Source organism: Pseudorhodoplanes sp. (assembly GCF_050250235.1).
GTDB lineage: Bacteria > Pseudomonadota > Alphaproteobacteria > Rhizobiales > Xanthobacteraceae > Pseudorhodoplanes.
This window is the reverse complement of record NZ_JBFWPA010000057.1, coordinates 1-44478: the sequence shown is the minus strand read 5'-3', so window position 1 is coordinate 44478 and position 44478 is coordinate 1. Positions and strand designations below refer to the sequence as shown.

General features: G+C 64.0%; 46 protein-coding genes. 23 read left to right on the top strand and 23 right to left on the bottom strand.

The genetic code is table 11. The features are described from left to right. From AB7F49_RS22470 to hslV, 5 genes are all read right to left on the bottom strand, one after another. Positions 1-1496: TonB-dependent receptor plug domain-containing protein (locus tag AB7F49_RS22470; RefSeq protein ID WP_428526468.1), on the bottom strand; the 1496-nt coding region annotated here is incomplete at its 3' end. A gap of 103 nt (positions 1497-1599) precedes the next feature. Beyond that, on the bottom strand, positions 1600-2904 hold the full coding sequence (gene hslU / locus AB7F49_RS22465) for an ATP-dependent protease ATPase subunit HslU (RefSeq protein WP_428526466.1): 1305 nt from the start codon (positions 2902-2904) through the stop codon (positions 1600-1602). A 9-nt stretch (positions 2905-2913) separates the two neighbouring features. Continuing rightward, on the bottom strand, positions 2914-3294 hold the full coding sequence (locus AB7F49_RS22460; protein WP_428526464.1) for a hypothetical protein: 381 nt from the start codon (positions 3292-3294) through the stop codon (positions 2914-2916). Beyond that, the gene (locus AB7F49_RS22455) at positions 3291-3821 is read right to left on the bottom strand and encodes a GNAT family N-acetyltransferase (protein ID WP_428526462.1); all 531 of its coding nucleotides are present in this window, start codon (positions 3819-3821) and stop codon (positions 3291-3293) included. The genes AB7F49_RS22460 and AB7F49_RS22455 overlap by 4 nt, the downstream gene beginning before the upstream one ends. Beyond that, positions 3811-4368 (bottom strand): ATP-dependent protease subunit HslV, encoded by a 558-nt coding sequence (gene hslV / locus AB7F49_RS22450; RefSeq protein WP_428526460.1) that lies wholly within the window; start codon positions 4366-4368, stop codon positions 3811-3813. The genes AB7F49_RS22455 and hslV overlap by 11 nt, the downstream gene beginning before the upstream one ends. A 131-nt stretch (positions 4369-4499) precedes the next feature. Between hslV and hisB the strand changes: the two genes are divergently transcribed. The 5 genes from hisB (at position 4500) to hisF (ending at position 7968) form a co-directional block, all read left to right on the top strand. Further along, the gene (gene hisB, locus AB7F49_RS22445; protein WP_428526459.1) at positions 4500-5093 is read left to right on the top strand and encodes an imidazoleglycerol-phosphate dehydratase HisB; all 594 of its coding nucleotides are present in this window, start codon (positions 4500-4502) and stop codon (positions 5091-5093) included. Between the two features lie 57 nt (positions 5094-5150). Further along, entirely contained in the window at positions 5151-5666 is a 516-nt protein-coding gene (locus AB7F49_RS22440; RefSeq protein WP_428526457.1) for a DUF2628 domain-containing protein, read from the top strand. After that, complete coding sequence (hisH, locus tag AB7F49_RS22435; RefSeq protein WP_428526455.1) at positions 5663-6313, top strand: imidazole glycerol phosphate synthase subunit HisH; 651 nt, start codon at positions 5663-5665, stop codon at positions 6311-6313. Before AB7F49_RS22440 ends, hisH begins: the two co-directional genes overlap by 4 nt. A gap of 112 nt (positions 6314-6425) precedes the next feature. Continuing rightward, the gene (hisA, locus tag AB7F49_RS22430; protein WP_428526453.1) at positions 6426-7178 is read left to right on the top strand and encodes a 1-(5-phosphoribosyl)-5-[(5-phosphoribosylamino)methylideneamino]imidazole-4-carboxamide isomerase; all 753 of its coding nucleotides are present in this window, start codon (positions 6426-6428) and stop codon (positions 7176-7178) included. A 10-nt stretch (positions 7179-7188) separates the two neighbouring features. Beyond that, positions 7189-7968 (top strand): imidazole glycerol phosphate synthase subunit HisF, encoded by a 780-nt coding sequence (hisF, locus tag AB7F49_RS22425; RefSeq protein WP_428526451.1) that lies wholly within the window; start codon positions 7189-7191, stop codon positions 7966-7968. Between the two features lie 44 nt (positions 7969-8012). Here hisF and AB7F49_RS22420 read toward each other — a convergent pair whose 3' ends face one another. Then, on the bottom strand, positions 8013-8549 hold the full coding sequence (locus AB7F49_RS22420; protein ID WP_428526449.1) for an SH3 domain-containing protein: 537 nt from the start codon (positions 8547-8549) through the stop codon (positions 8013-8015). A 127-nt stretch (positions 8550-8676) separates the two neighbouring features. On the opposite strand from AB7F49_RS22420, the gene AB7F49_RS22415 reads away from it, so the two are divergent. Together AB7F49_RS22415 and AB7F49_RS22410 are read left to right on the top strand one after the other, a co-directional pair. Next, complete coding sequence (locus AB7F49_RS22415; RefSeq protein ID WP_428526448.1) at positions 8677-9678, top strand: 2-hydroxyacid dehydrogenase; 1002 nt, start codon at positions 8677-8679, stop codon at positions 9676-9678. Between the two features lie 129 nt (positions 9679-9807). Beyond that, the gene (locus tag AB7F49_RS22410; protein WP_428526446.1) at positions 9808-10185 is read left to right on the top strand and encodes a hypothetical protein; all 378 of its coding nucleotides are present in this window, start codon (positions 9808-9810) and stop codon (positions 10183-10185) included. A gap of 19 nt (positions 10186-10204) precedes the next feature. Here the strand turns inward: AB7F49_RS22410 and AB7F49_RS22405 are convergent, their stop codons facing one another. Next, positions 10205-11011: a HesA/MoeB/ThiF family protein gene (locus AB7F49_RS22405; RefSeq protein ID WP_428526445.1), complete on the bottom strand. Its 807-nt coding sequence runs from the start codon at positions 11009-11011 to the stop codon at positions 10205-10207. Between the two features lie 189 nt (positions 11012-11200). On the opposite strand from AB7F49_RS22405, the gene AB7F49_RS22400 reads away from it, so the two are divergent. Further along, entirely contained in the window at positions 11201-12631 is a 1431-nt protein-coding gene (locus tag AB7F49_RS22400; RefSeq protein ID WP_428526443.1) for a serine protease, read from the top strand. Between the two features lie 86 nt (positions 12632-12717). Here the strand turns inward: AB7F49_RS22400 and AB7F49_RS22395 are convergent, their stop codons facing one another. Together AB7F49_RS22395 and AB7F49_RS22390 are read right to left on the bottom strand one after the other, a co-directional pair. Then, entirely contained in the window at positions 12718-13491 is a 774-nt protein-coding gene (locus AB7F49_RS22395) for an enoyl-CoA hydratase (protein WP_428526441.1), read from the bottom strand. 36 nt (positions 13492-13527) lie between these two features. Then, positions 13528-14307 carry an alpha/beta hydrolase gene (locus AB7F49_RS22390; protein WP_428526439.1) on the bottom strand — a complete coding sequence of 260 codons (780 nt, stop codon included), beginning with the start codon at positions 14305-14307 and terminating at the stop codon, positions 13528-13530. Between the two features lie 236 nt (positions 14308-14543). Between AB7F49_RS22390 and AB7F49_RS22385 the strand changes: the two genes are divergently transcribed. Continuing rightward, positions 14544-15776, top strand: coding sequence for a glycosyltransferase (locus AB7F49_RS22385; RefSeq protein ID WP_428526437.1), 1233 nt, complete (start codon positions 14544-14546; stop codon positions 15774-15776). Positions 15777-15959: 183 nt separating this feature from the next. Next, complete coding sequence (infC, locus tag AB7F49_RS22380; RefSeq protein WP_428526472.1) at positions 15960-16499, top strand: translation initiation factor IF-3; 540 nt, start codon at positions 15960-15962, stop codon at positions 16497-16499. A 165-nt stretch (positions 16500-16664) separates the two neighbouring features. On the opposite strand, the gene AB7F49_RS22375 is transcribed toward infC, so the two are convergent. Next, complete coding sequence (locus tag AB7F49_RS22375) at positions 16665-17642, bottom strand: class I SAM-dependent methyltransferase (RefSeq protein ID WP_428526435.1); 978 nt, start codon at positions 17640-17642, stop codon at positions 16665-16667. Positions 17643-18255: 613 nt separating this feature from the next. Here AB7F49_RS22375 and rpmI point away from each other — a divergent pair. From rpmI to AB7F49_RS22350, 5 genes are all read left to right on the top strand, one after another. Next, positions 18256-18456: a 50S ribosomal protein L35 gene (gene rpmI, locus AB7F49_RS22370; protein ID WP_428526433.1), complete on the top strand. Its 201-nt coding sequence runs from the start codon at positions 18256-18258 to the stop codon at positions 18454-18456. Between the two features lie 77 nt (positions 18457-18533). After that, the gene (rplT, locus tag AB7F49_RS22365) at positions 18534-18899 is read left to right on the top strand and encodes a 50S ribosomal protein L20 (RefSeq protein WP_428526431.1); all 366 of its coding nucleotides are present in this window, start codon (positions 18534-18536) and stop codon (positions 18897-18899) included. 105 nt (positions 18900-19004) lie between these two features. After that, positions 19005-20087 (top strand): phenylalanine--tRNA ligase subunit alpha, encoded by a 1083-nt coding sequence (pheS, locus tag AB7F49_RS22360; RefSeq protein ID WP_428526429.1) that lies wholly within the window; start codon positions 19005-19007, stop codon positions 20085-20087. Between the two features lie 81 nt (positions 20088-20168). Next, positions 20169-22586, top strand: a complete 2418-nt coding sequence (gene pheT / locus AB7F49_RS22355) for a phenylalanine--tRNA ligase subunit beta (RefSeq protein ID WP_428526428.1) — start codon at positions 20169-20171, stop codon at positions 22584-22586. A gap of 126 nt (positions 22587-22712) precedes the next feature. Beyond that, positions 22713-23144, top strand: coding sequence for a BA14K family protein (locus AB7F49_RS22350; RefSeq protein WP_428526426.1), 432 nt, complete (start codon positions 22713-22715; stop codon positions 23142-23144). 81 nt (positions 23145-23225) lie between these two features. Here the strand turns inward: AB7F49_RS22350 and AB7F49_RS22345 are convergent, their stop codons facing one another. Next, a complete protein-coding gene (locus tag AB7F49_RS22345) occupies positions 23226-24686 on the bottom strand; it encodes a flavin monoamine oxidase family protein (RefSeq protein ID WP_428526424.1) in 1461 nt (486 codons plus the stop codon). A 180-nt stretch (positions 24687-24866) separates the two neighbouring features. Here AB7F49_RS22345 and AB7F49_RS22340 point away from each other — a divergent pair, with 180 nt between their 5' ends. After that, positions 24867-25715 (top strand): YiiX/YebB-like N1pC/P60 family cysteine hydrolase, encoded by an 849-nt coding sequence (locus AB7F49_RS22340; RefSeq protein WP_428526422.1) that lies wholly within the window; start codon positions 24867-24869, stop codon positions 25713-25715. Positions 25716-25865: 150 nt separating this feature from the next. Here the strand turns inward: AB7F49_RS22340 and AB7F49_RS22335 are convergent, their stop codons facing one another. Beyond that, on the bottom strand, positions 25866-26471 hold the full coding sequence (locus AB7F49_RS22335) for a 2-hydroxychromene-2-carboxylate isomerase (RefSeq protein ID WP_428526420.1): 606 nt from the start codon (positions 26469-26471) through the stop codon (positions 25866-25868). A 175-nt stretch (positions 26472-26646) separates the two neighbouring features. On the opposite strand from AB7F49_RS22335, the gene AB7F49_RS22330 reads away from it, so the two are divergent. The 3 genes from AB7F49_RS22330 (at position 26647) to AB7F49_RS22320 (ending at position 29168) form a co-directional block, all read left to right on the top strand. After that, positions 26647-27480 (top strand): phosphatase PAP2 family protein, encoded by an 834-nt coding sequence (locus AB7F49_RS22330; protein ID WP_428526418.1) that lies wholly within the window; start codon positions 26647-26649, stop codon positions 27478-27480. A gap of 119 nt (positions 27481-27599) precedes the next feature. Next, the gene (locus AB7F49_RS22325) at positions 27600-27830 is read left to right on the top strand and encodes a DUF3551 domain-containing protein (RefSeq protein WP_428526416.1); all 231 of its coding nucleotides are present in this window, start codon (positions 27600-27602) and stop codon (positions 27828-27830) included. Positions 27831-27926: 96 nt separating this feature from the next. Continuing rightward, the gene (locus AB7F49_RS22320) at positions 27927-29168 is read left to right on the top strand and encodes an argininosuccinate synthase (RefSeq protein ID WP_428526414.1); all 1242 of its coding nucleotides are present in this window, start codon (positions 27927-27929) and stop codon (positions 29166-29168) included. Between the two features lie 36 nt (positions 29169-29204). Here the strand turns inward: AB7F49_RS22320 and AB7F49_RS22315 are convergent, their stop codons facing one another. Then, positions 29205-30716, bottom strand: coding sequence for an RICIN domain-containing protein (locus AB7F49_RS22315; protein ID WP_428526412.1), 1512 nt, complete (start codon positions 30714-30716; stop codon positions 29205-29207). Between the two features lie 198 nt (positions 30717-30914). Beyond that, entirely contained in the window at positions 30915-31718 is an 804-nt protein-coding gene (locus tag AB7F49_RS22310) for an OmpA family protein (protein ID WP_428526410.1), read from the bottom strand. Here AB7F49_RS22310 and AB7F49_RS22305 point away from each other — a divergent pair. Continuing rightward, positions 31674-32642 (top strand): hypothetical protein, encoded by a 969-nt coding sequence (locus AB7F49_RS22305; protein ID WP_428526408.1) that lies wholly within the window; start codon positions 31674-31676, stop codon positions 32640-32642. The two genes, AB7F49_RS22310 and AB7F49_RS22305, sit on opposite strands and share 45 nt — an antisense overlap. A 157-nt stretch (positions 32643-32799) precedes the next feature. Here the strand turns inward: AB7F49_RS22305 and AB7F49_RS22300 are convergent, their stop codons facing one another. Together AB7F49_RS22300 and AB7F49_RS22295 are read right to left on the bottom strand one after the other, a co-directional pair. Further along, the gene (locus AB7F49_RS22300) at positions 32800-34341 is read right to left on the bottom strand and encodes an OmpA family protein (RefSeq protein WP_428526406.1); all 1542 of its coding nucleotides are present in this window, start codon (positions 34339-34341) and stop codon (positions 32800-32802) included. Between the two features lie 173 nt (positions 34342-34514). Beyond that, positions 34515-34991: a pyridoxamine 5'-phosphate oxidase family protein gene (locus AB7F49_RS22295; protein WP_428526405.1), complete on the bottom strand. Its 477-nt coding sequence runs from the start codon at positions 34989-34991 to the stop codon at positions 34515-34517. 194 nt (positions 34992-35185) lie between these two features. On the opposite strand from AB7F49_RS22295, the gene AB7F49_RS22290 reads away from it, so the two are divergent. Further along, entirely contained in the window at positions 35186-36955 is a 1770-nt protein-coding gene (locus tag AB7F49_RS22290) for an alkaline phosphatase (RefSeq protein WP_428526403.1), read from the top strand. 118 nt (positions 36956-37073) lie between these two features. On the opposite strand, the gene AB7F49_RS22285 is transcribed toward AB7F49_RS22290, so the two are convergent. The 6 genes from AB7F49_RS22285 to sdhC all read right to left on the bottom strand — a co-directional run bounded on the left by AB7F49_RS22285 (position 37074) and on the right by sdhC (position 41289). Continuing rightward, a complete protein-coding gene (locus tag AB7F49_RS22285) occupies positions 37074-37853 on the bottom strand; it encodes a succinate dehydrogenase iron-sulfur subunit (RefSeq protein WP_428526401.1) in 780 nt (259 codons plus the stop codon). Positions 37854-37862: 9 nt separating this feature from the next. Beyond that, complete coding sequence (locus AB7F49_RS22280) at positions 37863-38234, bottom strand: hypothetical protein (protein ID WP_428526400.1); 372 nt, start codon at positions 38232-38234, stop codon at positions 37863-37865. Positions 38235-38305: 71 nt separating this feature from the next. Further along, positions 38306-38632, bottom strand: a complete 327-nt coding sequence (locus tag AB7F49_RS22275) for a hypothetical protein (protein ID WP_428526398.1) — start codon at positions 38630-38632, stop codon at positions 38306-38308. A gap of 14 nt (positions 38633-38646) precedes the next feature. Next, positions 38647-40488, bottom strand: a complete 1842-nt coding sequence (gene sdhA / locus AB7F49_RS22270; protein WP_428526396.1) for a succinate dehydrogenase flavoprotein subunit — start codon at positions 40486-40488, stop codon at positions 38647-38649. A 4-nt stretch (positions 40489-40492) separates the two neighbouring features. Continuing rightward, a complete protein-coding gene (gene sdhD, locus AB7F49_RS22265; protein WP_428526394.1) occupies positions 40493-40882 on the bottom strand; it encodes a succinate dehydrogenase, hydrophobic membrane anchor protein in 390 nt (129 codons plus the stop codon). Next, positions 40879-41289, bottom strand: a complete 411-nt coding sequence (gene sdhC, locus AB7F49_RS22260; protein ID WP_428526392.1) for a succinate dehydrogenase, cytochrome b556 subunit — start codon at positions 41287-41289, stop codon at positions 40879-40881. The genes sdhD and sdhC overlap by 4 nt, the downstream gene beginning before the upstream one ends. 312 nt (positions 41290-41601) lie before the next feature. Between sdhC and AB7F49_RS22255 the strand changes: the two genes are divergently transcribed. Next, positions 41602-42486, top strand: a complete 885-nt coding sequence (locus AB7F49_RS22255) for a LysR substrate-binding domain-containing protein (protein WP_428526390.1) — start codon at positions 41602-41604, stop codon at positions 42484-42486. Between the two features lie 7 nt (positions 42487-42493). Here the strand turns inward: AB7F49_RS22255 and AB7F49_RS22250 are convergent, their stop codons facing one another. Then, complete coding sequence (locus tag AB7F49_RS22250) at positions 42494-43543, bottom strand: MaoC family dehydratase (protein ID WP_428526388.1); 1050 nt, start codon at positions 43541-43543, stop codon at positions 42494-42496. A gap of 326 nt (positions 43544-43869) precedes the next feature. Here AB7F49_RS22250 and AB7F49_RS22245 point away from each other — a divergent pair, with 326 nt between their 5' ends. Then, entirely contained in the window at positions 43870-44406 is a 537-nt protein-coding gene (locus AB7F49_RS22245) for a fasciclin domain-containing protein (protein ID WP_428526470.1), read from the top strand. The last annotated feature ends 72 nt before the right edge of the window (positions 44407-44478 follow it).

The window sequence follows — 44478 nt, the reverse complement described above, 5'->3', positions numbered from 1 at the left end:
TCCGGGGCGCGCGGGGCGCGCTCGACATGCTGCGCGGTGACGCTGGCGACCAGGTCGCCGGGCAGGTCCTGCAGGAAACCGATCGCGCCGCTGACCGGCGTGAATGAAAGATCGCGCCAGATGCTGACGTCGGGATCGACGAACAGGTCGGGCACGGCGCCCTTCACGGTATAGTTCTCGATACGGCCCGAGAGCTGCATCCGCTGCATCGCGTTGAAGCGAAGCTCGCTGAACATGTAGCCTGCGACGCTGTTTGTGGTGTTGGGATCGAACAGCCCGCCTTCCAGACCCGGTGCGTCGAGCTTCTCGCGGCTCATCTGCACACCCAGTGCGTTGGTAATGGCGGCGAAGCGCAGGTCGAAGGGCTGAAACTGGATTTCCACCCGACCTTCCTTCTGGTTGCTGAGGAAATATTGCTGCTCGCCATAGAAGCCGCCTTCGTCGGCGATCTCCGCGTGCTTGTAGTCGGTCGCTCCAAACCAGTAGCGGACGGCCTCGATCCCCGCGCTTTCGGGCCGGAACTCGCCCTTGCTCGTGAGCTTGGACTGCTTCATGTCGATGTTGGTTCGGGTCGTCGTCGCCTCCTGACCCGGCACCTGGTACAGGCTTTCGAAATTCGTATAGGCGAAGCCGAAATAGCCCCGATCGAACACATACGAGCCGCCGATCGAATTGCCGTTCGATTGATGCGCCGAGTTCGGCTGCCAGCGATGCACCAGCGGCGGCGGTGGCTCCGGAAACAGATACGGGTAGGACGGGATCTTGTAGTCGCCCGAATTGCGGCCCCAGATGTCGGCGTGGATGGCGAAGTTTCCGGCGCCGGCGTCAAGCAGCACCGCGCCTTCGCGGCCCCGGTCGACGGTGGTGATGGCACCGCGCCCTTCCACCGTGAGTCCCCGTCCCGGGATCGTAGTCGGAATGCGGTTGTTCTCGGCATTGACCACGCCGCCGATCGCCTGCGACCCGTATCGAAGCGTCGCCGGTCCGCGGATCACTTCGACGGTCTGGGCGGCGAGCGGATCGATCGGCACGGCGTGATCTTCGCCGATCTCCGACACACCGCTGGAGGCGATGCCGTTCTCCTGAATCCGCACGCGGTAATTGTCCAGGCCACGGATGATGGGCCGGGAGGCCGCGCCCGGCGCGAAGCCGGACGATGTGATGCCGGGCTTTTCTTGCAGGATTTCACCGAGGGTCTGGCCGGTGGCCCGGTCGATCTGGCCGCGCGGCATCACGGTTACGGTGGCGAACTGGTCGGTCACGATCGGCAGCGTGCCGACATACAGGTCCGGCGAGGGCACGGGCGGTGTCGCTTCGAAAGGCGTTTCGGGAGCCGTGTCACGGGGTCCGGGCGTGACCACGGGGCGTACCGGACGACGCATGATCGGGCTTGCGGTGACGGTGATCGCAGGGAGTTCGACCGCCTGCGAGAATGCGGGCACCTCGAATATCGGTAGTGAAATCAGAGCGATAGCAGCAGCACGGCGACCGGCCATGACGTTCCCCCAGTGAGTGATGTTATAACATAACACTTTGGGAGCCAAGATTGTCAACGCGCGCGCGTCACTCTCCTGCGGAGCTGCGCCGCCAGTCAGCGAATCAGAGAATGAACCGGCTCAGGTCGGCATTCTTGGCGAGGTCGCCGACATTCTTTTCCACATAGGCGCCGTCGATGGTCAGCGTCTCGCCGCCCCGGTCGGTGGCGGTGAAGGAAATATCGTCGAGCACGCGCTCCATCACCGTCTGCAGGCGGCGCGCACCGATATTCTCGACGCTGGTATTCACCAGAACCGCGATATCGGCGATGGCATCGATCGCGTCGTCGGTGAAATCGAGCGTCACGCTTTCGGTGCCCATCAATGCGATATACTGCTTGATCAGCGACGCCTCGGTATCGGTCAGGATGCGGCGGAAATCCTCGCGGGTCAGCGGCCGCAATTCGACGCGGATCGGCAGACGGCCCTGCAATTCCGGCAGCAGGTCGGATGGTTTCGACACATGGAACGCCCCGGAGGCGATGAACAGGATGTGGTCGGTCTTCACCGGGCCGTGCTTGGTGGACACCGTCGTGCCCTCGATCAGCGGCAGCAGGTCGCGCTGCACGCCCTCGCGTGAGACGTCGCCGCCGACGCGGCCGTCGCGCGCGGTAATCTTGTCGATCTCGTCGAGGAACACGATGCCGTTCTGCTCGACCATCCGGATCGCCTCCTGCACCAGGGTGTCGGTATCGAGCAGCTTGTCGGCCTCTTCGTTCACCAGGATGTCGTGCGATTCGCCGACCGTGACGCGGCGGGTCTTTTGCTTGCCGCCGAGCTTGCCGAAAATGTCGCCGATCGAAATCGCGCCCATCTGCGCGCCCGGCATGCCGGGAATGTCGAACATGGGCATGCCGCCTCCGCCCGACGCCACCTCGATCTCGATTTCCTTGTCGTTCAGCTCTCCGGCGCGCAGCTTGCGGCGGAACGAATCCTTGGTGGTCTGGCTTGCATTCTCGCCGACCAGCGCGGTGACCACGCGCTCTTCCGCAGCGGCCTCCGCGCGGGCCAGGACATCCTTGCGCTTTTTCTCGCGGGTTTGCGCAATGCCGACCTCGACCAGGTCGCGGACGATTTGCTCCACGTCGCGGCCGACATAGCCGACTTCGGTGAACTTGGTTGCCTCGATCTTGAGAAACGGCGCACCTGCGAGCCTGGCAAGGCGCCGCGATATTTCCGTTTTGCCGACACCGGTTGGCCCGATCATCAGGATGTTCTTGGGGAGAACCTCCTCGCGCAGCCGCTCGTCGAGCTGGAGCCGGCGCCAGCGGTTGCGCAGCGCGATCGCGACCGCGCGCTTGGCTTCGTGCTGGCCGATGATGAAGCGGTCCAGTTCGGATACGATCTCTCGGGGGGAAAAGTCGGTCATGTCAGGTACTCAACCAGTATATATCGAACCGTCGGAAAGGCCGACGCTGTAACTCTCATAGCCGGTGTCATCGGGTCGCAGCCTCACCGTCGCGCCATCGGAGAAATCCAGGGTCAGCATCCGGTCACTGCCGACCTGGATCGCCACGACATTGCAGCCCAGCAGCGACAGCATGCGCGCGCCGAAGGCGACGATGACTTCGTGCTGGTAGACTTCGGCGCGGCCCTGCGACTGAAATTCCGCGTTGCTTTCGACCGTGATGGTCAGCGGTTGATTGTTGAATCTGAGTGTCACGCCATATTTCCAGACGAACACGCCGGTCAGCTCGGCAGCCTGCAGGCAGGCGAGGTCGTCGGCGCTGGCGTTCGGAACAGGGTCGATGCCGGTCATGATGGCGCTCCGCCATGGACCATCAGCAAGACGGGTCCATCGTGTGCCTGTGCAAGCATCGCCGTCCGGAAGCCCGCCTTCTCATAGGCGCGTACTGCCCGCGCATTGGCCGGATCGGGATCGATGATGATATGGTCGTGGCCTTCGTCGCGCAGCATGCGCACAAAGGCGGACAGCGCCGCCGAGCCGATGCCTTGCGACAGCTTGCCGGTCTCACCGATCGAAAGATCGACGCCGATCGTGTCGGACGGAAATTCCATCAGCCAGGGATGATTCTGGATCCATGGCTGGTTCTGGTGATGCCCGACATACCAATACTGGATATAGCCGACGGGTGCGTCATCGAGCGTGATCAGAAACGGCCGGGTGGTATCGCGACCCTCGATCATGTCGCGGATGAAGCCGAGCTCCGTCTCCGGATCGCCCCACCATTCGCGCATATGCGGCGCGGTCAGCCACCGATGCAGCAAAGGCAAGTGCTCCGCCTGCACCGGGACGAACCCGATCCGCCCATTGTCAGGCCGCATGGAGCGTTTCCACCGTAACGCTGCGGTTGGTGTAGACGCAGATTTCGGCGGCGATATCGAGCGACTTGCGCACGATCTCCTCCGCCGAAAGCGGCCCGTCCAGCAGCGCACGGGCTGCGGCGAGCGCGTAATTGCCGCCCGATCCGATCCCGGCAACCCCGATTTCCGGCTCCAGCACGTCGCCATTTCCGGTGAGCACCAGCGAGACCTGCCGGTCGGCGACGATCATCATCGCTTCCAGGCGCCGCAGATACCGGTCGGTCCGCCAGTCCTTGGCGAGTTCCACCGCAGCGCGCAGGAGTTGCCCCGGATATTGCTCGAGCTTGGCTTCGAGGCGTTCGAACAGTGTGAAGGCGTCCGCGGTCGCGCCGGCAAAGCCGCCGATCACGTCCGCCTTGCCGAGGCGGCGGACCTTCTTCGCATTCGCCTTCATGATGGTCTGACCGATCGAGACCTGGCCGTCGCCGCCAACCGCGACGATGCCGTTCTTGCGAACGGTCAGAATGGTGGTGCCGTGCCAGACCGGCGACGTTTCGGCTGAGGACATCTGGATTAACCCTGTGCGCACCGTGATTTAGGGATGAGACAGGGCCTTTGCAAATTGACACCGGGGTCGGTGGCAGAATGCGGAGGGCCCTGTTACAAGGCAGCCGAATTCCAGCCAGATCCGGACGAATCATGCGCAAAGGCCAGGTCACGCGCAAAACCAAGGAAACCGATATCGCGGTCGAGGTCGTGATCGACGGTTCCGGCCGGTCGGACATCGCCACCGGTATCGGCTTTCTCGATCATATGCTGGACCTGCTGGCGCGGCATTCGCGCATGGACATCATCGCGAAGGCCAAGGGCGACCTGCATATCGACGATCACCATACCGCCGAGGACGTCGGGATCGCGCTCGGCCAGGCGGTCAAACAGGCGCTCGGCGACATGAAGGGCATCACCCGCTATGCCGACGTGCATCTGCCGATGGACGAGGCATTGACGCGCGTTGCGATCGACGTATCGGGCCGGCCGTTCCTGGTGTTCAAGGTGAAATTCGGACGCGACAAGATCGGAACCTTCGATACCGAACTGGTGAACGAATGGTTCCAGGCCTTTTCCATGAATGCCGGCGTGACCCTGCATGTCGAGACATTGTACGGCAGCAACGACCACCATATCTCGGAATCCTGCTTCAAGGGTCTGGCACGGGCGCTGCGTACGGCATTCGCGATCGATCCCAAGGCCGCCGGCGAGATTCCGTCGACGAAAGGTTCGCTGGGCGGGTGACTTCCGGCTCCGCTCATGCGCGGGGGCGAGGGGGGTTGAGGACCAAGGACTACTGCAATGGCCGTCTACACCGTTCATCAGCCGCCGCTCGCCAAGGGCGAGAATACGCCCGATCCCGCGCGCTTCACGTTTGTGCGCGACGGCTTCTATGCTTGGGGTTTCGTGCTGTCCTTTTTCTGGATGCTCCGGCACCGGCTCTGGCTGGTCGCGGTGCTGTTCGTCGCGCTCTCGGTTCTGCTGGAGATCGGCCTGCGCTATGCCGGTGTGAGCAGCGGATGGCGCGGCCTCATGTTCCTGGCGCTGGCCTTTTTGATCGGCCTCGAAGGCGCGACGCTGCGCCGCTGGACGCTGAAGCGGCGCGGCTACACCAATGTCGGCGTCGTGGTGGCGGACAACCAGGACGACGCTGAGCGGCGCTTCTTCGTCAACTGGCAGGCCGGCAAGCGCCCGAACGCCGCGCCCCCGCCTGCGCAGGCGGCCAGTATCGTGCGCATGGCAGGACGGACCGAATTTCCCCGCAGCGGCCAGGCGGAGGTGATCGGGTCCTTTCCCGAGCCTGAGCGGCGGGTATGACCACCGCCATCGTCGATTACGGCTCCGGCAATCTGCATTCCGCGGCGAAGGCCTTTGAGCGTGCCGCGCGCGAGCATGCGCTGAACGGCGCCATCGTCGTGACCAGTGACCCCGGCTCGGTTGCCCGTGCTGACCGGATCGTGCTGCCGGGCGTTGGCGCCTTTGCCGATTGCCGGCGCGGCCTCGATGCCCTCCCCGGAATGGTCGACGTGCTGAACGAGCAGGTCACGAAGCGCGGCAAGCCGTTTTTCGGAATCTGCGTCGGCATGCAGCTGATGGCCGAGCGCGGGCACGAGAAGGAAGTGATCGACGGGTTCGGCTGGATCGCTGGCGAGGTCGACCGCATCCATCCATCCGATCCGTCGCTGAAAATCCCGCATATGGGCTGGAATACCCTGCGCACCGCAAAACCGCATGCGCTGCTGGACGGGATCGCGACCGGCGACAGCGGGCTTCACGCCTATTTCGTGCATTCGTACCAGCTCACACCGGCCGACCGCGCCGATCTGGTCGCGGAAGCCGAATATGGCGGTCCGGTCACCGCCATCGTCGGTCGCGACAATATCGTGGGCACGCAATTCCACCCGGAAAAGAGCCAAAAACTCGGGCTTGCGCTGATCGCCAATTTCCTGAAATGGAAACCGTGATCCTCCCTTCTTCACCTCCCCCTTGAGGTCCGGGAGGAGGGTTCTACGGCTATTCCACCACCCCGATCGCCCCGCTTCCGCGCGGCGATCGACCCTCCCCACAAGGGGGAGGGTGAAGGCAGAAATTGTGATCCTGTTTCCCGCCATCGACCTGAAAGACGGCCTCGCCGTTCGCCTCGAACAGGGCGACATGGCGCGCGCCACCGTGTTCAACCGCGATCCGGCCGACCAGGCCTATGCCTTCGAGCTAGCCGGCTTCGAATATCTGCATATCGTCGATCTCGACGGCGCCTTCGCTGGCAAACCGGTCAACGGCCGTGCCGTCGACCGCATTCTGGAAGCGACCAATATCCGCGTACAGCTTGGCGGCGGCATCCGCGACATGGCGACGGTGGAGGGCTGGCTCGACAAGGGCGTCAACCGCGTCATCATCGGCACCGCGGCGGTGCGCGACCCGGCGCTGGTGCGCGAAGCGGCATCGGCGTTTCCCGGGCGCGTTGCGGTCGGGCTCGATGCCCGCGACGGCAGGGTGGCGGTACAGGGCTGGGCCGAGGCTTCCGAACTCACCGCGCTCGAGATCGCGAAACGATTCGAGGACGCCGGCGTCGCCGCGATCATCTATACCGACATATCCCGCGACGGGATGCTGAAGGGCATCAACTGGGACGCCACCATCGCGCTCGCGGATACCATCTCGATTCCGGTGATCGCGTCCGGCGGGCTGGCCTCCATCGAGGACGTCAGGACGCTGCTGATGCCGCAGAGCGTCAAGCTCGAAGGCGCGATTGCCGGCCGCGCATTGTATGACGGGCGGCTGAATGCCGCCGAGGCGCTGGCGCTGATCCGCGCGGCGAAGGCAGCGTGACGTTTCCCGCATGACCTTCAAAGTCCGCATCATTCCCTGTCTCGACGTCAAGGACGGCCGCGTGGTCAAGGGCGTCAACTTCGTCGATCTGCGCGATGCCGGCGATCCGGTTGAAGCGGCGATTGCGTATGACGCGGCCGGTGCGGACGAACTGACCTTTCTCGACATCACCGCGAGCCACGAGAATCGCGGCACCATGCTCGACGTGGTGCGGCGCACGGCGGAAGCCTGTTTCATGCCGGTTACGGTCGGTGGCGGCGTGCGTACGGTCGATGATATCCGCGTGCTGCTGCAATCGGGCGCCGACAAGGTCTCGATCAATACCGCGGCGGTGGAACGGCGCGACTTCGTGAAAGAGGCGGCGGAGAAATTCGGCGATCAATGCATCGTCGTCGCGATCGATGCGAAGACCGTTTCAGGTCCGGGCGAACAAGGCCGCTGGGAAATCTTCACCCATGGTGGCCGCAAGCCGACCGGCATCGATGCGGTGGAATATGCGCGGGAGGTCGTCGGTCTGGGTGCGGGCGAAATCCTGCTGACCTCGATGGACCGCGACGGCACCAAAGCGGGCTTCAACATTCCGCTGACGCGAGCGATCGCGGACGCGGTATCGGTGCCGGTGATCGCCTCGGGCGGTGCCGGCAATCTCGACCATCTGGTCGAAGGCATCCGCGACGGCCACGCGACCGCGGTGCTGGCGGCCTCGATCTTCCATTTCGGGGAGTTCACGATCCGGCAGGCCAAGGAGCATATGGCGAAGGCCGGGCTGCCGATGCGGCTCGATCCGTGAGCTGCGGTCCTCACCTCTCCCCGCTGTCCGGGAGTGGGAAAGAGCTAATCCACCTTTTCGTTCGGATAGACGCCCCAGAGCCGCTCCTGCGGTACCCAGCCTTCGAACCGGCTGCCATTGACCTTGCACCATTTGCCGTCGCAGCGCTTGACCTGCGCGACCACACCGGGCTGGAGCTGGGCGGTGATTTCGCTTTCGCCCTTCGGGCTGTCGGAGACCGGTATCAGCTGGTCCTTGTCGCGCGCGGTCACCACGGCGGTGCGGCGGCCGGACAGCAGCGAGTGGTAGACCCAGCCCTCGGAGCCCTCGGCATCGCGGATGCGGCGCCAGTTCTCGAACTCGGCGGTAATTTCGACCGGAAGCCCGGACCGGGTGAAGACCCAGGCGACGTCGTGATCCTTGGTCGGCCCGCTGCGGACATTCACCCGATCCGATTTCAGGCTGACATAGCGCGGAACCGGCAGACCGCTGGCACTGCCGGTCGCGGCTTCGCCGGCCGCCCGGCCGGGCGATCCGGATGCGAAGGCGGTCAAAATGGCTGCGATAGCGATGGGCCGGATGGTTTGTCTTGTTACGGTCATCTGCTACATGGGAACGAAGACGCCGGTACGAACGGCGCAGTGTCGGGGAGGCCGGTTAAGGAGGGCTGAACGGCACCGCGCCCCGATACCGGTGACCGGATCGCGTCTCGAAGGCTCTCAGCCCAGCATGCCGAATCGCAAGAAGCCCCTGGTGATCGTGACGCGCAAGCTGCCGGAGCGCGTGGAAACCCGGATGCGCGAATTGTTCGAGACGCGCCTCAATCTCGACGATCGCCCGATGACGCAGACCGAGCTGTCCGAGGCCGTAAAGTCTGCGGATGTGCTGGTTCCGACCGTCACCGACCGCCTCGATGCCGCGGTGCTGAGCCATGCCGGGCCGAACCTGAAGCTGATTGCGAATTTCGGCAACGGCGTCGACAATATCGACGTCACCACCGCGCTCCAGCGCGGCATCACCGTGACCAATACGCCGGGTGTTCTGACCGAGGACACCGCCGACATGACAATGGCGCTGATCCTGGCCGTGCCGCGGCGCCTCTCGGAAGGCTCGCAGGTGCTCACCGGGGACAAGGAATGGACCGGCTGGTCACCGACCTGGATGCTCGGTCACCGCATCTGGGGCAAGCGGCTCGGTATCATCGGCATGGGCCGGATCGGGCAGGCGGTGGCGCGCCGGGCGCGTGCCTTCGGCCTGCAGATTCACTATCACAACCGCCGCCGGGTCGCCGCGCAGATCGAGGAAGAGCTCGGCGCGACCTATTGGGAGAGTCTCGACCAGATGCTGGCGCGGGTCGACATCGTGTCGGTGAATTGCCCGCACACGCCGGCGACCTATCATCTGCTGTCGGCGCGGCGGCTGAAGCTGCTGCGCCCCGACGCCTATGTGGTGAACACGGCGCGCGGCGAGGTGATCGACGAGAATGCGCTGATCCGCATGATCTCGGCGGGCGAGATCGCGGGCGCCGGTCTGGACGTGTTCGAGCATGAGCCCGCTGCCAACCCGAAACTGGTCAAGCTCGCGCGCGAAGGCAAGGTCGTGCTGCTGCCGCATATGGGCTCGGCCACGGTCGAGGGCCGCGTCGACATGGGCGAGAAGGTCATCATCAACATCAAGACCTTCATGGACGGGCACAAGCCGCCGGATCGCGTGCTGCCGTCGATGCTGTAGCCGGGCTCCCGGCCACCGGATTGCGCTTAACCACGCCGGTTCAATCGGTTCCCGGTGTGACCTCCGGTCACTTTTTCCCGACCGAATCCGGGCCTAGGATGCCAGGAAATCCTTCGCTGGAGGCCCCCCATGCGTGTCCTTCTGTCCCTCGCCCTGGTCCCGTTCCTGTTTTCGCCCGCGCAGTCGCAGGCGCTGACCGGTGACCAGATCAAATCGCTGTTTTTCAACGGCAAGCCTTTCGTCGCCACCTCCACGACACGGAAGCGCTTCACCATGGTGTTCACGCCTGACGGCAAGATCACGCGCGAGGAGCTCAAGAAAGCGGGCGAGCCAACCGAGAAGGCCGTCGGGACCTGGAAAGTGGTCAAGGAAGGTTTCTGTACCTCGTGGAAGCAGGGCTCGCCTGCGACCTGCTACCGCCTCGTCCCGAACTCGCTTGACGACGCAAAATGGTCGGTGATGAAGGGCGCGGTCACGGTTGCCAGCTGGACCAAGCCGCAGCTTTGAACGCCGGTTGCGCGACCCGCTACCGGCCTTCGTGAACCGATAGATCCTTGATCGTCGGCGCCTCGCCCGAAAGCGGATTGTTGCGGTCCCAGCCGTAGCTCAGCGTCTCGAACCGCATCGAGCGGGTGTCGATCATGAGCAGCCGCCCCACCAGGCCCTGGCCGAATCCGACGATCTCGCGGATCGCCTCCAGCGCCATCATCGAACCGGCGATTCCGGGTAGTGCGCCGAGGACGCCGGCTTCGGAACAGGCCGGAATCGAGCCCGGCGGCGGCGGTTCCGGAAACAGGCACCGATAGGTCGGATTCTGTTCTCCGTCGGCGCCGCGCTCATGCGCCCGCAGGGTGGTGATGGCCGCGTCGAAGGTTCCGAGCGCTCCCGTCACCAGCGGCTTGCGTGTGAAATAGCAGGCGTCGGAGACGAGATAGCGGGTCGCGAAATTGTCGCAGCCGTCGATCACCAGATCATATTGCGAGACCAGCGCGATCGCGTTGTCGGGGGCAATCCGCATCGCGTGGCGCTCGACCACGACATGCGGATTGAGCCGCGCCACCGCGGCGGCCGCCGAATCCACCTTGGCATCGCCGATATCGGCGGTGGTGTGGACAACCTGACGCTGCAGGTTCGACAGCGAAACCAGGTCGTCGTCGACGATTCCAAGCGTGCCGACCCCTGCGGCGGCCAGATAGAACAGCACCGGCGCACCAAGGCCGCCGGCGCCGATCACCAGCACCCGCGCGTTTTTCAGCGCCGCCTGCCCCGGGCCGCCGACATCCCGCAGGACGATGTGGCGGGCGTAGCGCTCCAGCTCTTCGCGGCTCAACATGGATCGTGCTCCCAATTCACACGCATCTTGAGGTGGTTGCCCTGCACCCCGTCAAGCCCTTGCGCAATTGCAATTTGCACGGTCATCATGGAAGGGTGTGGTGACCCGCAAGTTGCTGACCGGCACGTCGCTGCTTGAAGTGGGCTTCCGCCTGGGGCCGCAGGGTGCGGCCGAGAGGTGCTGACGGACATGCGTGTTGTGGCATGGGTCACCGTGATCGCACTTGCGCTGTCGTCGCAAGTGCAGGCGCAGCCGGAAATCCCCGCTGCGAGCCCGGCGGCCGCGAAGGCCAAGGCGGCGCCAAAGGGCAAGGCGAGACCGCCGAAGAAGGCCGCCGCCAAGAAGGAAAAGAAGGACAAGCCGGCGGCTCCGGCGCCGGCTGCAACGCCCGCCCAGCGCGCCGCCTATTCCAGTCTTCCGGTTTCGGAACGGCTCGCGATCCAGTCCGATCTGATCTGGTCCGGCGATCTCACCGGCGCAGTCGATCCGGATTTCGGCGATCGCGCGATCGCCGCCGTCCGATCCTTCCAGAAGCGCAACAAGTTCGAGGAGACCGGCATCCTGACGGACGAGCAGCGGCAGACGCTCGCCACCGCGATGCGCAGGCGCAAGGACTACAATGGCTGGCAGCTGGTCGAGGATACGGTGACGCCCGGCGTGCGCCTTGGGATTCCCGCGAAGCTGGTGCCGAACGCCGAGATTGGCACCACCGGCAGTCGCTGGTCCTCGGCGCGCGGCGAGATCCAGATCGAAACCTTTCGCGAGAAAATGGCGGGTGCGACCCTGCAGGAATTGTTCGAGGAGATGAAGAAGAGGCCGTCGAACCGGCGCGTCGAGGTGAGCGCGATCACTGCAAGTTCGTTCACGCTATCGGGCATGCAGGGGCTGAAGAAGTTTCACGTGCGGGCCTTTCTCAAGGACAACGAGGCGCGCGGGCTCACCATCCTGTTCGATCAGGCGATGGAGACCATCATGCTTCCGCTGGTCGACAACATCACAGGCGCTTATCTGCCGTTCGGCGATCCGGCCTCCGCTTCGACCTCGCGCCGGGTGGAATACGGCTCCGGCATCGTCGTCACGCCGAACGGACATGTCGTCACCGAGCGCCAGCTCACCGACGACTGCCGGGGTATCATCGTTGCGGGCCTCGGCCGCGCCGACCGGGTAGCCGAGGACAGCGGTTCGGATCTCGCACTCATTCGCATCAACGGGGCGCGCAGCCTGAAGCCTGTGCCATTTTCCACCGATCCGCCCAAGAGCACCCAGCTGACGCTGGTCGGCATTTCGGAGCCGGCGGCGCAGGCGGGTGCTCGCCAGGTCACGACCGTCCCCGCGAAATTGCGCGGCGTCGACGGCGCGCGCGTGCTGCTCGATGCCGTGCCGGCGCGCGGATTTGTGGGCGGTGCTGCGCTTGACGGCGAAGGCCGGCTCGCCGGCATGATCGACGTTTCGTCGGCTTCGGTCGCGGGCCCGGCCGCTGTTGCCGGCCAGGCCTCGTTCGTGCCGACCGCTTCGATCCGCAAGTTTCTGGAAGGCGCCGGCATCACCCCGCTTGACGGACGCGGCGACCTCGCGGCGGCGAAGAATGCCCTGGTGCGGGTCATCTGTGTGAGGAAGTAGAACGTCCGCCGTGCCTGTTCCTGTGTCCTTTCCGCAGGCGGAGAGGGCACCATAATGCGCACCGCATCCGCGGCGCGAACATGACTTTATTTGTGCTCGAATTTCGGCGCCCGCTTCTCCACGAACGCGGCCATGCCCTCCTTCTGGTCGAGCGTTGCGAACAGCGAGTGGAACACCCGCCGCTCGAACAGCACGCCTTCGGCAAGCGAGGTCTCGAACGATCGATTGACGGATTCCTTTACCATCATCACTGCCGGCAGCGACATCGAGGCGATGGTGGCCGCGATCTTCATGGTCTCGTCCATCAAGGACGCAAGCGGCACGATCCGCGCGACAAGCCCGGATCGTTCGGCCTCCGCGGCGTCCATCATGCGGCCGGTCAGCGTCATCTCCATCGCCTTGGCCTTGCCGATCGCTCGCGTCAGCCGCTGGGTGCCGCCGATACCGGGAATGACTCCAAGCTTGATCTCGGGCTGACCGAACTTTGCGTTGTCGGCGGCAATGATCATGTCACATTGCATCGCGAGTTCGCAGCCGCCGCCGAGTGCGAAGCCTGCGACCGCGGCGATCACCGGCTTGCGCGCGCGGGCGGCGGCGTCCCACCCGGCGGCGAAGTTATCCATGAACGTGTCCATGTAATCCTTGCCGGCCATCTCCTTGATGTCGGCGCCGGCCGCGAACGCCTTGTCGGAACCGGTGATGACGATGCATCCGATACCCGCATCGGCTTCAAATGCACGGATCGCGGTATTGAGTTCACCCGCAAGTTCGGCATTGAGCGCATTGAGGGCCTGCGGCCGATGCAGCCGGATCAACCCAACTCGTCCGTGCGTTTCAACCTGGAGGGTATTGTATGTCATTGCGCGTCGCCCGGTCTCTTGCGTGAAGGCCAACCTCTAACCGAACTCCGCGACGGCTGCCAGCAGCCGGTCGATGTCTTCGGGCCGGGACAGCCGATGGTCGCCGTCCTTGACCAGCGTCAGCACGACGTCGTCGCGTGCGATCCGCGATACCAGCGACACCGCATGTTCCCACGGCACGTCCGAATCCTGCACGCCCTGTAGAATGCGCACCGGGCACCCGGTTTCGATCAGCCCGCCAAGCAGCAGATGATTGCGTCCTTCCTCGATCAATTGCCGGGTGATGAGATACGGCTCCGCGGAATATTCCGATGGCCGCTGCCACGATCCCGTGGTTTCGATCTGCGCCTTGATCTCCGGGGTCATGCGCTGCCACATCAACACATCGGTGAAATCGACCGCGGGCGCGATCAGGACCAGACCAGCGAGCGAGCCATTGCCCGGGACGCGGCCCGCGCGGATATCACGCGCCAGCAGCAGCGAAATCCATCCGCCCATGGACGATCCGATCGCAATCGTCGGGCCGTCACAGAATTGCGAGAAAACGGCCCGGCTTTCCTCCAGCCAGCGGCCGATGGTCCCATCGGCGAATGTGCCGCCGGATTCGCCATGACCGGAATAGTCGAAGCGGATGCAGGCCCGTCCTTGCCCGGCTGCGAAGCGATCCAGCGCTTCAGCCTTGGTGCCCTTCATGTCGGACTTGAATCCGCCGAGCCAGATCAGTGCAGGCGCGCGTCCGGTCCGCTTGCGCACGGCGATGGCGCGTCGCGCGCCGCCCTCTCCAACCGCGATCTCGATCAATTCCACGTCACCCATGCTCAAAGCCGATTCCCTCAAACATCTTTTCGCCGCAAACCAACCTGGCCTTGCGCCGGTCAAGATTTGCGCCGGCCTCGCGCGCTCGTTTGCGTCGCGGCTGGATAAGCCTTATCACATGGGCTCCGTCCCGGCGCGTTTCAGTCCGCGTTCGCCCACCGTCGGTCGCAGCTTTCTTGCTGCGGCCTGTAACGCTTGCGAGGTAACGTGTGAATTCCGGTTCTGCCGCGCGCATCATGCAATCCCAAGCCCGCGGGGCCGTGCAGCTGTCGCCGCAGAACCGCAAGCTAGTCACACCGCTGCGTCCGCTGACGGTCCTCGTCGTGGTGCCGACGCTGCAGGCAGGCGCAGCCGAGATGGGTGCCGTCGATGTGGTGCGAATCCTCACTGCGGCGGGCCACCGTGCCATCGTGATGTCGCGCGGCGGACGGCTCGAGCCGCGCATCGCCGATGCTGGCGGTGAATTCGTCTATGCCGATGTGGCGAGCAAGAATCCGGCGATCATGGCGCGCAATGCCGCCGCGATCGCGCGGCTCGTCCGCAACCGCAAATGCGACATCATCCACGCTCATGGCCGCGTCCCGGCCTGGAGCGCGCTGGTTGCTTCCAGGCTGACCCGGGTGCCGCTGGTCACGAGCTGGTACAAGGGCTTCCGCGAACAGAATGCGCTGAAGCGGCTTTACAACAGCGTCATGGCGCGCGGCGACCGCGTCGTCGCGGTGAGCGACCAGCTCGCCGAACTGATCAGCGAGCGCTACCAGGTGCCGACCGACCGGATCGATGTGGTGCCGACCACCATCGATCTCGCGCTGTTCGATCCGGCGCTGATGTCGGCGGAACGTCTTGAAAGGACGCGCCGCATTTTCGGGGTGATGCCGACGGACAAGGTCATCCTGTTGGTCGGACGCATGCTGCGACGAAAGGGTCACTTTGTCGCGGTCCGCGCCGCACGGCGGCTCAAGGAGATGGGTCTGAAGGATTTCGTCTTCGTCTTTGTCGGCGAGGATGGAGGCCATAGCGGTTATAGCGGCGAGATTTGGGACGAGGTGCTTGCCGGCGGGCTCGCCGATGTGGTGCGGCTGATCGGCCCGGTGGACGACATGCCTGCGGCCTATGCCACCGCGTCAGTCGTGGTGTCGGCGGCGATCCAGGCCGAGGGTTTGCAGCGCACGATTCTCGAGGCGCAGGCCATGGAGCGCCCGGTGGTGGTTTCCGATCTCGGAGCCGGTCCGGAGGCGGTACTGGCGCCGCCTGCGGTTCCGGAAGACCGGATGACCGGGCTGCGCTTTTCCGCAGGCGACGATGGCGCATTGGCGGCTGCCTTGATCCGCCTGTTTTCGATGCCGCTGGCACAGCAGGCAGCGATCGGTGGCCGTGGCCGCCAATGGGTCATCGGCCATTTCAATCAGCCGGCGGTGTCCGACCAGATGCTCAAACTTTATTCCGGGCTGGCGCGTGCCAAAATGTAGGTCCGAGCGGTCCGGCCTGGGCTCAAATCTGCGGGACTGAGCTCGTTTTTGCCGGGTTTCGCCGTTGACTTGCGCCAGTTTTGTCCCGATCTTGCCCGGTACGGTGAGGCGCGGGCGCTTGGCGGCAGCCTTGAATGCGCGGCGCGCCTTCCGGATTTCTGGCAACAGCAACGGAGATTATCCATTCGTCGTCCCATGAAAGCCGCGCCTCCCGTTCAGAAGGACGGTCCGCGCGTCAACGAGGAGATCCGCAACCGCGAGGTTCAGCTGATCGACCAGGCTGGAACCAATCTCGGCGCCATACCGATCCAGGATGCGCTTGCGAAGGCGGCCGAGGCCGGGCTTGATCTGGTCGAGATATCTCCCAACGCGAATCCGCCGGTTTGCAAGCTCCTCGACTACGGCAAGTACAAATTCCAGGCGCAGAAAAAGGCCGCCGAGGCCCGCAAGAAACAGAAGGTGGTCGAGGTCAAGGAAATCAAATTCCGGCCGATGATCGACGACCATGACTACGACGTGAAGATGCGTTCCATGAAGCGCTTCTTCGAGGAAGGCGACAAGGTCAAGGTGACGCTGCGCTTCCGCGGGCGCGAAATGGCGCATCAGGAACTCGGCACGCAGCTGCTCGATCGGGTCAAGGCCGATCTTGCGACGCTGGCGAAGGTCGAGATGGACGCCCGTTTCGAAGGCCGTCAGATGATCATGATCCTGGCACCGCGCTGATTCTGCGCGGTGCCGTGAGCAGGCGAGCGGTTGGCACCGCCAGTCGCAATCCCGCACGCCACCGGCGAGGCCGGAAAATTCCAGGAACGTTGCCGGGGGAGGCCGACAGGGCCCGCTCCCCGACCCCAAAAGCCCTGATCCCGCCAAGGTGGAGCCGGAAGGCGCTCAGGAACCCGGCGCCACGCGCAGATGCCGGGTCCCGCGGGCCCGCTGGTGCGCGCCGTCGCCGTGCTGACTCATCACATTGGTGCCGATGGTCCAGGGCTTGTTTGCCCCGCTCACCACATTGACGATCTCCTGCAGGGGCGCTCGCTCGATCTCGCTGCGCGGGCGCGAGACATACAAGTCGGCATGGTAGACGCCTTCGGTCTCAAACCCGCGCGTGTCGATGCCGCGCATTTCCACAGCCTTCACCACGGCCTCCATCTCCTCGCGGTTGGCGAAGCGGCGCTGCACAAATGTCGCGCTCTGGAATTTCTCGGTTTCAAGCCCGAAGTCGGAAAGCGTCGCGGCGATCCGGTCGTACGGGAACATGCGCAATACGAACGACACGACCCACGCCGTTCGTCCCTTTCTCGCCAGCTTCATGACCCGGTCGAACGTCTTGCTGCCGACATATCCGACGCAGCCGGTGGACGTTATGATGTCGGCTTCCGAGATGGCAGCCGCGACTTCCGGCTTGGGTTCGTCCGCTTCGAGATCCGCGCAGAAGGCCATGTCCATGGCGCCGCACGCCTGTCCATAGCGCACCGCATTTTCCGATATGTCGAGACCAATGACTCTGAGATTGCGGTCGCGCGGCCATGCCAGATAGAACGCGCGGTCCAGTTCGAGCATGTCGTCATGCGCGAGTCCCTGCAACGCCGGCGCCGTATAGCGGTCGCGCAAGGCGTCGTAGGACAATGCGTATTTCATCAATGCGCCGTTGACGCCATAGGACGATCCGAGATCGAGCACGGTGACCGGATCGCTTTGCGTGGCTGCGCGCGCGCGGATGATCTGCTTGAAGATCGGTTGTGCGAGATGCGGAATGATGTAGTCGAGCTGCCCGAGATAATTGAAATACTGCCTCGGGTCCTTTTCGACATAGACGTGGTCGAAATTGGCTTTTGATTCATTGATCGCGGAAAAGGCCGCTTGCATCCCGGATATATCCTCGTGCTGGTCCAGCGCTGTGAAGCGATCGCGACGCGAAGCAGCCAAAGCGGCGCGTGCTGCGCGGGACATGGTCAGGGAGTTGGCTGCTGGTTTGTCCAAATATAGCGATCCGAAGCCTAGCCTCAATCGCTCGCGCCGCGACATATCGCGCGACCGCAACGATCCGTCGCGAAGCCGGGCGTATGCGACAGGATGTGTCGCGTCGGGGGATGAAATGCGATGCCGGTGTCCGGATTTGTCCCGGCACGGGAAGCGCCCATGTGCAGGATGCATCGCTCGCGGTCATGGAACGGCGTGAGAATTGGAGTGCGACCGGCAGGAGCCGCCCGCGGCCCGGCTGCCGTTGGCGCACTCCAATACCATTTTCGGCTTGGCCCGATGGGCGGCCCCTGCCGTTGCCACGCCCTGGCGGTGGCCTGATCGCAGCCGTTTGCAGTTGTTTTTGTGCGGCCTCTCTGCCATAAACCGGCCGCTCGTCGCCCGGCTGTCAGGGCTGCCGTGGCGGCGACACTTGCTCAATCAGCAAACGCTCGTTCTTCGAGCCATTCCCGGCGGACGCTCGGCTATTGCCGCATGTCAGCCGCATCAGGAGAGCCAAATGCCCAAGTTGAAGACCAAATCGGGCGCCAAAAAGCGCTTCAAGATTACCGGCTCTGGGGAGGTCGTTTCCGCCCAGGCCGGCAAGCGCCACGGCATGATCAAGCGAACCACCAAGCAGATCCGCAATCTTCGCGGCACGCGCGTCCTGTTCAAGACGGACGGCGACAACATCAAGAAATACTGGCTGCCGAACGGCTGATCGTCAGCGTCAGCTCATTTGCGCAACTGTCTTTCTTCGTTTCTGCAAGTTCAGGGTTTCGCTAGAGGAGATCAGCCATGGCCCGCGTCAAACGGGGCGTCACGTCCCACGCCAAGCACAAGAAGGTTCTGAAGGCCGCCAAGGGCTTCTACGGCCGCCGCAAGAACACCATTCGCATCGCCAAGCAGGCGGTCGAAAAGGCGAACCAGTACGCCTATCGCGACCGCAAGCGGCGCAAGCGCACCTTCCGCGCGCTCTGGATCCAGCGCCTCAATGCCGCTGTCCGTCCGTTCGGATTGAACTACAGCCAGTTCATCAACGGACTGAACCAGACCGGCCTCGAAATCGATCGCAAGGTTCTGTCCGATCTCGCGATCCGCGAGCCCGCGGCGTTTGAGGTCATCGTCGAGAAGGTGAAGGCCGCGCTGCCGGCGCAGGCCTGATGTTGTCATGCCCCGCGCAGGCGGGGCATCCACGCCTTTCCCGGCTTCAAGCAAGACGTGGATGGCCGGGACAGGCCCGGCCATGACGAGCAAACGAGACTCGTCATGTCGGATATCGAGCAACTTCAGCAATCGGTCCTCGCAGACATCGCCGCGGCCTCCGACGAGGCTGCGCTGGAAGCGGTGCGCGTCGCATCGCTCGGCAAGAGCGGCTCGGTGTCCGCGCTCCTGAGGACGCTCGGCGCCATGACGCCGGACGAGCGCAAGGCGAGGGGACCGGCGATCAACGGGCTGAAGGACGCGGTCAACGCCGCGCTGACCGCGCGTCGCGATGCGCTGAAGAACGCGGCGCTCGATCAGCGCCTCAACACCGAGAGCGTCGACGTCACGCTTCCCGTGCGCGAAAGCCCGGCGGAGACCGGCCGCATTCATCCGATCTCGCAGGTGATCGACGAACTCACCGCGATCTTCGCCGATATGGGTTTTGCGGTGGCGGAAGGTCCGGACATCGAGACCGACGACTACAACTTCACCAGGCTGAACTTTCCCGAAGGCCATCCGGCGCGGGAGATGCACGACACGTTCTATTTCAATCCGAAGGAAGACGGCTCGCGCCTGCTTTTGCGCACGCACACATCACCCGTGCAGGTGCGCACCATGCTGACGCAGAAGCCTCCGATCCGCGTGATCATTCCGGGCCGCACCTATCGGTCGGACTCCGATCAGACGCACACGCCGATGTTTCATCAGGTCGAGGGCCTGGTCATCGACAAGGGCTCGCATCTCGGCCACCTGAAATGGATCCTTGCCGAGTTCTGCAAGGCGTTTTTCGAGGTCGACAACGTGAAGATGCGGTTCCGGCCGTCGTTCTTTCCGTTCACCGAGCCGTCGCTCGAAGTCGACATCCAGTGCCGGCGCGACAAGGGCGAGATCCGCTTCGGCGAAGGCGAAGACTGGCTGGAGATTCTCGGCTGCGGCATGGTGCATCCGAATGTGCTGCGCAATTGCGGGCTCGATCCGGACGAGTATCAGGGCTTTGCCTGGGGCATGGGCATCGATCGCATCGCCATGCTGAAATACGGCATGCCGGACCTGCGCCCGTTTTTCGAAGCCGACATGCGCTGGCTGTCGCATTACGGCTTCCGTCCGCTCGATTTCCCGACGCTGGCGGGGGGCTTGAGTTCGTGACCGGCAGCGGGCGCTCTTCACCTCCCCCCTTGAGCCCTCAAGGGGGAGGGGACCGGCCGGTGCAAGCGACGAGACGCTGACATGAAATTTACCCTGTCCTGGCTGAAAGAGCATCTCGACACCGACGAGCCGCTGTCAGCGATCGCCGACAAGCTCACCATGATCGGGCTTGAGGTCGAGAAGATCGAGAATCCGGCCGAGAAATACGCGCCGTTCAAGGTGGTCGAAGTCATCTCCGCGGTTCAGCATTCGAATGCCGACCGGCTGCGGGTCTGCATGGTCGATACCGGCGACGGCAAGCCGCTGCAGATCGTGTGCGGCGCGCCGAACGCGCGCGCCGGTATGAAGGCGGTGCTGGGTCTGCCGGGCACCTATATCCCGGCCAAGGACATCACGCTGAAGGTCGGCAAGATCCGCGACGTCGAAAGCCAGGGCATGCTGATTTCCGGCGCGGAGATTGCGTTCTCCGACGATCACTCCGGCATCATCGAGATGCCGGCGAATGCCCCGGTGGGTGTCCCCTTCGCCGAGGTGCTGGGTCTCGACGATCCCATCATCGAGATCAATCTCACGCCTAACCGCGCCGACTGCACCGGTGTGTCCGGCATCGCGCGCGACCTTGGCGCCACCGGTATCGGCAAATTCCTCGAGCGCACCCCGAAGCCGATTGCGGGCGCGTTCCCCTGTCCGGTCAAGGTGACGCTCGATTTCGGATCGACGCCGTCGCTGTGTCCGGGCTTTGCGCTGCGCCTCGTGCGCGGCGTGAAGAATGGCCCGTCCCCGGAATGGCTGCAGAAGCGGCTGACTGCGATCGGGCTGCGTCCGATCAACGCGCTGGTCGATATCACCAATTTCATGACCTACGATCGTGGCCGTCCGCTGCATGTGTTCGATGCCAGGAAGGTCCGTGGCAATCTTGTGGTGCGCCGCGCGAAGGCCGGCGAGGAACTGCTCGCGCTTGATGGCAAGACCTACAGGCTCGACGACTCCATCTGCGTGATCGCCGACGACAAGGGCGTGGAATCGCTGGCCGGCATCATGGGCGGCGAACTCTCCGGCTGCGACGCGGACACCACCGACGTGCTGATCGAGTCGGCGCTTTGGGACCCGATCAACATCGCGCAGACCGGCCGCAAGCTGGGCATCAACTCGGATGCACGCTACCGCTTCGAGCGCGGCGTCGATCCGAATTTCATGGTGCCGGGCCTCGAACTCGCGACCCAGATGGTTCTCGACCTGTGCGGCGGCGAGCCCTCCGCAGTTGAAGTCGCTGGCGGCGGCCCGGTCGACGACCGGCCGATCGATTTTCCGCTGAGCGAAGTCAAGCGCCTCGCCGGCCTTGATGTGCCGCTGGTCGAAATGAAGCGCATTCTCGGAAATCTCGGCTTCTTCGTTGCCGGCAACGGTCCGGTGGTGAAGGTTGCGGTACCCTCCTGGCGCGCCGACGTGGAAGGCAAGGCCGACATCGTTGAGGAGGTCGTGCGAATCGTCGGCGTCGATCAGGTGCCGCTGACGCCGTTCGACCGCGGCGATGCCCCGCGCAAACCGGTGCTGACGCCGATCCAGACCCGCACCCGCAAGGCCAGGCGCGCGCTCGCCTCGCGCAATCTCGCGGAAGCGGTGACGTGGTCGTTCATTGCGAAGCCGGACGCGGAATTGTTCGGCGGCGGTCAGCCCGAACTGGCGCTCGCCAATCCGATCGCGTCCGATCTCTCCGACATGCGTCCGAGCCTGGTCCCGGGTCTTGTCGCCGCGATCCAGCGCAACGCCGATCGCGGCACCGCCGATGCGGGACTGTTCGAGGTGGGCCAGATATTCAAGGGCGACCGGCCCGAGGATCAGTTCACGGCTGCCGCCGGATTGCGGCACGGCCTGTCGCGCTCAACCGGCACCGGACGGTTCTGGTCCAATGCTGCGAGCCAACCCGATGCATTCGAGGCGAAGGCCGATGCGCTTGCGGCACTTTCGGCAGCCGGCGCGCCGGTTCAGGCGCTGCAGATCGTGCCCGGCGGACCGGCGTGGTTCCATCCCGGCCGGTCGGGGACGATCCAGATCGGGCCGCAGAATGTGCTTGGATCATTCGGCGAGTTACATCCGCGTGTCCTCGAAGCGCTGAAGGCGGACGGCCCAATCGTCGGTTTCGAGGTGATCCTTGATCGCATCCCGGAGCCCAAGGCGAAGCCGACGCGTGCGAAGCCCGCGCTCGAATTGTCGGCGTTCCAGCCGGTGTCGCGCGACTTTGCTTTCGTTGTCGAGAGGGGTGTGAAAGCGGCCGATCTCGTGCGCGCGGCGCAGAATGTCGACAAGAAGCTGATCACGGCCGTGACCGTGTTCGATGTCTACGAAGGCAAGGGCATCGAGCCGGGCAAGAAGTCGCTCGCGATCGCCGTCACGCTTCAGCCTCGTGAGAAGACGATGACGGACGCGGAGATCGACGCGCTCGCCGGCAGGATCGTGGCCGAAGTCGGCAAGCGCACCGGCGGAATCTTGCGATCGTAGCATTCCGTCGCGACATGGATGGAAGTTAACGTTCAGTGCGTGGCAGTGACGCGGCGTGATCCGGAACCAAGGTCGCGCCGCATTCGTTTTCCACCTTGCACCCTTGCAATGTGGAGATGAGACAGAATGCCCGTATCAAAATTGCTCACCGCCTCGCTCGGATTCTCGGCTCTCGCGCTGGCTGCCGTCCTTGCGCCGCCGCAGGCGTCTGCGGCACCCGCCGGAACCGGCCTGTCGTCGCTCGGTGCGGTCGATACGCAACTCGTCCAGCAGGTGCGGTGGCGCGGGCGCTATTACCGCGGCGGCTACGGATATCGCGGCTATGGCTATCGCGGTGGAAACGGCGGCGCGGTTGCGGCCGGCGTTCTTGGCGGGCTCGCGCTTGGCGCGGTGATTGCTGGAGCGGCGTCCGCACCCCCTCCGCCTCCGGTGGTTTACGCGCCGGGCTATGGCGCGCGCGCAGACTGGGTCGCGTATTGCTCGTCCAAATACCGCTCCTTCAACCCGGCCACCGGGCTCTATCTGGGCTATGACGGGCAATATCATCCCTGCCAGTAGCATCTGACGGCTTGACGATGGAAAAGGCCCCGCCGATCGGTGGGGCCTTTTCTGACAGGGTTGCGTCGAAGCTGCGGCGGCTCATTCGTTGATGATGCGCGGCACGCCCCTGGGGAATTCCTGACGCTTTGGCGCGCGCTGGCGGCGCGGCGGTTTTTGCTTGCGCACCGGCTGCTGTTTCACCGGCTTCGACTTTTGTGCCGGGACCGCGCTCGGCAGCGGACCGAGCAGCTTCAAGGCCAGATCCGCCGCGCGCTCTCCCGATTCCCAGGCGCCGCCTACCGTGCCCCACAATGTTTCGTGCGCGGCCTCGCCGGCATAGAACACCCGGTCGCGCAGGGGCTCGGTCATCAGGATACGCCGCGCAGGCTGACCGCCGACCGACGCCGCGGAGAATGCACCCTGCGCGAAGGGCGCGAACGCCCATTGCGTCGCATGCGTGCGTCCGACCGCCTTCTTCACGTCGGCCCCGAACAGCTTGTCCAGCCACTCCATCGCGAACGCCGTCATATCGCGCGGGCCCTTCGACGCGAGCTCGCGGCCGAAGGAGCCGGCCACATCGACAAAGGAAAGCGAGGATCCGCCGACATTGCCGAGCAGCGCCGCAGTTTGCTTGTCCTCCACCTTTTCAAATACGAGGTCATCGCGCGCGAGGTCGAACGGATTGCCGGGAATATCGAGCGCGATCCGCTCGTAATGGCCGAGCCGCAGCCGGTTAAGCGCGTCGAGCTGCCGCTTCGGCAGATCGGGCATCAGCTTGCTGTCGGCCAGCAAGTTGGTGGATACGGTGACGATGACGCTGCGTGCCTGCAGCGACCCCTTGCTGGTCTCGAGCGTGATGCCGCCGCGGCCTTGCGTGTTGATCCGCGTCACCGGTGTTCCCAGCTGCACCGGCAGTCCGTCGGCGAACCTGGCGAGCAGCGTGCCAAAACCCTGCCGGCAATAGGCATCGACGTTGCGCTCGTCCGAGCGCTGGAAATCCATCACCGAAAGTTCCGCGAGGTCCTTGCCGCAACCGAACGGGCCGAGATAGAACGCGACCGACGGATACCATTCGCCGAGATCCTTCGGTATGGCCTGCGCCACCGAGATGTCGGCCTTGCCGCGGGCGGCATCCTCGATCGCGCGCCGCGCACGCACCATCACCGCGAAGAATTGTTCCAGCTCGCCCTCGCGCGCATTGCGTCGCCCGATTCGCACTTTCTGGCCGGGCGGCGCCGGATAGATTTCAAGGCCGGTGCGTGGCGCGAGCCTTGCGAGCGGATTCTGCTCCGGCTCGTGCATCCAGTGCGCGCCGAGGTCGAAGGGCATGCCGAAGGTTGCGGTGTCGGTGATGCAACGGCCGCCAACACGGTCCGCCGCTTCCAGCACCACGACGCGCCGGCCGGCTGCCATGAGCTTCCGCGCCGCGGCAATGCCGGCGGCACCGGCACCAACGATCGCAACCTCGGTCTCCGCCGCCATCGACAGCCGCCCCCACAGCGGGAGCGTGGCCGCTCCGGCAGCGGTCGCTAGGAAAGAACGGCGGGAAATTGCGTCCATGGTTACCGGAGGCTTTGTGCTCCCGCCTCACTACCCGGAAAAAGCAAGGTTTTGCAAACGTCCGATGTCAGCCGCGGTCACCGGGCCGTGAGCCGCGTGAACCGCTCTGCAACGGCTTTCGACGAAAATACGCAACAACAGCCGGATATGCGGAAACAGCCGCATGCGGGAGGTTTCGCCATGAGCTTCGTGCTCGACGGAATCGGGCATTTCCTTGCCCGCTATCTGGAAAAGCCGGTGCAGGGCTACGAGCCCTTCACGCCGAGCGACTTTGGCGCGCTGCAGGCGACCCTGCAGCCCGGCGACGTGCTCCTGGTCGAAGGCAACAATCACGTTTCCGGCATCATCAAGTATCTCACGCAATCCACATGGTCGCATGCGGCGCTCTATGTCGGCCGGATCGGCGACCGCGAAACCGAGGACGGCGAGCCGCTGGTTCTGGTGGAAGCCAATCTCGGCGAAGGCGTGATCGGCGCGCCGCTGTCGAAATACGCGCGCTATCACACCCGCATCTGCCGGCCGACCGGGCTTACACCCGAAGACCGCGCGAAAGTCTGCGCCTATGCCAAGGAGCGGATCGGTTTCGAGTATGACGTGAAGAACATCATCGACCTGATGCGCTTCCTGATGCCGCTGCCGATCCCGCAGAAATGGCGCCGGAAGATGATCGCAATGGGCTCGGGCCATCCGACCCGGATCATCTGCTCGGCGCTGATCGCACAGGCCTTCGAGCAGGTGCGCTATCCGATCCTGCCGAAGATCAGCCGCGTGGAAAGCGAATCCGCACGCGAGGAGATACTGGAAATCCGGCATTCCTCGCTTTACGCGCCGCGCGACTTCGACATCTCACCGTATTTCGAGGTGGTGAAGCCGACGCTGGTCAACGGCTTCGACTACAAGAAAGTGCAATGGGCAGACCTCCAGGTGACGATCGGCGTCACGGTGTCCGTCACGGTCGAGCCGTTGCCGGCCGTCGACGGAGCAGCCCTGGTGCCGGATAAGGCGGGGGATGCGCTCGCGCCGGCATGAAGGAAAGACCCCGGCCTTTTGATGCCGGGGCCACCGATCGGCAGAGTGAAGATGGGACGCTGAAGGCTCTGCCGCCGGCACATCGCTAATGCGACAGCATGGTTCGCCGTTCCTTCGGCCGACCGCACGAAGCGCCCGGAACGATGGTGGTCATGCGGTCCGTCTTGCCCAGGCGAGCGCGGATTCCAGCCGGTCGTTGCCCCAGAACAATTCGCCATCCGCGGTCACGAAACTCGGTGCCCCGAAAATTCCAAGCCGTCCGGCCTCTTCGGTCTCGCTGCGCAGCTTGAGTTTGACCGGATCGGATTGCGCGCGCTCCAGCACAAGGCGGGCCGGCGCGCCGATATCGTGCAGCACCGCCTCGATCACCACCGGATCCTCGATGCTGCGGCCTTCGCCAAACTGCACACGAAACACCGCCTTGCAGAATGCGTCGTGCCAGCTGTCGCCTTCGCTTGCGATCGCCGCCCGCGCGGCCAGCAGCGAGTTCTGAGGAAACGGATCCGGGCGGCGAAACGGAATCGACAATTCCGCACACAGCCGCTCCAGATCGCGCCACATGTAGCGGCCCTTGGCCTCGTAGATGTTGAACGGGGACGTGGCCCAGCCCTGCGCCTTGAACACAGGGCCGAGCAGGAACGGCCGGTAGCGGATCGCGACACCCGCCTCGTCGCGGAGGGCCTGCGCGCGCATGCAGGCGGGATAGGAATAGGTGGATGCGAAGTCGAACCAGAAATCAACGCAGGGTTTGCTCATGCCGGCATTCGTCGCGACACCGTTGCTTTTCGAGCGAAGCGTAACGCGAGTTGCGCGCAACACCAAATTGACGAAAGCAGGATGACGCTTTCCACACGGATTTGTGCATCATAAATCCGTCACCGCGATGTCAATCGCGCTCTCTAACCCTGACCGGCGGGTTGGGGATCATTGCGTGCCACAGATCGGGCTGCTCATCATCGTCGCGGTGACCGTGTTCACCGCGGTGGTTTTCACCATCGATCCTGCGCTCGATCTTGAAATCTCGGCGCTGTTCTTTGATCCGGCGCGCAGGATTTTCCCCGCGAAGTCCGACTGGTTCCTGGCTGGCTTCCGCTTCGTGACCTCCTGGGCGGTCGCGATTGCGATCATCATTCCCGCCGCCGCGCTCATCGGCAAGATGCTGTTTCCATCGCGGCAGGCGTTGCTGCCGGGACGCGCCATGTTGCTGATCCTGATGTCGATCGCGATCGGGCCGGGACTGCTGGTGAATGCCGGGCTCAAGGAAAACTGGAACCGGCCGCGTCCCGGTGTCGTGAAGGAATTCGGCGGAGCGATGGAATTCAAGCCGTGGTGGGACGCTAGCGGCACGTGCCGCGGCAATTGTTCCTTCGTTTCGGGGGAGAGCGCCGCGGCCTTCGCCATGCTGGCGCCGGCGGCTCTGGTCGCGGCGCCCTGGCAATTGCCCGCGATCGGCCTTGCGACCGTGTTCGGCGCGCTGATGGGGCTGCTCCGGGTGGTGTTCGGGGGACACTTTTTTACCGATGTGGTGTTCGCGGGCGCTTTGACCGCCCTGCTGGTCTGGGCCCTGCATGGCTGGATGTATCGCTGGGTGCCGGGAATGTGGTCGGACCAACGAATCGAGCAGGCGCTTGGCGATGCGGGATGTGTTTTGCGCGACAGCCTGGTGGCGGCGGGAAAGCGGGTCGCGGCGATCCCCGCCCAGGTGGCGGCGGGCGTCGGCCTCGTCTTCGGTCGCGCATCCGACGCTGCGCCCCGGCGCGGTTAGATCGAGGCACTTCGCCAATCCGCGGGACTTGCGTAGCGGACGTCCTGTCCCACCTTTCTGGCGGAACCCATCACGGCGTGGGCACGTTCGGTCTGCGTGGGCGCAATGGAGGATACCCGATGCGTTTGATGCTTTCGGCATGTGCGATCGCGCTGACCGGTTCACTGGCCTCCCTGAGTGCAGTGGAAGCCCGCGAATATCCGTGGTGCGCCCGCTACGACTGGACGACCACGAATTGCGGCTTCGTCAGCTTCCAGCAATGTCTCGCGACCATTTCCGGGATCGGGGGCCGGTGCGAACAGAATCCGCGCTATGTGGCGGCGCCCGGCAAGCGCAAGCGCGCCCGGTGACCGCTAGGCGGATCAGCCGCGTCCGATTACGGCCAAGTTGCACCGTTCAGGGTTCCGAATATAGTCCGCCCGCTTTCGACGGACGGGACCGGATTCATGGCCGACAAGTTCAGAAGAGACGTGAAAAAGGTCGTGCTTGCCTATTCGGGCGGGCTCGACACCTCGATCATCCTGAAATGGCTGCAGACCACCTATGGCTGTGAGGTGGTGACCTTCACCGCCGATCTCGGCCAGGGCGAGGAACTGGAGCCTGCGCGCGCCAAGGCGATCCTGCTCGGGATCAGGCCGGAAAACATCTTCATCGAGGACCTTCGCGAGGAATTCGTCCGTGACTACGTGTTTCCAATGTTTCGCGCCAACACGGTCTACGAGGGGCAGTATCTGCTCGGCACGTCGATCGCGCGGCCGCTGATCGCCAGGAAGCAGATCGAGATCGCCGAGCAGGTCGGGGCCGACGCGGTGTGTCATGGCGCGACCGGCAAGGGCAACGACCAGGTGCGGTTCGAGCTCACCTATTACGCGCTGAAGCCGGACATCACCATCATCGCGCCATGGCGCGAATGGGACCTGCGCTCGCGCGAGCAATTGATCGCCTTCGCCGAGCAGCACCAGATACCGATTGCCAAGGACAAGCGCGGCGAAGCGCCGTTCTCGGTCGACGCCAACCTTCTGCACGCATCGTCCGAAGGCAAGGTGCTGGAGGATCCGTCGCAGGAAGTGCCGGACTACGTCTATTCCCGGACCGACGACCCGGTGACCGCGCCCGACAAGCCGACGGTCATCACCATCGATTTCGAAAAGGGCGATCCGGTCGCCATCGATGGGAAAAAGATGTCGCCCGCGACCTTGCTGAAGGCGCTCAACGATCTCGGCAAGCGGAACGGCATCGGCCGGCTCGATCTTGTCGAGAACCGGTTCGTCGGCATGAAGTCGCGCGGCATGTACGAGACGCCGGGCGGCACCATCCTGCTCGCTGCGCATCGCGGCATCGAGAGCATCACCCTCGACCGCGGTGCCGGTCATCTCAAGGACGAGCTGATGCCGAAATACGCGGAGATGATCTATAACGGCTTCTGGTTCACACCCGAGCGCGAGATGCTGCAGGCGGCCATCGACAAGTCGCAGGAGCACGTGACCGGCCGCGTGACGCTCAAGCTTTACAAGGGCGGCGCCTGGGTGATCGGCCGCGAAAGTCCGTATTCGCTGTACGATCAGGAGCTGGTCACGTTCGAGGAAGGCGCGGTGGCCTACGACCACCGCGACGCCGAAGGCTTCATCCGGCTCAACGCGCTGCGGCTGCGCACGCTAGGGCAGCGGAAGAAGAAGCGCGGGCTGTAGATAAAGGCGGCGCTGTTCCGGCTGGACAGGTCCCGCTCACGGCACGACGCCGCATCCAATCGGGCCGCGTGACAGAGTGTTGGTGTTTCCGTCCCCAAATACGACGACTTCGTTCCGATACGTTACGATGCTGCTGGCGTCCTTCGGCGCATTCATTTCCCGATAAGCGGCTTCGCAAATCCTCGGTGAAGGAACCTGGTTCGCCATGTCCTGCGGCAGCAGGCCATCCCTGATCATCTGTGCCCAGCATCGTGCCGCGTTCTCCATGATGGAACATGGCGCGTTGATGCCGCGGTTGTAGCGCAGCCGCAGGCCGCCATTCTCGAAACTCGCAGCCAGGATGAGCGGCTTGTCATCCCAAGTCAGGCTGTCCTGAAGAACGGTCCTTGCGGATTGCGCGTCGATCACGACGAACGGACCCGTACCGTGGGGTTCGCCCGCAAAGAACAGCGCGGCGCCCTTGCGCCCCTGGAAACGCATGTTGTCTGTGTCGACGAGCGTGATTCCGCCGGGTGCCGGCCTGGCGCTGCAGGGCGGGTTCTGGCCGCGCGCCAGCACCGCCTTTTCCGCACTCGGACCCTCGGTTGACTGGCTGATCATGAAATCCGAAAAATAGGTACAGGTGATTACCGGCCCGCTGCCGTCCGAATTCGGCGGAATGGTGCGAACCGCCGACGGCTGGTCGAACCGAAGCCCCGCATGCGATTGCGCCACCTGCGGAATCGGCGCGGGAGCGGCGGCGCTCGGGAATTGTTGCGGACGCTGCGGCGGCGCGACTTGGGCCGCGGATTGCGTCTGACCTTTCATAGCGAATTGCTGATTGCGTGATTTTGGCGAACACCGTTTCCCGATGAGCTTCTGGCCGGGCCGGGCGTTGCCTTGCTGCAGATCCCAGCAAATGCCCTCACGGGCATAACGCAGGGCGCCGCCCGCGCCGTCATAGGTCCAGGGATGCATGGTCTGGTCCTGGCCGTTGCAGCGCACGAGATGCAGCCTGTCCGGCTGGTCGGGAGCGCGGTCGAGATCGACGCAGAGTTCAGGTGCCGCGGCCCGAAGCTGTCCGGACCGCCGATCGAATGAGAAAATCTGCAGCGCCTCGCCGGCGCAGCGCTCGAGCGTGATGGCGCCGAACGGCTTGAGTTCGGCCGTGACACACAAGCCGCGGTCCGTCCCGGGAGAGATCGTGACCTCCTGCGTATTGGCTGCGTCTTGCGGTCTGGCTGCGCCTTGCGGTCTGGCCGCGCCTTGCGGCGGCGCCTGCCGTCGCGTGCATTGATCGGCCAGCCGCCTGATGTTGTCGAACGCGCCTTCGACTTCGGATCGCGGGTTCGCCATGCACCACAGGAAGTGCATCGACTCATTCGCGTGCATGCCCTTGCTGGGGTCCTGGCAGGAAGGATTTTTCCGGATCGCCTCACGCGCGTTGTCAGCCGCGCTGGAGGCGTATTGCTTGCAGAAGCGATCGCCCCCTGACTGGGCCAGCGCGGGGCCGGCAAGGACGACCAACACAGCAGGGACCAGCACCCCCAACAGGGACGTTCTCGGCATTGTCACCCCCAAATGACAAACACGCAGCGTGAAAAGCGGGCCTCCGAAATGTGAGACCCGGACTTGAGTACCTGCGACAAAAGCGGGAAGTCCATTGCCCGAAAGCAGGTGCGTCGGAATGCCGCAATCGATTTTGGGGAATAAAAGAATGGCCGGGCTCACGCCCGGCCATTCCCGGCTTTGTCGCTGCGCCGCTGCTTACGGCCGTCGCGGCGCGAATTGCTGCGGCTGCGGAGCAAATTGCTGCGGTTGCTGCGGGGCGAATTGCTGCTGATTGTCCTGCGGCTGATCGTCCTGCTGGTCGCCCTGTTGCGGATCATCCGGCTGGTCATCCTGCGGGTTCGCCTGACCTTGCTGCAACAGCGGAGTGATGCGGCGCACGGTGACACGACGATTGGCGCGCTCCGGTCCCGCGGTGGGGATCTTGAGCTGCTGCTCGCCATAGCCTTGCGTCGTCAGGTTTTCCGGCGGCACCTGGAACTGGCTGGTCAGAATCTCGGCGACGGCCTCGGCGCGACGATCGGACAACGCCAGATTTTCCTCCGTTTCGCCGACGGCGTCGGTATGTCCTTCGATCAGGAAGACCTCGCTCGGATTTTGCGCGACCGCTTGCTTGATGCCGTCTGCGATCGGCGCCAGCCGATTGTACTGATCCGGTGTGACGTCCGATGACGACGATGCGAAGGTGATCGTGTCGAGGTCGACGCGCGGCATCAGGTTGCGCACGTCCGGACTGAACCGGATCTCGTCGAGCGTATAAGGCCTCTCGATGGCTCCGACCGGAGCGGCCATCAGCGCGCCATACACGAAATCGGGCGGCGCCACGCCGGCATCCACGATGTACCGGTTCTGAGGAATGCGGATCACCGGCGGCGGCAGCCTGACAAAGAACTCATCCGGCCGACGCTGTCCGCGGAAGCGGTTGTCGATGATGATGAATTCCTGCCCGTTCACGAAGTGCGAGCGGCGGATCAGGCGCCCGTTCGGATCGGTGATGGTCACGATCCTGCCGCCGCTCGGGCTGACGGTCACGGTCCGGAAGTTGCCGCCGAAGCGCTGCACCTGAGCATTGCGGTCGAACCGCCGGAAGCGATCGTAATCGTTGCGCTGGATGTAGCGCGTGTTGCCGACGCTGTAATAATTCCGGTTGCCCCGCTGCTGGTATTGCGGCTGGAACGTCTGGAAGTTTGGCCGACGCCCCTGTCCCTGGAATTGCTGTCCCTGGCGGTTCTGAAACTGGTTCTGCTGCCCCGGGAAACGCTGCTGGTTCTGGAATTGATTTTGCCGGTTCTGGTTCTGTTGGTTCTGCTGTTGCCGGTTCTGCTGCTGCTGGAATTGCTGCTGCTGTCTTTGCTGCTGCTGCTGGAATTGCTGCTGTTGTCTTTGCAACTGCTGTTGCTGCCGCTGCTGCTGCTGCTGCTGCTTGAATTGTTGCTGCTGCAGTTGCTGTTGCTGGCGTTGCTGCTGCTGCTGCTGCTGGAATTGCTGTTGCTGCAGTTTCTGCTGCTGCCGTTGCTGCTGCTGCTGCTGACGGAATTGCTGCTGCTGCTGGTTCTGGCCGCCACCGCCGCCACCCATGCCGCCGCCGCCACCACCTCCCATGCCGCCGCCACCGCCGCCTTGGCCACCGAAGCCGCCACCACCTTGGCCGCCACCGCCCATGCCACCCATGCCGCCCATGCCGCCGCCTTGGCCACCGCCTTGGCCACCGCCTTGGCCACCGCCACCTCCGCCCTGGGCCAGGACTGTCGTGTTTCCTTCGAAGTTCGAGAAGGACGTGAAGGCATAGGCAGCCAGGATTGCCGCTCCCATCAGGAGAAGGTGCTTCGGTCGCATGGTTGTCTCGCTGGTTGGAAAGGACGCTTCCCCGAACGTCACAAGGCGCCGCGCATGCCGGTTAGCAAGGCGCTCATGAACACAATATGACTTGAATCAAGATAACGAGGCAATTGCATCGCGAGGCGATGGCTAATCACGTCGCATTTCTGGTAAACGGCGATTCGGACGGGCTTAAAGAAAATGGCCGGGCAACGAGTGCCCGGCCATTTGCATTTGTGCGATGTGAAAATTCTCTCCCGCCGGCTTATTGCGGAACCGGGCCCCCCGCGGCTTGCCCCTGCTGCAGCAGGGGCGTGATCCGCCGGACGGTGACGCGCCGGTTGGCGCGCTCCGGACCCTCCGAGGGAATCTTGAGCTGCTGCTCGCCATAACCTTGGGTGGTCAGGTTCTCGGGCGGAATCTGGAATTCGTCGGTGAGGATCACCGCAACCGCTTCCGCACGCCGGTCGGACAGCGACAGATTGTCTTCCTCCGTGCCGGTTGCGTCGGTATGCCCTTCGATCAGAAACACCTCGTTCGGATTCCTTGCGATGGCGCGCTTGATGCCATCAGCGATCGGTGCCAGCCGGTCATACTGGCTCGGCGCGATCTCCCATGAGCCGAGATCGAAGGTGATGGTATCGAGATCGATCCGCGGCATTCGATCGCGGACTTCCGGGCTGTAGCGGATTTCATCGAGCGTATAGGCCCGCGGCAGCCGCTCAACCGGCGGCGCCATCAGCGCGCCGTAGATGTATTCGGGCGGCGCGCTCTCCGCTTCTACGATGTAGCGATCGCGCGGGATCGCCAGCGAAGCGATGGCGAGAGCGGGAAGCGACACGAAGAATGCATCGGCGCGACGGCCGCCGCGCGGCCGATTGTCGATGATGATCACCTCGCGGTCGTTGACAAAGCGGGACCGGCGCAGGAGACGACCATTGGCGTCGGTGACGGTTACGATGCGCTGTCCGTTCGGGCCGATCACCACGGTCCGCGTTTCGCCGCCGACACGCTGAACGTTCACATCGCGACCGACGCGGCGGAGCCGGTCGGATTCATCGCGGCGGATGAACGTGCGGCCGCCATCGCGCACGATCGTCCGGTTGCCCTCCTGGATGATGGTGCGGCCGCCTTCCTTTCGCTCTCGGCGCTCGCCGCGTATGTCGTCCAGCTTGCGCCTGCCGTCGTCGGCGCCGCTGCGGCGCTCGCCGTCGCCGGTACGCCCGCCCTGGCGCTGATCCGGCTGCGGCCGCTGCTGCCTGTCCTCGCTCTCGCGCCGCTGATCCTTGCGGAGCTTTTCGTCGGTCTTCTCCCGCTCACGAGTCTGCTGCTGCTGGCGCCGCTGGTCCTGCTGATTCTGCTGCTGCTCCTGCCGCTGTTCCTTCTGCTCCTTCTGCGTCTCCCGGCGCTGTTCCTTCTGCTCTCTCTGCGTCTCCCGGCGATCCTGCTGCTGCTGTTGCCGCAAATCCTGGCGTTGATCGCGGCGCTCCCGACCTTGCACGTCCTGTTGCTTCTGTTGCTGCTTCAGTTCGCGGCGATCCTGCTGTTGCTGTTGCTGCTGACCCTGACGCTGCTGACGCTGCTCCTGCTTCTGCTCGCGGCGTTCCCCGCGCTGCTCCTGGCGCTGCTGGCGGTTTTCCTGCCGGTTGTCCTTGCGCTGCCTGTTCTCCTGATCCTTGTTTTTGTTCTTGTCCTTGTCCTGCTGCGCGATGACGATCGGCGCGCCGATGTCGCGGGCGATGACAGGATGACACATCGCAATGGCGGGGATGGCGGTTCCGGCAAGGAGCAGTCTTGTAAGGCGCATCTCTATCTGTCTCGCTATGGTTGTCGTATCGAAGACTTGTTCTTGTTGGTGGAGATCGCAATCGACGGCAGGCTGATTACAATCGTGGTCCCCTGTGCGCCGCAACGATGGCGGAGGCATGTCACGCGCGTCAGTCGCGGCGGATCAAGTCCGAGCAGAGCCGTGCATATCGGTCATCGCATCGCGACCTTCCGGTTCTCGCCCATATCCGGCCGCTTTCCGGTGGCAGCGGCGATCGCCATCTTGACGCTGCTGACCACCTTTCCGGGACCTTCCCAATATTGAGCCTCTTCCGGTGTGACCTTCAGCATGCGGATGTTCGGATCGTCGGGCGAATCCCACCAGGCCTTGGCCGGGGTGGACCACAATTCCCGGATGACACCGCGATCGGCGGACACCTCCGCCGGACCCGACACCGACACGAAGCGCTCACTACCGGGATTGGCGAAGGCGAGGCAGACCTTGGGAAATTTGCGGATGTCGTCGTCCTTGTGATGGCGCGCATCGGCCAGGAAATAGATCGCGCCATTCTTGCGGCGCACGAAGGCGGCCATCGGACGGGAGGTGAGCTCATTACCGTCCCAGCTCGCCAGCATGCAGATCGAGATCGTCTCCATCAGATCCCACACGCGTTCGGTGTCATCGTTCATCTGCGCGCTCCTGTTGCCTTGCCTGGGGTTCCCTTGAAAGCCCGTGCGTTAGACAGGGGGTAACGGCCGGGAGCCCGAGGCGTTCCAGCCGACCCACAGTCCCCACCGCGCGCCCAATCCGTTCGATGGCTACAATATGGCTGTCGCAAACCCGTCATAGGTGTAAGCGGCTCAGCAACCAGAGGGCTCCTGCCATGCGTCGGCCTCTATTGGCGTCAGCGATGTTCGTGTTCGTGTTCGCGGATTGCGGTGCGCAGACGGTTTATCCCGTCGATCGCGCCGAAATCCTTGCGGGGTCGCGATTCGACGTGAAGGTAGAATTGCCCGGGCTGGTCTCACCGGACGACATCCGACTGACGGTGAACGGTGCCGATCACGCCAGCCTGTTTGGCAAGGCCGCGCAATTCATCGAGAAGGAGGACGGCAAGGATCAATCCGCGCTGGTCCTGCGCGATGTTTCTCTCGCGAAGCCCGGCTCCCATACCGTTCGAATCGAGACCGCGGCGGCGGCGCGCGACGTGACCTGGACCGTCTACGACACGCCGGCGCGCAAGGCGAAGAATGTCGTGCTGCTGATCGGCGACGGCCTTTCGCCCGCGCACCGGACCGCGGCGCGCCTGCTCTCGAAGGGCATTGCCGAGGGCAGGGCGTTCGGCAAGCTTGCGATGGACGACTTGCCGCAGATGGCATTGGTGTCGACAGCGGGAACCGATTCGATCATCACCGATTCGGCGAATGCCGCGAGTGCCTATGCCACCGGCCACAAGACCGCGGTGAACGCCATGGGCGTATACGCCGACCGCTCGGCCGATCCGTTCGACGATCCCAGGGTCGAGACAATCGTGAGCCTCGCCAAGCGGCGCAACGGCATGGCGGTCGGCATCGTCAGCAATACCGAGATTCAAGATGCGACGCCGGCTGCCATGATTGCGCATACCCGCCGCCGGGCAGCCTACGATCAGATTGTCGAGCAGTATTTCGCGGCGCAGCCGGACGTGCTGATGGGCGGCGGGCTCGCGAATTTTCTGCCGCAAGGCGCGCCGGGCGCAAGGCGCCGCGACCAGACTGACTATATCGCGAAATTCAAGGATGCGGGTTATGCCTTCGCGTCAAATGCCGCGGAACTGAAGGCGGTGCCTCAGGATACCAGACGACTGCTCGGGCTGTTCACACCCGGCAATATGGATGGCGTACTCGACCGCAAATTCCTGAAGGCGGGCGGCGTCAAGCGGTTCCCCGATCAGCCGGACCTCACCGAGATGACGGCGAAGGCGCTCGACATCCTGTCGCAGAACACGAACGGATTTTTCCTGATGGTCGAATCCGGGATGATCGACAAATACACCCATCTGCTCGATATGGAACGCGCGGTCTACGACACCATCCTGTTCGACAATGTGGTGCGGCTGGTGCGCGACTGGGCGAAAGCGCGCGGCGAGGATACTCTGATCCTGGTTCTCGCCGATCACAATCATCCGGTCGCCATCGTCGGTACCATCGATGACGACATGACGAACACGCCGAATGTGCCGATGCGCGAGCGCGTGCGCATCTACGACAAGGCCGGCTTTCCGAACTATCCGTCGCCGGACGCGGAGGGTTATCCGTCGCGCGTCGATGTCAGCCGCAGGCTTGCGATGTTCTCGGCAAGCCTGCCGGACCACTACGAGACCTTTCGTCCACGTCTCGACGATCCGAACCAGCCGACCACGCCCGGCAGGGACCCCGGCACTTTCGAGGCCAACGAGCGCTACAGGAACGTACCGGGCGCGGTGCTGCGCTTCGGCAACCTGCCGCGGCTCGCCAGTGCCAGCGTGCACTCGGGCGAAGACGTGATCCTCACCGCCTCCGGTCCCGGCAGCGAGGCCGTGCGCGGGCAGATGGAGAATACCGATGTGTTCCGAGTGATGGCGGAAGCCCTGGGGCTGGGTGCGGGTGCGCAGGCGGCGTCGGGGGCGCGCTGAGTAGCCGGGCGACGCCTGCACCGCAACTCCGCTCATTCCCGCGAAAGCGGGACTTCAGCGCAACACTCTGGGTCCCGCCTTCGCGGGGACGAGCGGAGAGACTGAGCTGAGTCTCGCGCTACACCTGCCGCTCGACCATCATCTTCTTGATCTCGGCGATCTCCTTCGCCGGATTGAGTCCCTTCGGACAGGCCTTCGAGCAGTTCAGGATGGTGTGGCAGCGATAGAGCCGGAACGGGTCTTCCAGGAAGTCGAGCCGGTCGCCGGTCGCCTCGTCACGGGAATCCTTCAGCCAGCGTCCGGCCTGCAGCAACGCGGCCGGGCCAAGGTAGCGGTCGCCGTTCCACCAATAGCTCGGGCAGGAGGTGGTGCAACAGGCGCACAGGATGCACTCGTAGAGACCGTCGAGCTTCCTGCGATCGTCCTCGCTCTGCCGCCACTCCTTCTGTGGCGTCGGCGTCACCGTCTTCAGCCACGGCTCGGTCGACGCATATTGCGCGTAGAAATTCGTGAGGTCGGGCACGAGGTCCTTGATCACCGGCATGTGCGGCAGAGGATAGATTTTCACGCTGCCCTTGATCTCGTCCATGCCGCGTGTGCAGGCGAGTGTGTTGGTGCCGTCGATGTTCATCGAGCAGGAGCCGCAGACGCCTTCGCGGCAGGAGCGCCGGAACGTCAGCGTCGGGTCGACCTTCGACTTGATCCAGATCAGCGCGTCGAGGACCATCGGGCCGCAATCGTCGAGATCGACCTTGTAGGTATCGATGCGTGGATTGTTGCCGTCGTCGGGATTCCAGCGATAGACGCGGAACTCGCGTTCATTCTTCGCGCCCGGTTTGCCCGGCCAGGTCTTGCCATCGGTGACCCTGGAATTCTTCGGCAGCGTGAACTCGACCATTTCGATCCTTCAGCTTGCTTCGGCCAGTTTGGGCCGCCGGGGCGCTAGCCCCATCAGCACGAACAGGCTGCGGACGATCCAGCCCGCGATGACGATAAGAAGAAGCGCGATCCCGGCTTCAGCCAGATAGGCGACGTATCGGGCATTCGCGAAGGTGAGATGGCCGGTCTCCATGGCCATGTCGACGCCGTCCTTGAGATACGGCAGTTCGGTGACCGCGAAGGATCCGGATTGCAGGCCGATCAGCACCACCAGGCCGGAATGGATCAGGGCCAGAAATAGCCCGGCGACCAGCGCGGTCAGGAAGGATCGGCTGCACAATCCGGCGATCACGGCAAGCGCAGCCAGGATGATGTTCGCGATCATGATGGGGTCAAGCATGGAACGATCCTCTCATTGAGCTTCAGCCTGAGGGACGCTCATGCATAAACCGGACCGAAAAAATGCTGCGGTCATTGCGGCCGCCCCTGATCGGGCGACCGCCGGAACAGCGCGAAGAACAGCGAGAAGATCTTCCGGATTCCATAACCGAGCAGGCCGAACAGAAACGCGAACAGCCCGTGCCCGAACAAACGGCCGAAACCGCGGGCGGACAGCTGGATGTCCGGGGCGTAGGCGAGCAGGATGCCGAAGAACAGGGCGAGGCACGCACCCCCGATGACGGCACTCCAGATGACGGCCATTCGGAAGCGCCGCGAGAACAGGCCGACAACCAACGCCGCCAGCGCAAACAGGGCGGCTACCACACCTCCCGGATTGGCTGCCGCTTCGGTTTCCATCCATGCACCGCGGTTCAATACACACGTGCTTTGGGCTCGATATAGGCGATGTCATTCGTCATCGTGTAGGTGTGCACCGGCCGGTACTCGATCGTGACCTTGCCGGTCTTCGGATCGAGCCAGGCGAGCGTGTGCTTCATCCAGTTCTTGTCGTCGCGTGCGGGATAGTCCTCGCGCGCATGCGAGCCGCGGCTCTCGGTGCGGTTCTGCGCCGAGTCCATCGTCACCACCGCCTGTGCGATCAGATTGTCGAGCTCCATGGTTTCGACCAGATCGGAATTCCAGGTCAGCGAGCGATCGGTGACATGCAGGTCGGGCATGCCCTGATAGACGTCGTGGATCAGCTTGTGGCCTTCGTCGAGGGTTTCACCGGTGCGGAACACCGCACAATAGCCCTGCATGACTTTCTGCATCTTGAGCCGCAGATCGGCGGTCGGGGTGCCGCCATTGGCATGGCGGAACCGGTCGAGCCGCGATAGCGCGAGTTCGGCGGAGTCCTTCGGAAGCTCGGGCTTCTTGCCATTCTTTTCGACGGTCTGTGTGCAGCGTTCCGCGGCCGCCCGTCCGAACACCACAAGGTCGATCAGCGAGTTCGATCCCAGGCGGTTTGCCCCGTGCACCGATACGCAGGCCGCCTCGCCGAGCGCCATCAGTCCTGGCACCACCGTGTCGGGATTGCCGTTCTTCTTCGTGAGCACCTCGCCGTGGAAGTTCGTGGGAATCCCGCCCATGTTGTAATGCACGGTCGGGAGCACGGGGATCGGCTCCTTGGTCAGATCGACGCCGGCGAAGATGCGCGCGCTCTCCGAGATGCCCGGCAGGCGCTCGTGGAGCACCTCGGGCGTGAGATGGTCGAGGTGCAGATAGATGTGGTCCTTGTTCTTGCCGACACCGCGCCCTTCGCGGATTTCGATCGTCATCGAGCGTGAGACCACGTCACGCGAGGCAAGGTCCTTGGCGGACGGCGCGTAGCGCTCCATGAAGCGCTCGCCCTCCGAATTGACCAGATAGCCGCCTTCGCCCCGCGCACCCTCGGTGATCAGGCAGCCGGCGCCATAGATGCCGGTCGGGTGGAACTGCACGAATTCCATGTCCTGCAGTGGCAGGCCGGCGCGCAGCACCATGGCGTTGCCGTCGCCGGTGCAGGTATGGGCCGACGTGGCTGAGAAATAGGCGCGGCCATAGCCGCCGGTCGCCAGGATGGTCATGCTGGAACGGAAGCGATGGATCGAGCCGTCATCGAGCTTCAGCGCGACCACGCCGACACAGCGGCCTTCCTCGTCCATGATCAGGTCGATGGCAAAATACTCGATGAAGAATTCCGCCGAATAGCGCAGCGACTGCGAATACAGGGTATGCAGCATGGCATGACCGGTGCGGTCGGCGGCGGCGCAGGTGCGCTGCGCGATGCCCTTGCCGAAGTCCGTGGTCATGCCCCCGAACGGGCGCTGATAAATCTTGCCGTCGTCGGTGCGCGAGAATGGCAGCCCCCAGTGCTCGAGCTCGTACACCGCATCCGGCGCGTTGCGCACCATGTATTCGATCGCATCCTGATCGCCGAGCCAGTCCGACCCCTTGACGGTGTCGTACATATGCCAGCGCCAGTCGTCCGGCCCCATATTGCCAAGCGATGCCGCGATGCCGCCCTGGGCCGCGACCGTGTGCGAGCGGGTGGGGAATACCTTGGTGATGCAGGCGGTCCGCAATCCGGCCTGCGCGCAGCCAACGACGGTACGAAGCCCCGAACCGCCGGCGCCCACCACGACCACGTCGAAGGTGTGGTCCTCGATCGGATAGGCGCCGCCATTCACGGCCGGTGCGCCGTCCGGCTTGCTGCCGTTCGTGGTCGAATTCATCGCATCAGACTCCGAAGGACAGCTTCACCAGCGCATAGAGGCAGGACAGCGCGATGACAAAACAGAAGAAGGTGTTGCACATGATCAGCGTCAGCTTCTGATCGCTGTGCACGTAATCCTCGATGATCACCTGCATGCCGAGCCACATGTGATAGACGCCCGCGATCACGAACAGCATGATGGTGATCGCGACAAAGGGCGAACCGAGAATTTGCGCCGCGGCCGCATGGTTGCGTCCGGTCAGCCCGGCGACGATGAACACGAAGATGATCGTGAGCGGAACCAGCGCCACCGAGGTCACCCGCTGTTTCCAGAAATGCTCGGTGCCCGAATGCGCCGATCCGAGATAGCGCACGCGCGACAGCGGCGTGCGCATGGAAGGCTCTTTGCTCATCGGGCGCCTCCGATAAACATGTAGCCGACGATCCAGATCACAAGCGTGAGGCCGACCGATCCGACGATGGTTGCGAGCGTCAGCCATTCGCGTTCGGCCGGGCCGAAGCCGCGCCCGGTGTCCCAGATCAGATGCCGGATCCCGCCCAGCATGTGATGGATGAGCGTCCAGGTATATCCGAACAGGATCATCAGCCCGATGAACGAACCCATGAAGGCCTGGACCTTGGCATAGGCCGTGGGACCGGCCGCTGCCGCCAAAAGCCACCAGGTCAGAAGCAGGGTGCCGAAGAACAGCGCCATGCCGGTGATGCGGTGGGTGATCGACATCACCATGGTCAGCATCGGCCGGTAGATGCCCAGATGCGGGGAGAGCGGTCTTTCAACGGTGCGGCGTGTGTGTGCCATTCACATCGACTCCCTCGGCCGCATGGGCCGGAATATCCCGGCTTCCGGAGCATGAGCCAATGGTGCGCAAGCACCATTCCGGCCGCCGGAAGGCCCGCAGATCTGGCTGCCCTCTGGCGGTAGCACGACACGTAGCAAAACCGGTTCCATTTTGCTGATCGCGCTTAGAAGGCAGTCAAATTTCGGAAACGACGAACCAATATTCCTATTTTTGTTCCATGCAATAAGCATTTGGAGTAGGATGCCTTCGCCGTTTCCGAAGGCATCCGAACCCAATCGACACATTTGGTGGGCCTGCCCAGGAGCCGCCCGTTGCGCTTCGACATCCCTGACCTGAGCCTGTTCCGGCATGTGGTGGAGGCGGGCAGCATCACGCAGGGCGCCGCCCGCGCTCACCTTGCCCTGGCCGCGGCCTCGACCCGGATCCGCAATATGGAGGATGCGATCGGGGCACCGCTCCTGACCCGCAGCCGGCAGGGGGTCACCCCGACCCAGGCGGGGCGGACGTTGCTCCAGCATGCGCGCACCATCCTTGCCCAGGCCGAGCGCCTGCGCGAGGATCTCGGCGCCTATTCAGGTGGTTTTTTCAGCCAGGTGCGAATTCTGTCGAATACCAATGCCCTGACCGAATTTCTGCCGGACGTGCTGAGTTCCTTCCTCGCCGCGCATCCACATGTCAGCATCGATCTGGAAGAGCGTCTGTCCGACGAGATCGTGGGGCTGGTCGGAGAAGGCGTCGGCGATATCGGAATCGTCGCAGGTACGGTGGATACCAGCCGCTTGGTCACCTTCCCGTTCCGCAGCGACCGCTTCGTGCTCGTGGTGTCGCGCGATCATCCATTGGCGCGACGCGAGAAGGCCAGTTTCACCGAGGTGCTGGATTATGACTTCGTGGGGCTCGACCGCGCGAGTGCGCTGCAGCGCTTTCTGGCGGACAAGGCGAGCCGGGTCGGGCGTCCGCTGAAGCTGCGGGTCCAGTTGCGCTCCTTCGACGGCGTGTGCCGCCTGGTCGAACGCAATGCCGGCATCGGCATCGTGCCGGAAACGACGGTGCGCTGGGCAGCTCGCTCGATGGCGATCAAGCCGGTCGACCTGACGGACACCTGGGCCTTGCGCGATCTGACCATCTGCGTGCGTGACGTGACCGCGCTCTCGCCCTTTGCGCGCCAGCTCGTCGAACACATGCGGGCGGGGTAGGCGAGACCTATCGCGGAATCAGCACCCAGTAATCCAGATCGAGGATCACCGCCGGATCGTCCGCGTCGCCGGTCTTCAACGGGAAGTCGCCGCACGGCTTGTCCCTGGTCGCGATGGTGCGCACGCGCAGCGCGCCGAGGTCGCTGCGCTGTGGCAATTCCGCCTTGGCGAGGATTTCGGACCACGCGAACACGGTGTTGCCCGCGAATAGCGGCGCAACATGGCGGCCGCCATTGATCGCCGCGACATGGAAGGCGTTGGCGAGCCCGTTGAAGGACAGCGCGCGCGCCAGCGAAATCACATGCCCGCCATAGATCAGCCGGCGCCCGAACCGGCCCTGTCCCTCGATGAACTGGTTGAAGTGAATTCGCGCAGTGTTCTGATAGAGGCGCGTTGCGATCATGTGCTCGGCTTCCTCGACCGTGATGCCGTCGCTGTGGTCGATCTTTTCGCCGGCCGAATAATCGGCGAAACGATGTGCACTGCCGGCGAGCCCATTGTCGTATGCACTGGTATCGATCGGTGGGCAGGCATCGCCCAGCACTTTCGGTTCCAGCGCGGTCGGGAGCCGCGGCACATGCTCGCCGGACACCGGGGCGTTCTCGTCGCGCTTGCGGACCATCACCCAGCGGACATATTCAAGAACCCGGGCGCCGTCGGAGCGATACCCGACCGAGCGCACGAACACGATCCCGGTCTTGCGGCTGGAATTCTCCTTGAGTCCGATCACCTCGGATACGGCGTTGAGCGTGTCGCCGGGATAGACCGGGGCGAGAAAGCGGCAATTGGCGTAACCGAGATTGGCCACTGCATTCAGCGAAATATCCGGCACCGTCTTGCCGAATACGATGTGGAACACCAGCAGGTCGTCGATCGGCGAACGCGGATAGCCGATCGCCTTCGCAAAGGCGTCGGACGATTGCACCGCAAAGCGCGCGCCGAACAGGCCGTTATAGATCGCGACATCCCCGGTCGTGACGGTACGCGGCGTGGCGTGACGGATGGTCTGGCCGATCCGAAAATCCTCGAAGAAGTTTCCTGAACTCGTTTTCGTCATTCTCGTCTCGCGCCGGCGCTCTCACTTTACCGGTGGTTATGAACGCGCCGGAACCGGCGTCAAGCCCGGCACTGACGAAAGAGCAAGCGTGCTGCGCCCAGAGTTTCAGCAACCTTCGCCTTGAACTGCTCTCACGAGACCGTGAGCACGGCGCGCCGCCGAAACCCGCGACGCCTTGCGTCGTAACTCTCCCCGACGACGACATGGTTGGCACCGGTCACGCCCCGCTCCGGGCGAACCCTGTCGCTTGTCCTGATGGGCGGATGTCCCGTCGCAATCAACCTCACGGAAGGGAGTTACCTCATATGTCCAAGCGTATCGCTCTAATGGCAGCAGCGGCCTCGATCGCATTCGCGGCGTCGGCCGGCGCGCAAGACAAGAACCCGATGGTGGGCGGCGCGCCCATGCTCTCGAACAAGAATATCGTCGAAAACGCCGTCAATTCGAAGGATCACACCACGCTGGTCGCGGCAGTGAAAGCCGCGGGCCTCGTCGACACGCTGTCGGGGAAGGGACCGTTTACGGTGTTCGCGCCGACCAACGCCGCCTTCGCCAAGCTCCCGGCCGGAACGGTCGAGACGCTGGTGAAGCCCGAGAACAAGGCGACGCTCACCAAGATCCTCACCTGTCACGTTGTCGCAGCCAATGCGATGTCGTCTGCCATCAGCAAGATGATCGCCGATGACAAGGGTACGCATCCGGTCAAGACCGTGGGCGGCTGCGTGCTGCAGGCCAGGAAGAAGGGCAATATGATCACGCTGACCGACGAGAAAGGCGGCGTCGCCACCGTGACGATCGCGGACGTGCGCCAGTCGAATGGCGTCATCCATGTGATCGATAGCGTGTTGTTGCCATCGAGCTGACGCCAGGCGTCGCGCCGGGGAATGCGCATCCCCGGCGCGACATTTCTGTCCGGTCCCGCACAGTGTCCCGGC

Bases quoted from the DNA above. Each gene is read 5' to 3' on its own strand.
- hslU (WP_428526466.1), bottom strand. From the start codon at position 2,904: ATGACCGACTTTTCCCCCCGAGAGATCGTATCCGAACTGGACCGCTTC.
- AB7F49_RS22460 (WP_428526464.1), bottom strand. From the start codon at position 3,294: ATGACCGGCATCGACCCTGTTCCGAACGCCAGCGCCGACGACCTCGCC.
- AB7F49_RS22455 (WP_428526462.1), bottom strand. From the start codon at position 3,821: ATGCGGCCTGACAATGGGCGGATCGGGTTCGTCCCGGTGCAGGCGGAG.
- hslV (WP_428526460.1), bottom strand. From the start codon at position 4,368: ATGTCCTCAGCCGAAACGTCGCCGGTCTGGCACGGCACCACCATTCTG.
- hisB (WP_428526459.1), top strand. From the start codon at position 4,500: ATGCGCAAAGGCCAGGTCACGCGCAAAACCAAGGAAACCGATATCGCG.
- AB7F49_RS22440 (WP_428526457.1), top strand. From the start codon at position 5,151: ATGGCCGTCTACACCGTTCATCAGCCGCCGCTCGCCAAGGGCGAGAAT.
- hisH (WP_428526455.1), top strand. From the start codon at position 5,663: ATGACCACCGCCATCGTCGATTACGGCTCCGGCAATCTGCATTCCGCG.
- hisF (WP_428526451.1), top strand. From the start codon at position 7,189: ATGACCTTCAAAGTCCGCATCATTCCCTGTCTCGACGTCAAGGACGGC.
- AB7F49_RS22420 (WP_428526449.1), bottom strand. From the start codon at position 8,549: ATGACCGTAACAAGACAAACCATCCGGCCCATCGCTATCGCAGCCATT.
- AB7F49_RS22415 (WP_428526448.1), top strand. From the start codon at position 8,677: ATGCCGAATCGCAAGAAGCCCCTGGTGATCGTGACGCGCAAGCTGCCG.
- AB7F49_RS22410 (WP_428526446.1), top strand. From the start codon at position 9,808: ATGCGTGTCCTTCTGTCCCTCGCCCTGGTCCCGTTCCTGTTTTCGCCC.
- AB7F49_RS22405 (WP_428526445.1), bottom strand. From the start codon at position 11,011: ATGTTGAGCCGCGAAGAGCTGGAGCGCTACGCCCGCCACATCGTCCTG.
- AB7F49_RS22400 (WP_428526443.1), top strand. From the start codon at position 11,201: ATGCGTGTTGTGGCATGGGTCACCGTGATCGCACTTGCGCTGTCGTCG.
- AB7F49_RS22395 (WP_428526441.1), bottom strand. From the start codon at position 13,491: ATGACATACAATACCCTCCAGGTTGAAACGCACGGACGAGTTGGGTTG.
- AB7F49_RS22390 (WP_428526439.1), bottom strand. From the start codon at position 14,307: ATGGGTGACGTGGAATTGATCGAGATCGCGGTTGGAGAGGGCGGCGCG.
- AB7F49_RS22385 (WP_428526437.1), top strand. From the start codon at position 14,544: ATGCAATCCCAAGCCCGCGGGGCCGTGCAGCTGTCGCCGCAGAACCGC.
- AB7F49_RS22375 (WP_428526435.1), bottom strand. From the start codon at position 17,642: ATGCAAGCGGCCTTTTCCGCGATCAATGAATCAAAAGCCAATTTCGAC.
- rpmI (WP_428526433.1), top strand. From the start codon at position 18,256: ATGCCCAAGTTGAAGACCAAATCGGGCGCCAAAAAGCGCTTCAAGATT.
- rplT (WP_428526431.1), top strand. From the start codon at position 18,534: ATGGCCCGCGTCAAACGGGGCGTCACGTCCCACGCCAAGCACAAGAAG.
- pheS (WP_428526429.1), top strand. From the start codon at position 19,005: ATGTCGGATATCGAGCAACTTCAGCAATCGGTCCTCGCAGACATCGCC.
- pheT (WP_428526428.1), top strand. From the start codon at position 20,169: ATGAAATTTACCCTGTCCTGGCTGAAAGAGCATCTCGACACCGACGAG.
- AB7F49_RS22350 (WP_428526426.1), top strand. From the start codon at position 22,713: ATGCCCGTATCAAAATTGCTCACCGCCTCGCTCGGATTCTCGGCTCTC.
- AB7F49_RS22345 (WP_428526424.1), bottom strand. From the start codon at position 24,686: ATGGACGCAATTTCCCGCCGTTCTTTCCTAGCGACCGCTGCCGGAGCG.
- AB7F49_RS22340 (WP_428526422.1), top strand. From the start codon at position 24,867: ATGAGCTTCGTGCTCGACGGAATCGGGCATTTCCTTGCCCGCTATCTG.
- AB7F49_RS22335 (WP_428526420.1), bottom strand. From the start codon at position 26,471: ATGAGCAAACCCTGCGTTGATTTCTGGTTCGACTTCGCATCCACCTAT.
- AB7F49_RS22325 (WP_428526416.1), top strand. From the start codon at position 27,600: ATGCGTTTGATGCTTTCGGCATGTGCGATCGCGCTGACCGGTTCACTG.
- AB7F49_RS22320 (WP_428526414.1), top strand. From the start codon at position 27,927: ATGGCCGACAAGTTCAGAAGAGACGTGAAAAAGGTCGTGCTTGCCTAT.
- AB7F49_RS22315 (WP_428526412.1), bottom strand. From the start codon at position 30,716: ATGCCGAGAACGTCCCTGTTGGGGGTGCTGGTCCCTGCTGTGTTGGTC.
- AB7F49_RS22300 (WP_428526406.1), bottom strand. From the start codon at position 34,341: ATGCGCCTTACAAGACTGCTCCTTGCCGGAACCGCCATCCCCGCCATT.
- AB7F49_RS22295 (WP_428526405.1), bottom strand. From the start codon at position 34,991: ATGAACGATGACACCGAACGCGTGTGGGATCTGATGGAGACGATCTCG.
- AB7F49_RS22290 (WP_428526403.1), top strand. From the start codon at position 35,186: ATGCGTCGGCCTCTATTGGCGTCAGCGATGTTCGTGTTCGTGTTCGCG.
- AB7F49_RS22285 (WP_428526401.1), bottom strand. From the start codon at position 37,853: ATGGTCGAGTTCACGCTGCCGAAGAATTCCAGGGTCACCGATGGCAAG.
- AB7F49_RS22280 (WP_428526400.1), bottom strand. From the start codon at position 38,234: ATGCTTGACCCCATCATGATCGCGAACATCATCCTGGCTGCGCTTGCC.
- AB7F49_RS22275 (WP_428526398.1), bottom strand. From the start codon at position 38,632: ATGGAAACCGAAGCGGCAGCCAATCCGGGAGGTGTGGTAGCCGCCCTG.
- sdhA (WP_428526396.1), bottom strand. From the start codon at position 40,488: ATGAATTCGACCACGAACGGCAGCAAGCCGGACGGCGCACCGGCCGTG.
- sdhD (WP_428526394.1), bottom strand. From the start codon at position 40,882: ATGAGCAAAGAGCCTTCCATGCGCACGCCGCTGTCGCGCGTGCGCTAT.
- sdhC (WP_428526392.1), bottom strand. From the start codon at position 41,289: ATGGCACACACACGCCGCACCGTTGAAAGACCGCTCTCCCCGCATCTG.
- AB7F49_RS22250 (WP_428526388.1), bottom strand. From the start codon at position 43,543: ATGACGAAAACGAGTTCAGGAAACTTCTTCGAGGATTTTCGGATCGGC.
- AB7F49_RS22245 (WP_428526470.1), top strand. From the start codon at position 43,870: ATGGCAGCAGCGGCCTCGATCGCATTCGCGGCGTCGGCCGGCGCGCAA.